This is a genomic window from Nonomuraea sp. NPDC049378, from assembly GCF_055586745.1.
Genome location: NZ_JBVJHP010000001.1, coordinates 176,604 through 234,274 on the forward strand (window position 1 = coordinate 176,604; position 57,671 = coordinate 234,274).

Genomic DNA, 57,671 nt, shown 5'->3' on the forward strand with positions numbered 1-57,671 from the left:
GGAAAGGGTGTGTGCAATGGCCAAGACAGCAGGGTCCGGCGCGACCGAGAAGACCAGCCGGGCCACCGCCCCGCTGAAGGTCGCCCCCGAGGTCGACCAGTTGATCTCTGACGGTGCTCACTTCCTGGGCCTGACGAAGAAGGACCTGGTCGCCGAAGCAGTCCGGGTTTACCTGGAACTACGGCGCGAGGAGATCCGCTCCAGCATGATGGAGTCCATGCGCAAGCTCGACGGCTCCAACCTCTCCCGCGTCGCACTGCTCACCGGCCTCACCGTCGAGCAGATCAATGCCGTCGGCGGTGTCCGGGAGGACTGACACGGCAATGGAGCACGCCCGCCCCACCCTCCGCACCCTTCGCGACGATCTGCGCCTGCCGACACCGCCAGTGGATGATCCACTCGATGAGATCAACCATCCGGTGCTGGTGAAGGCGTCCGCCATGTTCGCCGACGCCGGCACCCCACACGAGCGGATCCGCGCGATCACCGATCAGATTCTGTTCAAGGTGAAGATCCAGCGTTGGCGCGCAGCCGCTTGGCTGGAAGCGGACCTGCCGTGGATCATCGCCGCGGGCATGCGCGAGGACGGCGCCGTCGACGACTTCTACGCCGCGCTGGAAGCCAACGCGAAGGCTGCCCGGACCCGATACAACACCGAACACACCCAGCCGATCAACGGAGCCACGTATATCGGGCATCTCCTTCCCTCCGATGAGGACCGCATCCGCTACCAAGCCGAAAGCGGTGTCCGCGCGCTGCGTCACCTGCGCCAGCCGTCCACAGGTTGACCTGCGCCTCACTGGGTGACGGGTACGAACACAGCGTCGACCTGGGAACCAGTGTGGTAGGCGTCCAGGTACGCGCCGACGATGGCCACGAAACCTACTGCGCTGTCCGGATCACCGGACCCGTCCCTGCCGACCTGGTAGCCCTCGTCCTAGAACTCGTGCCGGGATGCGATCCGCAGAGCAGGGCGCCCGAGGCACGGATGCCCCACCGTTCCTTGATCGGGAACGAGCAGATCTGGTCCACTCTCATGGACCCTCATGCGGCCGCCAAGCTTCTTGATTCCGAAGCAGAACCATAAATCTCAGTCACCTGCGTACGGCCGGCCGCCGACCACGCTGCGCGAGTTCCGGCGCTGATCGCCGCGGGCGCCGCCGGGAGGGTGGCGCCCGCGGCTGTCCGTCAGACGCCGAACGGAGGCGCGTAGCGGATCGTGCCGGACGGCAGCGGCGCACCGTCCAGCGACAGGGCCATCAACGCCTCGTCAGGCACGTCGAAGGTGACGCCGATGCCGTGGCGGGAGGCGATGGTGAAGCCGAAACGGGGATAGTACGGGGGGTGCCCGAGCACGATCACGGCACTTTCGCCGCGTTCCCGCGCCTCCCGCAGCACGTCCTCGACGACCAGCGTGCCCAGCCCCTGGCGCTGCTTCTCGGGCAGGACCGCGACCGGGCCCAGGGCGAGCGCGGGTGTCTCGCCGACGAGACAGCGGGTGAGCAGGGCGTGGGCGACGACACGGCCACCGGAGACCGCCACCCGTGACAGGGCGGGGATCCAGGCCGGGTCGCGGCGGAGCGCCTCGACGAGGTCGGCCTCCTCCGCCCTGCCGAAGGCGGCCGCGGTCACGGCCCTGATGGCTGCCTCGTCACCGGCCGTCTCGGCGCGCAGGGTGAGATCGTCGGTCATGCGTGTGCTCCAGTCGTGTGCGGCGGGCAGGGTGAGGTGGACGTCGTCGCATCCGCGAACAGGGATGGATCGAACAACGGAGAAGCCCTTCTCAGAGGGAGGACTCCCGCGCCGGCGCGCAGGGCGGGGCCCGCGTGACACCACGCGGCGACCCGGCTCAGCTGCGGTGACCGGCTCCCGGGGAGCCCGGACGGGCAGAGGAACGGATGCTGCTCGCGGCAGCCACCCAGCGGGCGGTCATACGCTCCTCGCTCCTTCCTGCTCCTCCGGCGACGCCTCAGGGCGCTCGCCACACCACCATGCCTTCGTGTCGACAGAAGGCACCGATTAGGGCACGACCTTACCCGACGACCACAGAGCCCGCCAACAGGCTCCACGGACACGCGAAACCCCCGGCAGGGCGGGCCCGGCCGGGGGTTCGTCGTGCGCGAGGATCAGCCGGTGAAGCCGATCGACGTCCAGTCGTTGTACTTGTAGCCCTCGGCGCCGTAGTTGGCGAGGGTCTTCTTGGTCGCCTGGATGTCAGGACGCTGGTACAGCGGGATGGTGTGCACCATGTCCCAGATCAGCTTGTCGGCCTCGTTGGCCAGCTGGGCGGCCTGCTCCGGGTCCGTCGCGGACACCGCGGCGTCGATCGCCTTGTCCACGGCCGGGTCGTCGGACTTCGGGAAGTTGCTCTCGGACCCGGTCTTGTAGATCTGCGCCAGGCTGCCGATCGGGAGCGGCGTGCCGATCCAGGAGAAGGGCACCAGGTCGAAGTCACCCTTGATGATGAAGTCGGTGAAGAACTTGTCATCGGGCACCGGGCGGATGGTCAGGCCGATGCCGGCCTCCTTGAGCATGGCCTGGGTCAGCTCGCCCTCCGTCTTCGCGTACGGCACGCCCGCCGGGACGACGAAGGTCAGCGACATCTCCTTGCCGTCCTTCTTGCGGAGCTGGCCCTCCGCCTCCTGCTTCCAGCCGGCCGCGTCGAGCAGCTGCTTGGCCTTCTCCAGGTTGTACTTGCCGAGGTCGCCGGAGTTGTCGACGTAGCTCTTGTGGTTGTTCATGAAGACGTGGTTGCCGAGCGTCTGCAGCGGCCAGTCCATGTCCTTCAGGTCGGACTGCGTGATCACGTCACGGTTGATCGCGTACTGCACGGCCTGCCGGACCGACTTCTCCTTCAGGAAGTCGCTCTGGTTGTTGACCGTGATGTGCCGCCAGTTGGGGCTCAGCGCCTTGCGGATGTCCACGTCGGGGACTTCCTTGGCCCGCTTGAGGTCGGCAGGGCTGCCCGGCGGGATCTCCACGGCGTCGATCTCGCCGTTGGCGAAGGCGTTCACCTGCGCGGCGGGCGTCTCGATCGTCCGGAAGATGACCTTCTCGAGCTTGGGCTTCTTGCCCCACCACTTGTCGTCGGCCACCAGGGTGAGGGTCTTGGTGCCCTCGTCGAGCTTCTCGACCTTGAAGGGCCCGGCGGTGACCGGGATCTTCTGCAGGTAGTCCTTGTCGTACGCCTCAGGCGTCTCGATGTGCTTGGCCGGCAGCAGGTGCGAGGTGCCGCGGTTGAACATGCCCTGCCACTCGAGGTAGGGCTGCTTGAAGGTCACGATGGCGACCTTGTCGGAGTCGCCCTTCTCGACCGACTCGATCTTGTCCCAGCCGTCCTTCGAGGCGGGCTTGAACTTCTCGTTCTGGCCGCTGTTGGCCTTCCACTGGGCCTCGAGGTCCTTCCACGTGATCGGCGTGCCGTCCGACCACTGGGCCTTGTCGTTGAGCGTGTAGGTGACGACCTGCTTGCCGTCGGCGACCTCGCTCTTGACGTCGGTCAGGTAGTCGGGGTTGGCGGTGAAAGTGGCATTCTCGTCGGAGACCATCAGCTGCGGCAGGAACGCGTCGAGCATGAACGCGGTGTCGGCCTGGTTGCCGTCCACGTGCTGGCCGTTCCACTGGCTCGGCCACTGGCCGATCGCCACGGTCAGCGTGCCGCCGTCCTTGACCTGCTCGTACGGGACGGGGTTGATGCTGATGGCCGGGGTCTCCGACATCTGCTGCTGAGCCTGCTTGGGCTGCTCGGCGTTCGGTTGCTTGGTCTCGCCGCCGCCGCCACAGGCGGCGACGGCCATGGCCAGGACCGTCAGCCCAGCGGCTGCACGGTAACGAACCTTCACTCTTCCTCCTGATTGTCCGAGGCCGTGATGACCTCGACTTCCTCCGCGTAGTGACAGGCGGCGCCGTGGTCGACGGCGTTCGCCAGCCTGGCAACCGAGGGCTCCTCGTCCACACACCGCCGCCGCTCCGCCTCGCTGAGCACGGCGAACTTGGGGCAGCGGGTGCGGAACCTGCATCCAGACGGCGGGTCGGCCGGGCTGGGCAGGTCGCCTTCGAGCAGGATCCGCTTGCGGGTGCGTTCCATCTCGGGGTCGGGCAGCGGGATCGCCGACAGCAGAGCCTGCGTGTACGGGTGCGCGGGGCTGTCGTAGACGTCCTCGACCGTGCCGATCTCGGCGATCCTGCCCAGGTACATGACGGCCACGCGGTCGGCCAGATGCCTGACCACCGCCAGATCGTGCGCCACGAACAGGTAGGACAGGCCGAGCCTGCTCTTGAGCTCGTCCAGCAGGTTGATCACGCCCGCCTGGATGGACACGTCGAGCGCGGAGACCGGCTCGTCGAGCACCAGCAGCTTCGGCTCCAGCGCGAGCGCGCGGGCGATGCCGATGCGCTGGCGCTGGCCGCCGGAGAACTGCTGGGGGTAACGCTCGGCGTGCTCCGCGGCCAGCCCGACGAGCTCCAGCAGCTCCTCGACCTTCTCGCGCACCTCTTTCTTGCCGTGCGCCCGCAGCGGCTCGGCGATGATGTCGCCGACCGGCATGCGCGGGTCGAGCGCGGCCATCGGGTCCTGGAAGACGATCTGCAGATCGCGGCGGAGGCTCTTACGCCCTGCCTTGTCCAGTTCGGCGCTGTCCTTGCCGAGCACCACGACGCGCCCGCCCTCCGGCGGCTGCAGCTGCATGATCTGCTGCAGCGTGGTGGTCTTGCCGCAGCCGGACTCGCCGACCAGGGCCAGCGTCTCGCCCTGCGCGATGTCGAAGCTGATGCCGTCGACGGCGTAGACGGTGCCGACGCGGCGCTTGACGATCGCGCCCTTCAGCAGCGGGTAGTGCTTGATCATGTCGTCGAGCTCGAGCACCGTGGGGCGCTCGGCGCGCGGCACCCTGACCACCTCGTTGGGCGGGATGACCGGCACCGGGAACACGTCGGCCCCGGTCAGGCCCTTGTGCTCGATCTCGTGCGAGCGGATGCAGGCCACGTGGCGCCCGCTGCCGAACGGGGTCAGCGGCGGCTCCTCGTCGTCGCACATGTCCACCTTCATCGGGCAGCGCGGCGCGAAGGGGCAGCCGGGCGGCAGCGACGCGGGCGAGGGCGGGTTGCCGTCGATGGGCACGAGCGGGCCCTCCTCGCCGTCGATCCTCGGGATCGAGGCGAGCAGGCCCATCGTGTACGGCATCCGCGGCCGGTAGTAGATGTCGTCCACGAGACCCTGCTCGACCGGGCGGCCCGCGTACATGACGACCACCCGGTCGGCCATGCCCGCGATGACGCCCAGGTCGTGCGTGATCATCACGATGCCGGCGCCGGTCTCCTGCTGGGCGGTCTTGAGCACCTCCAGCACCTGGGCCTGGATGGTCACGTCGAGCGCTGTGGTGGGCTCGTCGCAGATGAGCAGGTCGGGGTCGTTGGCGACGGCCATGGCGATCATCGCGCGCTGCCGCATGCCGCCGGAGAACTCGTGCGGGAACGCCTTCGCGCGCAGGCTCGGATTGGGGATGCCGACCAGGTCGAGCAGTTCGACGGCGCGCTTGGCGGCTTTGTCCTTGCCGACGTTCTGGTGGACGCGGACGGCTTCGGCGATCTGGTCGCCGATGGTGTAGACGGGCGTGAACGCCGACAGCGGATCCTGGAAGATCATGCTGATCGTCTTGCCGCGTACCTTGATCTGCTCGTCCTCCTTCATGCCGAGCAGTTCCTGACCGTGCAGCTTGACCGAGCCGCTGACCACGGCGTTCGCCGGCAGCAGGCCCATGACCGCGAGAGAGGTGACGGACTTGCCCGAGCCGGACTCGCCGACGATGCCGAGCACCTCGCCGCGCTCAACCTCGTAGCTGACGCCGCGCACGGCCTGGATGCCGCCGGGGAAGGTGACGGTGAGGTCCTTGACCTCCAAGATGCTCACGAGTTGCTCCCCGGGTCGAGTGCGTCACGCAGGCCGTCGCCGATCAGGTTCACGCTGAGCACGAGCAGCACCAGCAGGCCCGCGGGGAAGGCGAACAGCCAGGGGTAGCCGGTGGCGTTGCGCGAGCCCTCGGCGATCAGCGTGCCGAGGGAGACGTCCGGCGGCTGGATGCCGAAGCCGAAGAAGGACAGCGCCGCCTCGCCGATGATCGCGCCGCTGACGTTGAGCGTGGCGTCGATGATCAGCAGCGACGACAGGTTGGGCACGATGTGCCGGAAGATGATCTTCCAGCGGGGGATGCCCATGTAGACGGCGGCCTGCACGTACTCCCGCTCGCGGAGCGAGAGCGTCATGCTGCGCACCACCCTGGAGGTGATCATCCAGGAGAACGCGGCGAGCAGCGCCACGAACCAGAGCCAGGAGGCGCCCTCCCGCAGCCGCGGCGAGATGATGGCGATGATCAGGAAGCTCGGCAGGACCAGCAGCAGGTCCACACCCCACATGAGCGTCTTGTCCACCCAGCCACCGAAATATCCGGCGAACGCACCCACGATCGCGGCGAGCCCTGTGGAGATGAGCGCCACGAGCAGGCCGATGATGATCGACTTCTGCATGCCGCGGAGCGTGACCGCGTACATGTCCTGGCCGATCGTGGTGGTGCCCCACCAGTGGTCGCCGCCGGGCGGCGACAGGAAGGCCAGGAAGTCCTTCTCGGTCCAGTCGTACGGGCCGACGAACGGCCCGAGGTAGGCCAGGCCCACCAGCACGACCAGGGCGATGGAGCCATAGCGGGCCTGCTTGTTGCGGAGCAGGCGCCGCAGGACGACTTTCGAACGCATGTCAGCTCACCCGCACCCGAGGATCGAGAGCCGCCACCAGCAGGTCTGACAGGAAGGCGGCGAACAGCACGCAGACGGCGGTGAAGAAGGTCACCGCGGCGACGGAGTTGACGTCGTTCTGGTTGATCGAGTCGACCAGCCAGGCTCCCATGCCGTGCCAGGCGAAGATCTTCTCGGTGAAGGTGGCGCCCGTGAACATCGTCCCGAACGCGAAGGCGAAATAGGTGGCGGCGGGGATCAGCGCGGTGCGCAGCGCGTGTTTGGTCAGCGCCGTCCTGCGTCTCAGGCCCTTGGCCATGGCGGTGCGGACGAAGTCCTGGTTGAGCACGTCGAGCATCATGTTGCGCTGGATGCGGCTGTAGAAGGCGATCAGGCCGAGGCTGAGCGAGATCGTCGGCAGGATCAGATGGTTCAGCCGGTTGAGGAACTGGTCGAAGCCCGACAGCCGGGGGTTGTACTCGCCGGTGTACTCGATGAGCGAGAACCCCAGCCCTCTGTTCAGGTTGTACGTGGCGATCGCAAGGAGGGTGGCCAGCACGAACACCGGAACGGCCATGATCACGAAGGAGCTGACCCCGATGAACCGGTCGGTGAGTTTGTACTGTTTCACGGCGGAGATCGCGCCGAGCGCCACACCGACGGCGAAGCCGACCAGCGTGCCGATGAGCAGCAGCCGGAGGCTCACCATGATCCGCCGGCCCATCTCGTTGTTGACCGAACCGCCGTTCCAGGTGCGGCCGAAGTCGCCGGTGATGACGCCCTTCGCCCACGTGCCGTAACGGACGAGCACCGGAGTCTTGTCGTTCAGGTTGTACTCATCGAGCGTCGCGTCGATGACCGCCTCTGCGACCGGTGGCTGGCGACCTTCGTACGCCCCCCGCGGGTTCATGGTGGTGGCCGCGAGCATGTACGCCAGGCTGGCCGCGATGGCGACCAAGATCACATTTATTGCCAACCTGCGGAGCAGGTACTTGCCCATTACTCTCCGTTCGCGCTGACCGCGGGCGCGGACTTCCGGCAGGAGAGAGGCGCCCTCGCAACGTAAACCCATCTCGCTCGGTGAAATCCACTTGACGCCGAGATGGCGATCAGAGCGCAGAATATATGTAAAAATATAACGGGCAGAAACCGTTCGGCGTAACGTTCAGGTCAAGCGCATTAGCCCCGCGATCCCCGCCACGCACCCCTCGATCACCGGCTTCACCTGCGACGACATCTCCTCATCTGATGCGCTTCACGGCACTTCCGCCGGGGGTAATGTCACAGAATCCGGACACTATTTGACGATCGCGCAAGGTGATCCACCTTGTCGTTGCGAATGTGCTGTGCGCGGCGTCAAGGGCGGCGCCGTCTCCCGGCGGAGCGTTCGCCGAGCGGCCGGCGGAGGGGGCGCCCAGCCGCGGACAGCGGGCACTACGGCATCCACTTGCCGCCCGCGACGTCGATCGTCAGCCCGGTGATCCACGAGGAGGCGCCGGAGGCCAGGAAGGCGGTCACGTTCGCGACGTCGAGCGGTGTGCCGAGCCGCCCCAGCGGATGCTCGGCCCGCAGGCGGTCCTTGAACTCCTGCGGCATCCGCTCCTCCAGCCGGTCCGTCATGATCGTCGAAGGGGCGACGGCATTGACCCGGATTCCCGCGGGGCCGAGTTCGTGCGCCAGTTGCCTGGTCAGCGCGATGACTCCGGCCTTCGCCGCCGTGTAGGCCACGGAGGCGGGCGTGGGGCTGCGCGCCGCCAGGGACGCCATCGTGATGATCGAGCCACTCCCCTGCCGCCGCATGCCGGGCAGGAAGCTCCTGACGGCCAGGAACGTCGAGGTGAGGTTGGCGTGCACGGTGGCGTGCCAGTCGTCCTCGCTCATCTGGTCGATGGGCCGCGGCCGGCCCGTGCCACCGCCGGCGAAGACCGCCAGCACGTCGACGGGGCCCAGCCGGCGCTCCACCTCCTCGCGCATCGACTCTACGGAGGCGGGGTCGGTGCTGTCCGCCGCGACGCCGATCGCCGTCCCGCCGATGGACCGCACGACGTCCTCGACGGCGACAGGGTCGCGGCCGTTCACCACCACCCGCATGCCCTGCCCGGCCAGCACCCGGGCGGTCTCGCTCCCGATGCCTCCAGAACCGCCGGTGACCAGCGCCACCTTTCCCTCAAGATCCGGATACATCATGACCGTGCTCCCTCCGCCGTCGGTGTTTCCGGCTTCACCTTGCCCGGTGCGGGCGGCCGGCGGCGTCGGACACACGGGTGTTTCCCGCCTGCGTCTCCAGGAGTGCGCGCCACCGCCCCGGTACTCCTCCCGTCGTATCCGCCCGGCTACCGCGCCGCGGATCCCAGGCTGGGCGGGGAGAGACGGCACTGTGTCGGTCGGCGGACGCGGATCAGCGGGTGGCGGCGAGGCCGGCCGCGGCGCGGAGGAAGAAGTCGTCGCCGCCCACCTGGCCGCCCTTCAGCGCCACCTCGACCCCGTCGACCGCGGGATCGTCCGAGGCCAGCACGCACACCGGCCCGCCGGCGGCCAGGCTGCCGGTCACGTCCAGCGACCGGGCGCCGAGCGCCGCGACGACCTGCCCCGAGGTGTCGCCGCCCGCGACCACCAGCCGCCGCACCAGCCCGGCGCGCACCATGGTCGCGGCGATCCGGCCGAGCGACTTCCCGATGCCGTCAGGGTCCCTCGCCGGTCCACGCGTCGACTCGACGACGGTGTGACGGCCGTCGCGCAGGCTCGCCTCGACCTGCTCGACGAGGCCGGCAGGCCCCGACAGGTCTCCGAGCACCCGCCACCCCGCGCGCTCGGCGGTGTCGATCTGGCGGGCGGTGATCGGCGACCGGCTCCCCGACAGGACGAGCACCGGCGCGACCGCTCCCAGCGCTCCCTGCCCCACCGTTGTCGCCGGGGTGGGGGCGGCGGTGAGGGCTGAGGCGAGGGCGCGGCTGAGGCCGCCGGAGCCGACGCAGCACAGCGGGGTGCGGGTGGCGGCGTCGGCGAGCAGCAGCCGGCCGAGCGCCCTGACGTGGTCGTCCGTCATCGCGTCCGCGACGAAGGCCGCGTTCCCGGTGTCCCCGGCCCTCGCCCGGTACGCCTCCTCCGACGGCGACGCGGGCAGCCATCCGGTCCGGCCGGCGCCCTGCCCGGCCAGGCGCGCCCGCAGGTCCGCCTCCGTCGCGGGGGTGACCGGGTGGTCGCGCGCCGGCGGATACCGGTCGAGCCGGTGGACCTCGTCGCCCGCCCGTACGAAATGGTTGGCGAACCACGTGTAGCGGCCCAGCTCGGGCTGCGCGGCCAGCACCGGCACGGGGCCCCGCGCCAGGCCCGCACGGCGCAGGGCCGCGATGACGGCCCCGATGCTCCCGCGCTCCGGGGACGAGTCGAAGGTCGAGCAGACCTTGTACTGGATGGCCAGCGGCCGCAGCGCCGCCAGCGCCGTGAACGCGGGCAGCACCACGGACGCCGGGTCGGCCGACGCCCGAGCCGTGGTGGCGATGCCGATGACGTCGTCCCGGTCGTGCAGGTGCGTCACGCCGGTGACGAGGGATCCGCTCAGCCCGAGCCGTCTGAACTGCCACAACGCGTCGGTCGCGCCCGTGAAGTCGTCGGCGGCGAAGGCGATGCGCGTCATAGCGGCCTCACTTCCGCACCACCCCGCCGAAGTACCGCAGCGCCCGGGCCAGCTCGGGCTCGCGCACCTCGGCCAGCGGCACGCCCGCCTCCGCCGCCGCCCACGCCTGCCGGATGCTGGTGATCCCGGCCGCGGGCCCGTCGGGGTGGCCGAGCACGCCGCCTCCCGCCAGGACGAGCAGATCGCTGGTGCCGGTGCGTTCCAGGGTGACCGGCGCGGTGCCGGCCCACTGGGCGGACGACAACACGGGCAGGCACGGGAAACCGCCGAGCAGCGGTTCGCGCACGGCCGCCACCGTCCGCTGTACGTCGTCGTCGGTGACGTAGAACTTGCTGTGGAACCCGCCGCAGTGCAGGTGGTCGACCCCGGCCAGGCGGGCCAGCTTCTGGTAGGCGACGTGCGCGATGCCGATCCCCGGGTGGCGGAACAGCGCTCCGGTGCCGGTGACGTGCCCGTGGATCGGCACGCGGGAGTGCCGCCGCAACATCGCGACGGCCGGGAGGCCCACGACGTTCAGGTTGACCATGACGCAGGTGCCCCCCGCCGCCACGACGAGGTCGTGGTTGGCGAGCATCCGGTCGGGTTCGTCGCTGATGTTGAACGCGTACATCGGCCGCCGCCCGGTCCGCCGTTCGACCTCGTCCAGCGCGCCCGTGACCGCGCGCACCCGCTGCGGCAGCGGCGCGGGCGGGCAGTCGCCGTTCACCTCGTCGTCCTTGATGAAGTCGGCCCCGGACAGCCCGAGTTCGAGCACCAGGTCCACGTAGTCGGAAGGGCGCAGCCCGACGTTGGGCTTGACGATGGTGCCGATCAGCACCCCGTCCGGACGTCCTGCCAGCCGGCGCGTGCCCTCCACCGCGAACCGGGCGGGCAGGTACGCCTCCCCGAAGGCCGCGGGCAGGTCGAGGTCGGCCAGCTTCAGCCCGGCCAGCTCGCGCAGCTCGAACAGGTTGCCCGCGACCACGGGGAGCAGGTTGGTGAGCGACGGCCCGGTGTTGGCCAGCGGGAACCCGATCCGCACCAGGCCCGCCGTGAGCGGCCCGTCGCCGGCGGCGCCCGGCAGTGCCTCGGCGACCGGCGCGGGGATCTCGGTCATGCCGAGCACCACCGCGCCGTGCCGGGCGCGCAGCTCGTCGCTCTCCCCCGCCACGCTGACGAACGTGCCGGTGCTCTGCTCGCCCGCGATCGCGCTCACCGCCTGGTCGAGCGGGAGGCGGGTGAGCACGTGGTACGTGGCGACGGTCAGCTCGCGCCCCGCCCCGTGCGAGGCGGCCGGTACGTGTTCCGTCCCCGGAGAGGTGGTCATCGGCGCGTCCGCCCGCCCAGGAGCTCCCCGGCCAGGTGTTCCATGGCGAGGGGCGGGCTGGCCAGGATCGGCGCCGCCGAGGGCACCGTACCGGCGACGCGGGCCATCGACGCCTGGGCCAGCACGACCACGTCGGCGTCCCCGCTGAGCTCGCTCAGGGCCTGCGCCACGCGCGCGTCGTGGGTGGCGGCGTCGCCGCTCATCAGCGCCTCGAACGCGCCCTCGCACACCCTGGCGGTCAGCTCGATCTCCTTGCCGGCCGCGGCGGCGCGCCGGCGTACCAGGTCGGCGGTCGGTTCGAGGGTGGTGCTCAGGGTGGCGAGCACGCCGATCCGGCGGCCGAGCGCGACGGCGCGGTCGGCCATCGGGCGGTCCACCCGCGTCACCGGCACGCCGGTCAGCGGCTCGGCGGCCTCGACGGCGGCGCCGATGGAGGAGCAGGTCACCAGGATGTGATCGGCCCCCGCGGCCTCGGCGGAGCCGACGTGACCGGCGACGCGACGCGCGGTCCTGGGGGTGAGGCGGCCCGCGGCGATGGTGTTCTTGATCAGGCTGTCGTCGACGATGTTGAACGTGTCGATGCCGGGGAGGTGCTCGGCGCACAGCTTGGCGAACACGTCGACCAGCGTCGCCGAGGTGTGGATCAGTCCCAGCCTCATGGTGTCTCCCTATGGGGTCGGTGACCAGCGATGGCGGGTGGCGGTCTGCTCGGGTGGCTGGTCGTGCCGCTCCCAGGCAACGTACTACCGAGATCGCGGATTGTTAAGAGTCTTCATCGGATGAAGTTCGAACTTCATCCGATGAAGGGTCTAGGAAAAGGCGCGCGCTCGGGGTACCTTGCGGAACCGTGGCAACAGATCCCCAGCCGGACGCGGCCCGGCACGTCCAGGTCGTCCAGGCGCTCGGCGCCCAGATCGTCGGGGGCGCGCTGGCCCCCGGCACGTCCATCCCCATCGAGGAGGAGCTGGTCGGCGAGCTCGGCGTGGGCCGGTCCGCCGTCCGGGAGGGCGTGAAGGTGCTGGCCGGCAAGGGCCTGCTGGAGACCAGGAGGAGTGCGGGCACCATCGTGCGCCCCCGCGAGTCCTGGAACCTGCTCGACGCCGACGTCCTGAGCTGGCGGTTCATGCCCGAGCCGCGGCCCGGCGACATCCGGGTGCTGGCCGACCTGCGGGTCGCGCTGGAGCCCGGGGCGGCGCGGGTGGCGGCCGAGCGGGCGGACGCGGCGGCCGTCCGGCGCATCGACGAGGCACTGGCCGCCCTCTACGCCACCGCCGACGACCCCGAGCCGTTCATCGAGGCCGACCTGGCCTTCCACAAGGCGGTGTTCGCCGCGGCGGACAACGACCTGCTGCTCTACGTCTACGACATGATCAGCATCGCCCTGCGGTCCGTGCGCCAGGTGCACACCCGCTCGGTCGCCCACAACAAGGAGACGCTGCCCGGCCACGAGCGGGTGGCCGTGGCGATCAGGCGCCACCACCACCGCAAGGCCGAAGAGGCGATGCGCGAGGTGGTCGAGGTCGCCCGCGCCGACGCCGAGCAGCACGCCCGCCTCTGCTGCTGAAGACCTCACCGAATCGAAATGAGCGAACACGTGCACGTTCACGTCGACGTCGACGGCCCCGTGGCCGTCGTCACCCTGAACAGACCCGCCAAGCTCAACGCCATCACCCCCGGCATGGCCGCCGCGCTCCGCGCCGGCCTGGACCGGGTCGGCTCCGACCCGGCCGTACGGGTGGCCGTGCTCACGGGCGCGGGCGAGCGCTCGTTCTGCGTCGGCAGCGACATCGGCGAGCTCGACGACTACGCGACGCCGTGGGAGTTCCGCAACCGCGGCGACTACGGTGACGCCGTACGAGCCCTGCGCAAGCCGATCATCGCGGCCGTCAACGGCTACGCCTACGGCGGCGGCCTGGAACTGGCCCTGGCCTGCGACATCCGGCTGGCCGCCGACACCGCGACGTTCGCCGCGCCCGAGATCAAGCTGGGCTGGATCGGCGGCAGCGGCCAGTCGGCGCTGCTCGCCCACGCCGTCGGCTCGAGCAACGCGGCCACCATGCTGCTCACCGGCGACCCGATCGACGCCGCCCGCGCCCTGCGCTGGGGGCTGGTCACCGAGCTCCACCCGAGGGAGGAGCTGCTGCCGGCCGCGCTGGAGCTGGCCGGCCGGATCGCGGCCAGGCCGCCGATCGCCGCGCAGACGGCCAAGGCCAACGTCAGGGCGGCCTACTCCATGCCGCTGGAGCAGGCCATCCAGTACGAGCGCGACCTGCAGACCGTCTGTTTCGCGACCGCCGACGCGGCCGAGGGCAGGGCCGCCTTCGCCGAGCGGCGCGAGCCCGTCTTCGAGGGGCGCTGATGGGCGTTCTCGACGGTTACCGCGTGGTCGACCTGTCCATCGCGATGGCGGGTCCGCTGGCCGCCATGCGGCTGGGCGACCTGGGCGCCGACGTGGTCAAGGTGGAGCCGGTGACCGGCGAGTGGCAGCGGCACGCCCCGGCGGGCGGGGCGACGGGCAACCGGGTGAACGCGTCGTTCCTGTCGCTCAACCGCAACAAGCGCAGCCTGGCCGTGAACCTGAAGGCGGACGAGGGCCGGGCCATCGTGCACAGGCTGGCCGCGACGGCCGACGTGTTCCTGCAGAACTACCGTCCCGGCGTGGCCGAGCGGCTCGGCATGGACTACGCCACGATCAGCGAGATCAACCCCCGCATCGTGTACGTCTCCATGTCCGGCTACGGCGAGACCGGGCCGTACGCGTCGCGGCCTGGCCAGGACCTGCTGCTGCAGGCCATGAGCGGCGCCATGCTGAGCACCGGCCGCGAGGGGGACCCGCCGGCCCCCGCGGGCACGTACGCCATCGACGCCATCACCGCCTACAGCGCCTTCGAGGGCGCGCTCGCCGCGCTGCTGCACCGCGAGCGCACCGGCGAGGGCCAGCGGGTGAGCGTCAACATGCTGGACGCGGCCGTCGCCGTGCAGATGCAGGAGCTGTCGATCTTCACGGTCGGCGGCGTGCCGCAGCGCCGCGGGAGCGAGCCGCACGGCCACACCTACATCCGCGCGCCCTACGGCGTGTTCGCCACGAAGGACGGCTATCTCGCGCTCGGCATGCCCCGGCTCGACGCGCTGGCCGTCGCCCTCGACCTGCCCGAGCTCGCGGGCATGGACGGCGACGCCGACGGCCACACCAGGCGCGACGAGATCACCGCGATCGTGGCCCGCCGCCTGCCCGCCCGCACGACCGCCGAGTGGCTGGAGATCTGCGCCCGCCACGACCTGTGGGCCGGCCCGGTGTACGGCTACGCCGACCTGGTGGCCGATCCGCAGGTCAGGCAGAACGGGTCGTTCGTCACCTACGACCACCGCACCGAGGGCACGGTGACCACGCCCGGCTTCCCGTACGGCTTCAGCGCCACCCCTCCGGAGGTGCGCAGGGGCGCGCCGCTGGTGGGCGAGCACACCAGGGAGCTGCTCGACGAGCTCGGATACCCGCCGGAGCGCACGGCCGAGCTGGTGGCGGAGGGCGTGCTGGCATGCGAGGACTGACCTGGGACCATCCGAGGGGGTACGCCCCGCTCGACGAGCTGACCCGGCTCGACCTGGCCGGCTCGAACCCGTACGGCGATGTGCCCGAGCCGATCGTGTGGGACCGGCAGCCGCTCGAGGGGTTCGAGTCGGAGCCGATCGCTGGGCTCTGCGAGACGTACGACGTGCTCGTCATCGACCATCCGGGGCTGGGCGCGGCGGTGGACGCGCTGGTGCCGATGGAGGAGCTGTTCGAGCCGGACGAGCTGGCGGGCCTGCGAGCCCGCTCGGCGGGTCGTTGCTTCGACAGCTACCACCTGGACGGGCGCCAGTGGGCGCTGCCGCTCGACGCGGCGACGCAGGTGGCGGCGGCCAGGCCGGGCGTGCGGGTGCCGGCGGAGTGGACGGAGATGGCGGCGTTCGCCCGGGGCACGCGGATGGCGTTGTGCCTGGGCGGGCCGCACGCGTTCCTCATGTTCTGCGCGCTCTGCTCGGGCGACTTCCTGGACGAGGAGGCCGGGGTCAGGGCGCTGGAGCTGATGGCGGAGCTGCTGGCCGCCGCCGACCCCGGGCTGTCGCTGCGCAACCCGATCGGCGTGCTCGACGCGCTGGCGGCGGGTGAGATCGACTGCTGCCCCCTGCTGTACGGCTACGGCTCCTACCCGCTGACCTTCTCCGACGCCCCCGCCTGGCCGGGCCTGCCGCCGGGCAGCGTGCTCGGCGGCACCGGGCTGGCCGTCTCCAGGCGGCGCGCCGGCACGATCCGCGAGGCGGTCCGCGCCCACCTGCGCCGCCTGCTGTCGGAGCCGGTGCAGGCGGGGCTGTTCCCCGCCACCGGCGGGCAGCCCGCGGCCCGCGCCGTGTGGGAGACGGGCGGCTTCTACCGCGACACCCGGGCCACCTTGGAGGCCGCCTGGATCAGGCCGCGCTTCCCCGGCTACATCGCCCTGCAGGAGAGGGCGTCCGCGCTGATCCGCGACGGGCTGCTCGCCCGCGTCCCGGCCCTCGACCTGTTCAAGGACCTGCACAACGAATGGAGGCACAGATGACCACGGCCCTCGTCACCGGCGCCGCCGGCGCGCTCGGCCGCGCGATCGTCCGCCGGCTGGCCGCCGACGGCCACCGGGTGGCGGCACTCGACGTCGACGCGAAGACGCTCGAAGGCGCGCTCAACCTGGAGACCGACCTGCGCGATCCGGCCGCCGTCGAGGCCGCGTTCGCCGAGACGGAGGCGCGGCTGGGGCCGGTCGGCATCCTCGTCAACAACGCGGCCGTCTACCCGGCCCGGCCCTTCCTGGAGGTGCCGCTGAGCGAGTACGACGACGTGCACGCGGTCAACCAGCGCGCGTACTGGCTGGCGGCCCAGCTCGCGGCCCAGCAGATGAGCAGGCAGATGAGCAGGCAGGTGGGCGGCCTGGGCGGCGCGATCGTCAACATCGCCTCCATCACCATGCACGGCGGCTGGTCCGACCTGGCCGCCTACGTCGCCACCAAGGGCGCCGCCGCCGCGCTCACCAGGGCGCTGGCCCGCGAGCTCGGCCCGAAGGAGATCCGGGTCAACTGCGTCTCGCCCGGCGCGTTCCCGACGGCGGCGGAGAGCATCCATCCGGATCCGGAGGCGTACGACCGGATGGTGCTGGAGCGGCAGGCGCTCCAGCGGCGCGGCAAGCCGGAGGAGCTGGCGGCCGTGGTGTCGTTCCTGACCGGCCCGGACGCCTCCTTCGTCACGGGCCAGACCATCGAAGTCAACGGAGGGTGGGTGATGGCATGACGCCGGACCGCAGGCGGCTGGCCGAGCTGACGGGCGATCTGAGCGCGGCCGGCGGGGTCCGGCTGGTGACGCTCGGCGACGGGGCCGAGCGCGGCATCAGGACGCTGGAGTTCAGGACGGGCTCGGGGCTGGCGTTCGACGTGCTGGTGGACAGGTGCATGGACATCGGGCACGCCGAGCACGGCGGGCGCGCGTTCGGCTGGCGCTCCCCCACGGGTTTCCGCCATCCGGGGCTGCACGAGAACGCCGACGAGGACGGGCTGTCCTGGTTGCGCTCGTTCTCCGGGCTCATCGTCACGGCCGGGCTCGACCACACGCTGTTCGGCGGCGACGTGCCCGCCGGCACCTACCGCTACCCGCCTCGCACGTCGGTGCGGCATGGCCTGCACGGGCGCGCGGGCAACCTGCCCGCCCGGCTGACCGGCTACGGCGAGCGCTGGGACGGCGAGCGCTGCGTGTTGTGGGCCGAGGGCGAGGTGCGCCAGGCCGCGGTCTTCGCCGAGAACCTGCGCCTGGTGCGGCGGATCGAGGCCGACCTCGGCGGCGAGGAGATCAGGCTGGTGGACACCGTCACCAACGCGGGGTTCGAGCCGACGCCGCACATGTACCTCTACCACATCAACCTGGGCTGGCCGCTGCTCGACGAGGGCGCCAGGTTCGAGGCCGCCATCCGCGAGACGCTCTGGCAGAGCGACAGCGTGGCCGAGCAGAAGGCCGATCACATCGTCTTCCCCGGGCCGGTGCCGGGGTTCGTGGAGCAGGTGTACGAGCACGCGCTCGTCCCCGGCGACGACGGGCTGCACCGGGTGGCCGTGGTCAACGACCGGCTCGGGATGAAGGTGTCCGTGGAGTGGCCGGCGGAGGAGTTCCCGTACTTCTTCGAGTGGCTGAACCTGCGCTCGGGCAACTACGCGGTCGGGCTCGAACCGTCCACGCACCACGTCGCCGGCGACGCCGCGGCGAGGGAGGACGGCAGCATGATCTGGCTCGGCCCGCAGGAGTCGCGGACCTACCACACCACGTTCCGTGTCGAGGCGCCCTGAGGCCGCCGGGCGGGCGTCAGTCCAGCCGGTACGCCCGCCGCGCCGCCCCGGCGAAGACGTCGGCGCGCTCGCTGTCCGACAGGCCCGCGCAGAGCTCGTCCGCGGCCTCGGCGACCTGTCCGTAGCCGGCCGCGAGCAGGCACACGGGCCAGTCGGAGCCGAACATCACCCGCTCGGGCCCGAACGCCTCCAGAACGGTCTCGGCGTACGGCCGCAGGTCGGCCACCTGCCAGGACGCCCGGTCGGCCTCGGTGACCATCCCGGACAACTTGCAGAAGACGTTGGGATGGCGGGCCAGCTCCAGGATCCGGTCGCGCCACGGCTCCAGCTCGCCCGAGGCGATCGGCGGCTTGGACAGGTGGTCGAGCACGAACGTCAGCTCCGGCACGGCGGCCACCGTGTCGATGGCGGCGGGCAGCTGGTGCGGGAGCGTGAGCAGGTCGTAGGCCAGCCCGGCGGCGGCCACGGCGGCGAGCCCGCGGCGCACGTCGGCGCGGGTCAGCCAGCCGGGGTCGGGCTCGGACTGCACGCCGTGCCTGACGGCGACCAGCCCGCCGCGCTGTCCATGGGGCAGCCCGGCGAGGGTGTCGGCGGCGTCGGGCGCGGTCAGGTCGATCCAGCCGACGACGCCCGCGACGAGCTCGGACCGGGCGGCCAGGGCCAGGAACTCGCGGGTCTCGTCAAGGTCGGGCAGCACCTGCACCAGCACGGTGCGGCTCACCCCGGCCGCGGCGGCGGGCCCGGCGAGGTCGTCGAGGGTGAACGTGCGGCGCACGGGGGCCATGGGCTCCGGGTCGAGCCAGGCGTGGGGGCGGACGGACAGATCCCAGACGTGGTGGTGGGCGTCGATGCGGGTCATCACGGCTTCCGGCTCGGTCGGGAGCCGGCGGCGGCCGCCCACTCCACGAGGAGATCGTTTCCGGACCGGAACCTAACATACATCCTACGTTAGAGCCAGAAATGAGGGAGGTATAGACATCAGAGCCCTCTTCGCGTAGACATACATCCCATGTTCGCGGCGAACCTCCGCTGAACGACTCGCCTTCGACGTCCCCCGCGGTCCGAGAGACATCCGGACCCCTGACGGTGCGATCGCCCTCATCGCTCTCATGACATCCCGCCCCGGCGGCGGCATGCGTTCTGGAAGAGGAGTAACGGTGACCAACGACGGCTACACACGACGAGGCGTGCTCGCGACGGGCTTAGGCGCCGCGGCCGGATCCATGCTCGTGACCGGGGTGAGCGCCGGTCCCGCGCGGGCCGGTACGCCGCACGGCCCGGAGGGCAACCCGCTCACCCTCTGGTACACCCGCCCGGCCGAGGAGTGGCTCGAAGCGCTGCCCGTCGGCTGCGGGCGGATCGGCGCCATGGTGTTCGGCGGCGTGGCCACCGAGCGGTTCCAGCTCAACGAGGACAGCATCTGGGCCGGCGGGCCGCACACCTACGACAACCCCGAGGCGCTGGCCGCCCTCCCGCAGATCCGGCAGTGGGTCTGGGAGGACAAGTGGCAGAAGGCGCAGAACCTGGCCGACGAGAAGTTCCTCGGCATCCCGAGCGAGCAGGCGCCGTACCAGGTGCTCGGCGACCTCACCCTGACCTTCCCCGGGCCGGCCGAGTTCACCGACTACCGGCGCGAGCTCGACCTGACCCGAGCCGTCACCACCGTCACCTACGTCCGCGACGGCGTCCGCCACACCCGCGAGGTCTTCGCCAGCAACCCCGGCCAGGTCATCGTCGTGCGCCACACGGCCGACAAGCCCGGCTCGGTGACGTTCCAGGCGGCCTTCTCCAGCCCGCAGGCCACCACGACGGCCGCCGCCGGCTCCGCCACCATCGCCCTCGACGGCGTCAGCGGCGACACCCAGGGGCTCAGGGGCGAAGTGCGCTTCCGCGCCCTGGCCAGGGCCGAGGCGAAGGGCGGGACGGTCGGCACCGACGGCGGCACGCTCACCGTGACCGGCGCCGACGAGGTGACGCTGCTCATCTCCATGGGCTCCAGCTACCGCAGCTTCAAGGACGTCGGCGGCGACCCCGCCGAGGTGGCCGAACGGCATCTGAAGCGGGCCGCCGGGCAGCCGTACGAGGTGCTGCGGCGCAAGCACGTCCACGACTACCGGAAGCTGTTCGGCAGGGTCGAGATCGACCTCGGCACGTCGGAGGCGGTCGCGCTGCCGACCGGCGAGCGCATCGCCCGCCAGCAGCTCGACACGGACCCGCAGCTGGCCGCCCTCTACTTCCAGTACGGCCGCTACCTGCTGATCTCCTGCTCCCGGGCGCCCGGCCACGCGGCCAACCTGCAGGGCATCTGGAACGACTCCCTCACGCCGGCGTGGGAGTCGAAGTACACCATCAACATCAACTGCGAGATGAACTACTGGCCGGCCGGTCCCGGCAACCTCATCGAGTGCATGGACCCGCTGTTCGACCTGATCAAGGACCTGGCCGAGACCGGCGCGCGCACCGCCAGGACGCAGTACGGCGCGAAGGGCTGGGTCGCCCACCACAACACCGACGGCTGGCGCGGCACGGCGCCCGTGGACTTCGCGTTCTACGGCGTGTGGCCGACCGGCGGGGCGTGGTTGTGCCTGACGCTGTGGGAGCACTACCTCTACACCGGCGACGAGCGGCGGTTGCGCGAGCACTTCCCGCTCATCAAGGGCTCGGTGGAGTTCTTCCTCGACACCCTCCAGACCGACCCCAGGACCGGCCACCTGGTGACCAACCCCTCCCACTCGCCGGAGGTGGGCCATCACGAGGACGGCGACGAGAACGTCAGCATCTGCGCGGGGCCCACCATGGACATGCAGATCCTGCGGGACCTGTTCGGCGCGTTCGCGGAGGCGTCGGAGGTCCTCGGGGTCGAGGAGGACCTGCGCGCGAAGGCCGGCGAGGCCCGCTCGCGGCTCGTGCCCAACCAGGTGGGGCATCTCGGGCAGATCCAGGAATGGCAGGAGGACTACCGCGGCGACGCCGCCCTGTCGCGCAGCCGGCACATCTCCCACCTGTGGGGGCTGTTCCCCGGCCACCAGATCGACCCGCGCCTCTCCCCCGACCTGGCCCAGGCGGCCCGCCGGACGCTGGAGCTGCGTGGCGAGGCGGGTGCGGGATGGTCGCTCGCCTGGAAGATCAACTTCTGGGCGCGGCTGCTGGACTCCGCCGAGGCGTACAAGCGGCTGGGCAACCTGCTCGTGCCCGCGCGCACCGCCCCCAACATGTTCGACCTGCACCCGCCGTTCCAGATCGACGGGAACTTCGGCGGGGTCTCCGGGATCACGGAGATGTTGCTGCAGAGCCACGGCGACCAGGTGCACCTGCTGCCCGCCCTGCCCGGCGCATGGCCCGCCGGGTCGTACCGGGGGTTGCGGGCGCGCGGCGGGTTCGAGGTGGACCTCGCGTGGGAGGGCGGCGCCCTGCGGCGCGGCCGGATCCGCTCGGACCTCGGACGCGAGCTCACCCTCCGCACCGCCCGCCCGGTCACCGTCACGGAACGAGGCCGCCCCGTCAAGGCCGACCGGCCCGAACCCGGGGTCCTCGTCTTCGGCACCCGCAAGGGCGCGACGTACGAGATCACCCCGGCCTGACGTCCTCCCGGCCCGGCGGGGCGGCGCCGGGCCGGGAACGCGGGCGCGTGCGGGAGGCCTCGCCGCGGGCGTGGGCGGCGAAGAGGCGGGCCGCCTCGTCCGGGTCGCCGGACGACAGGGCCGTCACCAGGTCGTCGTGGTGGCCGGCCATCGCCGTCCAGTCGCCTTCGTAGAGCGGGTTGCCCACCACGTGCAGGCTCCACAGGTTCGACTCGATGGTCCGCCACAACCGCAGCAGGAAGGAGTTTCCGCACGCGGCGCACACCCGCCGGTGGAAGGCGAGGTCGGCGTCCCTGAACGCTCCGATGTCGCCGTCGCCCGCCGCCCGCCGCATGGCCAGCACATCCCCCGCGAGCTGCTGCAACGTCTCGGGCTGGATGCGGACGGCGGCGCCGCGTGCGGCATACTCCTCCAGCAACACCCTGATGTCACGCACCTCCCGGGCCTGCTCGTCGGAGATCTCCGCGACGTAGCTGCCCCGGTTGGGATAGGAGATGACCAGTCCCTCGTGCGCCAATCGCTTGATAGCCTCTCTCGCCGGGGCCTGGCTGGTGCCGACCCGGCGGGCGATCTCGGCCTCCACCAGCCGCTGCCCGGCCACGAGCTCCCCCGAGACGATCCAGCCGCGCAGCAGCGCGTAGACGCGGTCGGACAGCAGCTCCCTGGGCAGCACCTGGCTGGCGGGCGGCGCGATCTGCTGCTCCTGCCAGATGCGCGCGACCGTCGACTGCGACAGCCCGAGCTGCCTGGCCATCGAGCGGGTGGAGGGCAGGAGGGAGGGCGCTGCGGAGCCGTGGGCCGCGGCGGCGATCACGCGCTCGGCCTCCTGCCGCTCCGTGCTGCGCGGCCGCCCGGGTCTCGGCGCGTCGGCCAGGCCGTCGAGGCCGCGCTCCACGAAGCGGGCGCGCCACTTCGCGACGGTCGCCGAGCTGACGTCGAGCCGGGCCGCGATCTCCTTGCGCGGCAGCCCGTCGGCGCACGCCAGCACGATGCGGCTGCGCAGGCCCAGCCCGCCCCCGGCTTCCTCCGCCCACGCCTCGAGCGTGGCGCGCTCCTCGGCGCCCATTACCAGCCGTTTGTCGTCAACGCGTCCAGTCACGCCCCGACTCTAACGTACTTATGACTCAGATAGTCGCCGGAAACGTATTTGTAGCAGAGCAAAACCCCTTGACCGACCCCGGTTGCCAACGTATTAAATAATCGCTAATCGAGTATCGACCCATTAAAAAGGCGTCGCAGATCTCGCCCCTTGGAGGTGCGATGCGGTCCCCCCGTTCATTCCCCGTCCTGTCAGGCATCGGATGCCTGCTCCTGCTCACCGGCTGCGGCGGGGGCGGCTTCGCCGGCGACTCCCAAGCACAGCAGAGCGAGGGCGGCCAGGTCACCGTCAGGATGCTGGTCAACATCAGCCCGAACCTCACGCAGGCGTTCTGGGACGGCCTGGTCAAGCCGTTCGAGCAGGCGAACCCCGGCATCGACGTGAAGATCGAGGCGCCTACCGGCAAGGGCGTGGCCGACACGCTGCCGCAGCAGCTCGCCGCCGGCAACGCCCCCGACGTGGTCGAGACGCTGATGGCCGACGAGACGCTGGCCAAGCAGATGCTCGACCTGAGCGACCAGCCGTGGGCGAAGGACACGCCGCTGGTCGAGCAGGCCAGGCTGGGCGGCAAGATCTACACCGTCGGCGTCGGCGTGCAGGCCCAGTCGCTGGTCTTCTACAACAAGGCCGCCTTCGGCAAGGCCGGGATCGACAAGCCGCCGACCACGTGGGACGAGCTCGACGCGGCCATGGGCAAGCTCAAGTCGGCCGGCTACCTGCCGCTGCAGACCGGCGGCGACTTCCTGACCGGCCTGCAACTGCTCCAGCTCTCCAACCCCTCCCGGGCCCAGCACCACCCCACCTGGCAGCAGGACGTCACGTCGGGCAAGATCAAGGCCGGCGAGTCGCTGCTGCCGTACCTGGAGCGCTACCACGGCTGGATCGGCAAGGGGTACGTCGACAAGAACGCCCTGGGCATGAAGTACGCCGACGCCGAGACCGCGTTCCTGTCCGGCAAGTCGGGCATGTACGTCATGGGCAGCTGGTTCACCGCCGCCGAGGCCAAGGCCGAGAAGGACTTCGAGGTCGGCGTCTTCCCTGCCCCGGTCGACAAGGGCCAGCAGCACCCCGGCCCGCAGGGCGCGACGCTCGCGGCCCCGTACATGATCCTCAAGTCCAGCCCGCAGAAGGACGCGGCGCTCAAGCTGGTCCAGTGGCTCGTCACCGACCCGGCCGCGGTCAAGAGCCAGCTCAAGCAGGACGGCAACTTCCGCACCGGCGTCGAGCGCGAGTTCACCCCGCTGGAGAAGCAGGTGCAGGAGATCCTCGACCAGGCGCCGGCCGGCGTCCCGCAGGGCGAGGGCTACGGCGACGCCACCCTCCCCAAGGGCTTCAACTCCGCGTGGAACACCGAGGTCCAGGGCCTGTACGTGGGCAAGTCGCCCAAGGAGGTCGCCGAGGGCGTGGACCGCTGGCTGGCCGGACGCTCATGACCCTCACCCGGGAAGCACCCGTGGCCACCGCGCGCGAGACGCCGCGCAGGCCCAGGCGGCGGCACGACGGCCTGACGACCGCGCTGATGGCCGGCCCGGCCACCATCCTCTACGTGGTGATGCTGGTCATCCCGGTCGGCCTGGCCTTCTACCTGAGCCTGACCGACTGGGACGGCTTCAGCGCCGACCCCGCCTTCGTCGGCGCCGCCAACTACGCGAGCCTGCTCGACGACCCCGAGCTGCGCCGCGCGGCCCTGGTCACCCTGCTGATCGCGGCGGCGGGCACGGCCGGGCTCAACCTGCTCGGCCTCGGCTTCGCCCTCCTGGTGAACGGTGCCTCCCGGGCCAACACGTTCTTCCGGATCGTGCTGTTCTACCCGCACGTGCTCAGCGCCCTCGTGGTCGGCTTCCTCTGGTCGGCCATCCTCGGCACCACCGGCGCGGTCAACAACCTGGTGACCACGTGGGGCGGTGAGGTGCTGCCGTTCCTGTCCGACCCTGCCTGGGCCACGGTCACGATGATCGCGGTGCTGGTGTGGGCCGGGTTCGGCGTCAACGTCGTGCTCTACCTGGCCGGGCTCCAGGCGGTGCCGCACTCGCTGATCGAGGCCGCGAAGATCGACGGGGCGACCCGGTGGCAGGTGTTCAGGAACGTGACACTGCCCGCGCTGGGGCCGTCGGTGACGATCAACATCGTGCTGTCGCTGGTGACGCTGCTCAAGACGTACGACCTGGTGGTGTCGCTGACGGCGGGCGGCCCCGCCGGGCAGACCCAGACCGTCGCCTACCTCATCCTGTGGAACTCCTTCCACGACGCCCGCCTCGGCTTCGGCTCGGCGCAGTCGGTGATCCTCATGCTGGTCACCGCGGCGCTGGCGTTCGTGGTGACCAAGCTGCGCCGGCGCGGCGAGATGGCGGTGCACCAGTGAGAAAGACCTTCCTCTGGGCGACCGTCGCCTTCATGCTCGTCCCGCTCTACGTGCTGACCGTCAACGCGTTCAAGGGCCAGCAGGACATCCTGAGCGACCCGTTCGGCCTGGGCGGCCTCACGCTGGAACCGCTCGGCAGGGCGCTGACGAACCCGCAGTTCGACGTGGTCAAGGGGTACGCGGTCACGCTGCTGTTCGTGGTGGCCGTCAACGTGCTGTCGGTGCTGCTGGCCGCGCCCGCCGCGTACACGATCGCGCGCAGCCCCAAGCGCCGGTTCCGGGTGCTCATGCTGTTCTTCCTGGCCGGGACGTTCATCCCGGGCCAGGTGCTGGTCATCCCCGTCGTGTACGTGCTCAAGACCCTCGGCCTCATGGGCACCATCCGCGGGTTCGTGCTGTTCGAGACCACGCTCACGCTGCCGTTCTCGATCTTCCTGTACGCCGGCTACATCGCCACCATCCCCGCCGTGCTCGACCAGGCGGCGGCCGTCGACGGGGCGGGGCGGCTGCGCACGTTCTGGCAGATCGTCTTCCCCCTGATGCGGCCCGCGGTCGCCACGATGGTCATCCTCAACACGTTCTCGGTGTGGAACGACTTCGTGAACCCGCAGATCATCCTGGGCCCCGGCAGCGGCCTCTACACGGTGACCACGGGCGTCTACGCCGCCGTCAGCCAGTACTCCACCGATTACACGGTGGTGTTCCCGACGCTGCTGCTGGCCATCGCCCCGCTCCTCGTCTTCTTCGTCTTCATGCAACGGCACATCATCAGCGGCCTCACCGCCGGGGCCACGAAAGGTTGAAGATGCGCACAGTGCCCTCACCGTCCGAGCCCTCGAAACCCGAGTCCCCCGAGTCCCCCGAGTTCTCGGCGCCCTCCGACCCCGCCGTGCCCTCCGTCACCGCGACCGTCCCGCTCGGCACGCCGCCCGCCTGGGCGGTGCTGGAGCGCCGCCTGTTCGACACGCTCGACGAGGCCTGGCGGGCCTTCGCCGCCCGCTACTGCGGGCCCGACGGGCGGCTCATCTACCACGGGCCGGCAGCCGACCGGGACGGCGCCGACGACTTCTACGAGGCGTTCTTCAACTGGCCGACGCTCTACCAGCTGGGCGGCGCGGACGACCTGCTGGACGCCGCCAAGCACCACTGGGAGGGCGTCACCACGCAGCTCACGGAGCTCGGCTACCTGGTGGACGAGTTCGAGCGCGGCTATGACTGGTTCCACCAGGGCGAGTCGCTGCTGCTGTTCTACGGCATCTGCGCCGCGGACCCGCGCGACGAACGTTTCCGCGAGCGCGCCCGCCGCTTCGCCGACCTCTACCTCCCGGGCTCGGCCAACTACGACGCCGAGCGCGACATCATCCGCGCCCCGCACAACGGCGCCGGCGGCCCCCGCTACGGCCTGCAGTGGGAGTGGGCCTCCTACCACACCGACCTGGTCAGCATGCGGCCGTTCGGCCTGCCGCTGCGCGACCTGCCGGGCATCACGCGGTGGGAGGACCTGGCCGACCCGTGCAACGCCGCCCGCATGGGCGCGGCGATGAGCGAGCGCATCGGCCGCGGCGACGTGGCCGTCAACCTGGCCGCGACGAGCCTGGCCGTCAACGCCTGGCTGTACGACGGCGACGAGCGTTACCGCGACTGGGCGCTGCGCTACATCGGCGCCTGGCAGCGCAGGGCGGAGGCCAACGGCGGGATCCTGCCCGACAACGTCGGCCCGTCCGGCGCCGTCGGCGAGCTGCACGGCGGTCGCTGGTACGGCGGCAACTACGGCTGGCAGTGGCCGCACGGCATCTACAGCGTGGGCGCCGCCGCCGCGATCGCCGCGGTCAACGCCCACCTGCTGACCGGCGACGACGCCGCCCTGGCCATCGGCCGCGACCCTCTGGAGGCCGTGTACGGCCACGCCGTCCAGGCGAGCGTCACCGAGACGGACATGAGCATCAGCGACCGCTGGCTGGCCGAGCTCGGCGACGAGGCGGGCAAGCCCACCATGCTGGTGCCCAACCGGCACGACGACCAGGGCTGGTTCGACTTCCAGCCACCGCAGCTGGGCCTGCCGGTCTGGCTCTGGCACGCGAGCCAGTCCGGCGGCGACGCCGACCGGCTCGACCGGCTGCGGGCCGGCTCCGGCTACGACTGGACGACCGTGCGCCCGTTCCGCAACAAGGAGGAGGCCGGGCACGAGGCGCCCTGGCTGGAGTTCCTGCGCGGCGCCAACCCCGGCTTCCCCGAGGCCATGCTGTCGGCGGCGCTCGGCCAGGTGCAGCGGCGCATGGCGCTCATCGACGCCGACACCGCGGACCTGTCCACCATCCACGTGCACCACTGGCAGCGGCTCAACCCGGTCGTCACGGAGGCGCTGCTGCAGCTGGCCACCGGCACCCCGCAGGTGCTCTACAACGGCGGGCTGCTGCCCGCCCGGCTCGCCTACTTCGACGCCGACCGCCGCCGTCCCGGCCTGCCTCCGGACGTGGCCGCGCTGGTCGACTCGGTACGCCCCGGCGCCACCGGCGTCGAGCTGGTCAACCTCGGCGTCGCCCGCACCCGCAGCGTCGTGGTGCAGGCGGGCGCGTTCGGCGAGCACCGGATCGACCGCGCGGTGGTCACCAGGTCCAGCGGCGACGGCTACCCGGGCGACCCGCGCGCCTACACCCCTCCCCCGATCACCGAGGCCGGGCAGGAGGTGGCGGTGGACGGCCCGCGCCTGCTCGTGGAGCTGCCGCCCGGCCGCCGCATCCGGCTCGACCTGCACACGACCGCGCGCGCCCGCACGCCGTCGCACCAGCACTACTGAGGAGTTTCATGGACGACGCCATCTGGGATCTGCCTGTTCGCGGAGAACTGCCCGCCGAACCCGATCCCGCCCTCGTGGAGGGGCTGTCCCGGATCAGCGCGGCCACCGCCTGCGCCAAGCTGCACGCGCAGGGCATCCGGCGCACCTTCATCGAGGGACCGCGTCCCATCGCCCAAGGACAGAAGATCGCCGGCCGGGTGCGCACGCTGCAGTTCATGCCGCAGCGCGAGGACATCGCCTCCGGGCTCGGCCAGGAGTACGTGGAGCGGCACACCGCCCTGTGGGCCGTGCTCGAGGAGATCCGGCCCGGCGACGTGCTGGTCGTGCAGGCGTACGGCAGCGCCTACACCGGGTGCTTCGGCGACATGCTGGTCCGCTACTTCAAGCGCAAGGGCGGCGCGGGCATCGTCGTCGACGGCCGGATCAGGGATCTGCCCAGGGTGGGCGGCCTCGGCCTGCCGATCTGGTCGACGGGCGCCACCCCCCACTACGCCTCGCAGGCGGAGCTGTTCCCGTGGGCGTACGACGTGCCGGTGGCCGTCGGCGGGACGCTGGCGCTGCCCGGCGACCTGTGCGTGGCCGACGACGACGGCGCGGTGGTCGTGCCGCGCCGTCGCGCCCAGCAGGTGCTGGAGGCGGCGGCCGACCACGAGCAGTGGGAGCTCTACAGCCGCGCCCGCATCGAAGAGGGCGGGGCGCTTTCCGACTACTACCCACTCACCCCCGAAACCCGCGCCGAGTACGAGCGGTGGCGGAACGTCAAGGAGAGCCAGTGATCATCAGGTCTGTCGGCGCGATCATCTTACTCATCGGCGGATTGACCGCCCCGGCCTCCGCCTCCGCTCCTTCGGCGGCGGCCAAGCCCACCTGTGACTACTACGTCTCCCCCTCGGGCGGCGACCGGGGCGACGGCACCGAAAAGCGCCCGTGGAAGTCGATCGAGCAGGCCCGCGACGCCCTGCGGGCCGACAAGAAGCCCCAGAAGTGCGACATCGTGGTCAACGTCAAGGCCGGCGACTACGTCGTCGACAAGACCATCGAGTTCACCGAGGCCGACTCGGGCGAGAACGGCCACACGATCACCTACCGCAGCGCGGACGGGCCGGGCAAGGCCCGCCTGCTCGGCGCCAAGCCGCTCACCGGCTGGCAGAAGTACAAGGGCGACATCTACAAGACCAAGATCGACCGGAACTTCTACACGCTGTTCGAGGACGGCAAGCGCGCCACCACCGCCCGCCACCCGAACAGGACGAGCGACGAGCTGTGGTCCCCCTACCTGTTCTCCATCCTCGGCGAGCCGGAGAAGGAGGCGGTGCGCCAGTGGCTGTACTTCAAGCCGGAGGACGTGCCGCAGGAGTGGGACGCCGACTTCGACCAGAACGCCCAGGTCGTGGTCTGGTCGGGCGGCTCGTGGAGCTGGTTCACCGACACCGTGCCGCTGGGCGGCGCCGACTTCCGCAAGAACTTCTTCACGCTCAACCACTGGGCCCGCTACTCGTTCGTCAACAGCCGCAGCGGCTCGCGCTACTTCCTGCAGAACACGCTGCGCTTCCTCGACCAGCCGGGTGAGTACTACTTCGACTTCGCCAAGGGCGAGGTCTACTACTGGCCGCGCGGCTCGATCGACAAGGTCATGGCGCCGACGGTGAAGACGATCCTGCAGATCGCGGGCAGCACCCCCGAGCAGCGGGTGCACGACCTCGCCTTCGACGGGCTGGCGCTGCAGTACAGCGACTTCGTGGACTGGTATCGCGCGGGCTGGATCAGCGAGGGCGACTCGGGCTACGTGCACAAGTACCCGGTCTACGACCGGCAGATCGAGATGCCGCGCAACCGGTTCGGCATGATCACGGTGACGAACTCGCGGGACATCGACCTGACCAGGCTGCACCTGTCGGACAGCGGCTTCATGGGCGTCTACATGTTGTTCGCCAACGAGCGGGTCAGGGTGTCGGACAGCCTGCTGGAGAACATCGGCGCCGACGGGATCAAGGTCGAGGGCGGCTATCCCGGCGAGGGCGACATCTCGGGTCATCACACGATCACCAACAACTACATCCACCACGTCGGCGAGCTCGTCCCCGGCGACGCGGCCGGCATCGAGCTGATGAGCACGGGCAACAACGAGATCAGCCACATCAACGTCCGGCACAGCGCCCGCTACGGCATCAGCCTCGAGGTCCGTCCCGAGATCAAGGACGAGGACAACTACGCCCGCAACAACCGCTTCTCCTACATCCGCATCGACGAGGCAGGGCTGGACAGCGGCGACATGGGCGCCTTCTACACCTACGGCGTCAGCAACACCGAGCCGCACGAGATCGACAACCACGTCTCGCAGATGGTGATCGGCGACGTCATCAACGACCCGGCCGGCGCGATGCCGGACAGCGGCACCCGGGGCGTGCACATGGACGCCGGCGGCTGCGGCTTCTCCTTCGCCGACATCGAGGTCGGCGAGGTCAGCGACGACAAGTACCAGAGCTACCAGTGCAACGAGGTCACCAACGCCAACTGGGCGGACGGCTTCGACGCCTCGAAGATGGAGTACGACAAGATCGGCGTGACCGACGCGTTCCCGTACCCGCTGCCGGAGGCCAAGGCGGCGCCCGGGAAGGTGCGGCAGTGAAGGTCGTGAGCGCGGCGGTGGTCGTCCTGGCGGCGCTGGTCGTCGCGCCGGCCGCGAGCGCGCAGGCCCCGTGCAAGCCGGTGGAGTTCTACGTCGCGCCCGACGGCGCGGACCGTGGGGCGGGCAACGCGCAACGCCCGTGGAAGACGATCGAGCACGCCCGCGACCAGGTCAGGGCCAAGAAGAAGCACCAGAAGTGCGACATCGTGGTCAACGTCAAGGCCGGCGACTACGTCGTCGACAAGACCATCGAGTTCACCGAGGCCGACTCGGGCGAGAACGGCCACCGGATCATCTACCGCAGCGCGGACGGGCCGGGCAAGGCCCGCCTGCTCGGCGCCGAGCCGCTCACCGGCTGGCAGAAGTACAAGGGCGACATCTACAAGACGAAGGTCGACCGGACCTTCTACACGCTGTTCGAGGACGGCAGGCGCGCCACCACCGCCCGCTTCCCCAACCGCAGGTCCGACGACGTGTGGGCGCCCTACCTCACCTCCGTGCTCAAGGAGCCGGAGAAGGAGGCGGTGCACCAGTGGCTCTACTCCAACCCGGGCGAGTGGGACAAGAGCTGGAACCTCGACAACGCGCAGGTGACGGTCTGGTCGGGCGGCAGCTGGAGCTGGTTCACCGACACCGTCCCGATCCAGAACCCGTCGTGGGACGACAACCAGATCACCCTCGAACACTGGACGCGCTACGCCCTGGTCAACAGCCGCGGCGGCTCGCGCTACTTCCTGCAGAACTCCCTCGACTTCCTCGACCAGCCGGGTGAGTACTTCTTCGACTTCGGCAAGGGCGAGGTCTACTACTGGCCGCGCGGCTCGATCGACGAGGTCATGGCGCCGACGGTGCAGACGATCGTCTCGCTGGCGGGCAGCACCCCGGACAAGCGGGTCCAGAACCTCACCCTCGACGGGCTGGCCCTGCAGTACAGCGACTTCGTCGGCTGGTACCGCAACGGCTGGATCAGCGCGGGCGACGCCGGCGTGCCGCACAAGTACCCCGAGTACGACCGGCAGATCGAGATGCCGCGCAACCGGTTCGGCGCGGTCACCCTCACCAACACCCGGGGCGTCGACCTGACCCGGCTGCACATCGCCGACACCGGCTTCACGGCGGTCTACCTGCTGTTCGCCAACGACCACATCCGGATCTCCGACAGCCTGCTGGAGAACATCGGCGCCGACGGCATCAAGGTCGAGGGCGGCTACCCGGGCGAAGGCGACGTGGCGGGTCACAACGTCTTCACCAACAACTACATCCACCACGTCGGCGAGCTCGTGCCCGGCGACGCGGCCGGCGTCGAGCTCATGAACACCGGCAACAACGAGGTCAGCCACACGGTCGTCCGGCACAGCGCCCGCTACGGCGTCAGCCTGGAGGTGCGCCCCGAGGTCAAGGACGGCGACGGGTACGCGCACGGCAACGTGTTCAAGTATCTCCGCATCGAGGAGGCGGGCCTGGACAGCGGTGACATGGGCGCCTTCTACACCTACGGCGTCAGCAACACCGATCCGCACCCGATCACCAACCACGTCTCCCAGGTCGTGATCGGCGACGTCATCCCCGACGCGTCGATGCCCGACAGCGGGACGCGAGGGGTGCACATGGACGCCGGCGGCTGCGGCTTCTCCTTCGCCGACATCGAGGTCGGCAAGGTGACCGACGACAAGTACCAGAGCTACCAGTGCAACGAGGTCACCAACGCCAACTGGGCGGACGGCTTCGACGCCTCGAAGATGGAGTACGACAAGATCGGCGTGACCAGCGCCTTCCCGTACCCCGTCCCGAGTTAGACGGCGCCCGCGGGCGGCGACCGATCCCCCGCCCGCGGGCGTTCTCCACCCCCGCCCTCCGGCCCGCTGGAGCATCCCCCATGAACGATCTGACGCGCCGCGGCTTCCTCTTCCTGAGCACCGCCACGGCCACGCTCGCCCTTTCCGGAACGCCCGCCGCCGGTGGGCCGGGGAGGATCTGGTCCTCTCGTCCGGCCCGGTCCGCGCGGCCCATGGTGCGCTGGTGGTGGCCCGACGCCCACGTCGATCCCGCCGAGATCCGGCGGGAGGTCGACCAGCTCGCCGCCGCCGGGTTCGGCGGCGCGGAGATCGCGGCGGTGCACCACAGCATCCGCGACAAGTCCGTGCTCGACCCCGCCCGCCACGGCTGGGGCACCCCCGCGTGGAACGCCGCCGTCGAGGCCGCGCTCGACCAGGCGGCCAGGCGCGGCATCCGCATCGACCTGACCATCGGCCCGTCCTGGCCGGCGGCGGTGCCGTCCATCACCCCGGACAGCCCGGCCGCGGTCAAGGAGCTCGCCCACGGCTCGGTCACGGTCGCCGCGGGCGCCACGTACGCGGGCGCCGCGCCGCCACCGGCCGTGCCGCCCGGCGAGGGCGTCACCGAGCGGAAACTGCTGCTCGTCCAGGCCGCCAGGATCGAGCCCGCCCACTCCACCGGCGACGAGACCGGCCTCGACCCCGCCTCCGTGCGGGAGGTGCCCGTGACCGGCGAGAACGTCACCTGGACCGCGCCCGCCGACGGCGAGTGGGTGCTGATCTCCTACTGGGAGCGCGGCTCCGGCCAGCGCCCCGAGTCCGGCCCGCACACCGCGCCCGAGGCGTACGTGGTCGACCACTTCAGCGCGGCGGGCACCCAGGCGGTCATCGACCACTGGGAGTCGGAGCTGCTCACGCCCGCCACGCGCCGGCTGCTGAAGAAGGCGGGCGGCGCGCTGTTCGAGGACTCCATCGAGATCGAGACCGACGCGCTGCCGTGGACGCCGGGGCTGCTGGAGGAGTTCGGGCGGCGGCGGGGCCACCCGCTCGCGCCCCTGCTGCCGGTGGTGCTGCTGGCCGAGGAGGACCCGGTCTTCGCGTACGAGGCCGCCATGACCCGGCACGCCCGCAAGGACTACTGGGACACGATCTCCGAGCTGTTCAACGAGCACCACTTCGCCGGGCTGCGCGACTGGGCCCACTCGCTCGGGCTGAAGCTGCGCGCGCAGCCGTACGGGTTGCGGACCGACGCCATCGCGGCGGCGGCCGTGCTGGACATCCCCGAGGGCGAGTCGCTCGGGTTCAAGAACCTCGACGACTACCGCTGCCTGGCCGGCGGCCGGGACCTGGCGGGGCACGAGCTGCTGTCCAGCGAGGCGGGGGCGTACGCTGGCGGCGCCTACACCACGACGTGGACGAGGCTGCTCACCACCATGGGGGGCGCGTACGCGGCGGGGCTCAACCAGACGGTGCTGCACGGGTTCAGCTACGCGAGCGCGCCGGGGGCGGCCTGGCCGGGGTTCGCCGCGTTCACGCCGTACGACGGGACGGCCGGCTACGCCGAGTCGTGGGGGCCGCGCCAGCCGACCTGGCACCACGTATCCGATATTTCTGGATATCTCGCCCGTGTCCACGAGGTCCTGCGTGAGGGCGTGCCCCGAGCCGACGTCGCCGTCCTGCGGCAGACCGGCTACACCAAGACCGGCATCGGCGCCTCCTGGTTCACCGGCGACGGCATCCCCACCGGCTGGACCCACCAGTTCGTCAGCGGCCCCCTGCTCGACCTGCCCGCCGCCCGCGTCTCCGGCGGCCGGCTCGCGCCGTCGGGGCCCGCCTACAAGGCGCTGTTCGTCGAGGGCGACAAGTTCTACGCGGCCGAGCCCACGATGACGGTGCCGGTGGCCGGGCGCCTGCTGGAGTACGCGCGGGCCGGGCTGCCCATCGTGCTGCTCGGCGCGTGGGAGTCGGCCTCGGTGCCGGGCCTGCCCCGGGACGGCGAGAACGAGCGGCTGCGCGAACTCGTCGCCGCGCTGCTGGCCGAGCCCACGGTGCGGATGGTCGCCGGCCAGGCCGACGTCCCCGGCGCGCTCGCCTCCCTCGGCGTGCGGCCCGACGTGCGGTACGCCGCCCCCAGCACGCTGCTCACCCTGCGACGGTCAGCCGGGAAGATCGACTACTACTACCTGTGCAACGGCAAGCACGTCGAGAACCCCAAACCGCCGGTCGCCCCGATCGACCACGACGTCACGCTGGCCCGCGCGGACCGCCACGGAGTCCCGTACCTGCTGGACCCGTGGACCGGGCGGGCCGAGCGGATCGCGCTGTACACGGAGGAGCCCGACGGGATCCGCCTGCGCGTCGCCCTCCGGCCCGGGCAGGCCCGGATCGTCGCGATCGCGCGGGCCGGGCTGTTCGGCGACCGTACGGGCCGGCTCCCCCACGCCACCGCCACCGACGCGGACCGCGCCCTCTACACCGGCGGCGACCTCTCCATCCGGGCCGCCAAGGCAGGCGCCTACACCACCACCCTCTCCACCGGCCGCACCGTCACCACGGCCGTCGGCGAGGTCCCCCCGCCTGTGGAGCTGTCGTCGTGGCGGCTCAGGGTCGAGGACTGGCAGCCCGGCGCCACGCCGACGCAGACCTCGAAAGTCATCCACGAGCTGGACCTGGACACGCTCGCTCCCTGGGCGGAGCTCCCCGGACTGGCCGACGTGTCGGGCATCGGGACCTACACCACCACGGTCGACCTGGACGGCCCGGCGTACCTGGAGCTGGGCGAGGTGACCGACACGTGCCGGGTGCGCGTCAACGGCCGGCGCCTGGACCCCGTCGACCAGCTCCACCCGATCGTGGACCTCGGCCCGCACGTCCGGCGCGGCCCCAACACCATCGAGGTCGAGGTGGCCACCCCGCTGGGCAACCGGCTCAGGGTGGCGGACCCGGACGTCTACGGCGGGCTGAAGCGGCAACCGTACGGGCTGAAGGGACCGGTCAGAGTGGTTCCGTACCGAGAGGAACGGGTGCGCCCATAGGGCTCGCCTCGACCTTGGTGGGCACACGCGTCGCTAACGAGCATTTCCCGCGAGCAGTTCGTACCACAGCCGCTTCGCCTCCGCGACGTGCACCCACGGGCTCTCGCTGACCTGAGGACCGCCGGCCGTCCTTTCCGTCCTGCGGATGTGGCTCAAGCCACCCGCCATGCAGAGCTCGTACGACGTCACCAGGCATGCGCACGTATGGTCACGGACCCGGATGGGAGTACATCTTGTCACGGGGTCGGACCAGTCGATGACGACGTGCCCCTCCGCCGCGGCCTTCGGGTGTGCACCGTGATACTCGTCCATGCTCATACCGACTTCCAGAACGGCCGCGATGTCGGCCTCCGGACAGAAATTGCCGCGCGAAGCGGTGCGTACAGGGTTGAGCGCCTGTCTTCACCGGCACCGGCGGTCCGGGAAAGAAGTCACAGGAGCACGCTGTCTGCACCTGCCCACTGTACTGCCATATGAAAATGGCAGCAAGGTCGGTCGGCTGTCCACCTTACTGGCTTACGAGTATGGTGATGAAGTAGGACGAGTCGATCGGAGAGCGTAGGACATGCGTCCCTCAGGGTGGGTCAACACCTCAATGCCTTATGTCCGGCCTCGCCACGAAGGTTCTGACGCCTGGGCTGACGAAGCCGCCCAGCGGGGACACGTGGGCACGAACGAGCTCCGCGAAGTCGGCGAGATCCCAGCGCCCCCGGACATCGCCCGTGACCTGAGCATTGAGGGCGGACAACACGTGGTGGTCCGGCGCCGCATCGTGTTGCTGGACGGCGCTCCGGTCGAGCTCGCCGACTCCTACTATCCAGCCTCGATCGCTTGCGGTACGCCTCTCGCACGAACAGGGAAGATCCGTGGCGGCGCGGTGCGACTGCTCGCCGAACTCGGCCACAGGGTGCGTAAGGTCGAGGAAGCGGTGAGCGCCCGGCCGGCCACGGCGATCGAGCGAAACCTCCTGAACCTCGGTGAGACCGACTGGGTCCTGGTGCTTCGTCGCGTCGTCCGGGACGAAGCAGGAACCCCGTTCGAGAGCACCATGATGACTATGATCGCCAGCGGTCGCGAACTGCGGTACGAACACGAGGAAGGCTGAACGTGGTGAAACGGGTTGACAGCCGGCCTCGGCATCAGCAGGTGGCCGCAGACCTGCGAGCCGAGATCATGTCCGGGATTCTTCCCGCCAGCGCACAACTGCCCTCGACGCAGCAACTCGCGGAGCAGTACGGATGCGCACCCGCCACCATCCAGGGAGCGATCAAGCTCCTGAAAGAGGAGCGCTTCCTGGAGGGGCACCCCGGCAAGGGTGTCTTCGTACGGCAACGGCAGCCCTTCACCGTCACGGCCACCGCGTACAAGACACCCGCACCGGGCGGCTACGGCTACCACCTGCTGCATGTGCGTGAGGTCGAGCCACCGGCAGACGTCGCGTACGCGCTCGATCTCGGCAAAGGCGAGCGGTGCGTGGAGCGCCACCGTGTCCTGCTGCACGCGGGCGATCCGATCGAACTTTCGTGGTCGTACTATCCCCTCGCCATCGCTCAGGGGACACCCCTCGCCCGGCAGGTAAAGATCAGAGGCGGTGCTCCCAAGGCACTCGCCGACCTGGGCTTCCCTGAGCGGACCTTCGAGGATCGGGTTTCGGTGCGGCAACCGCGTACCGACGAGGTCGTGGTACTCGACCTGCCACCCGACGTGCCGGTGATCAGGCAGTTCCGGGTGGTCCGCAGTGACGCTGAGCGCCCTGTTGAGGCGTCGATTCTGATCAAGGGCGGCCACCTGTTCGAGGTGCTCTACCGGCAGCAGGCCCTGCCCGAGCCTGGTGAACGATAGCGGGAAGACGGCATGAGGCGCGCCCGCCGGAGCCGGTCCGGATCGAGCGCGCCACGTGGCCGTTGCCTCGGTGTACAGCTCACCTGGCCAGGGAGCGGCCGGTGGCCCAGACGGCCAGGCCGGCGACGACGCCGAGTGCCGCGCCGATCCACAGGACGCCGGTGGTGCCGGTCATCGAAACGATGACGCCGCCGACCGCCGCGCCCACAGCGATCGCCAGGTTGAACATCGAGGTGTTCAGCGCGGTGGCGGCCTCGGCTGCCTCAGGAGCGGCCTTGAAGATCCAGCTCTGCACGCCCACGGGCACCCCGCCGAAGGCCAGGCCCCAGACGACCAGCAGGACCAGGCCGCCGGCCGGCGTGGCGCCGACGAGGGGGAACAGGGCCAGGGAGGCGGCCAGCAGCACACCGGCGACGATGAGCGCGCGGCGCGGGTCGCGGGCGGCGGCGGACCCGGCGACGAAGGTGCCGAGGATCCCGGCGACGCCGAAGGCCAGTTGCGCGGGGCCGATCAGCGTGGCGTCGAGCCCGGAGGTCTGCTGCAGGATCGGGCTGATGAAGGTGAAGGCGGCCCAGTGCGCCCCGACCAGGAGGAAGGTGGCGGTCACCGCGGCGCGCACGGCGGGGTTGCGCAGCTGGGCGACCAGGGTGCGCGGCGAGACGGTCGTGGTGGCGGGCAGCTTGGGCAGCAGGGCGTGCAGCGCGACGGCGACCAGGGCGCCGAGGGCGGCGACCACACCGAAGGCGATCCGCCAGTCGGTCAGCCCGCCGATCAGGGTGGCGGCGGGAGCGCCCAGCACGTTGGCGGCGGTGGCGCCGCCGAAGGCCAGCGAGGTGGCGCGGGGGATGTGACGTTCGGGTACGAGCCGGACGGCGACGCTGGCGGCCAGCGCCCAGAAGCCGCCGATGGCGATGCCGACGAAGACGCGGGAGGCCAGCAGCACGCCGAAGTTGGGCGCGAGCGCGGATGTGAGGGTCGCCGCGAGCATGACCGTGAGCAGGCTCAGCAGCACCAGACGCCGGTCGAGCCGGCGGATCAGGATCGGCAGGACCGGGGCTGAGATCGCCGCCAGCAGCCCCGGCAGGGTCACGGTCAGCCCGGCCAGCCCTGGGGAGACGCCGAGACCGCCGCTGATGGCGGTGAGCAGCCCCACCGGCAGCGACTCCACGGTGACCATCGCGAAGGTGGCGGTGGCCACCGCGATGACGGCCAGCCAGCTCCGCAGCGGAACGTTCGGGGACGGGGGCGCCGGCGTGGCGCTGGCGACGGGTGCGGTGTCCACGGACATGACAACCACCTCAAAATCTCAATGTTGAACTTTTCAACACTGAGGATCGTAGAAGATGGGTTATCTTGGTGTCAAACACTTCAATGTTAAGGAGTCTTGATGGAGCACTCCGAGGACCACGTCGACCACGTGCTGCGTCAGTGGCGGGCCGAGCGCCCCGACATCGACCCCTCGCCCATGGGCGTGATCGGCCGCATCTCCCGCGCCGCCCAGACGCTCAGCAAGCGCAATCGTGCCGTGTTCGCCCGCCATGAACTCCAGCCCTGGGAGTTCGACATCCTGGCGACGCTGCGCCGGTCAGGGCCGCCGTACCAGATGACCGCCGGCGGCCTCAGCGGCGCGTCGATGGTCACCTCTGGCGCGATCACCAACCGGATCGACCACCTCGTGAGCCGCGACCTGGTCACCCGCGAAACCGACCCGGACAACCGCCGCAGCGTCCTGATCACCCTCACCGACGCCGGCCGTGACCTCATCGACCAGGCCGTCACCGACCACGTCAGCGGCGAGTCCCGGTCCCTGGCCGCGCTGTCACCCACCGAACAGGACCAGCTGGCCGCCCTGCTGCGCAAACTCCTGCTCAGCCACGGGGACGCCCCGGCCGGGGCGCAGGCGGGCGCGGCGCCGTCCCGCAGATGACCGGCCATCCCACGCGCGGGCCCGCCGCCGCCGGCCCGCGCGTGGGATCACCCGCGGGCCGATCTCCATACCGCTGGCGTTCTCTCGCGCAGGGGCCGCTGTTCAGCTAGCTCCGAAAAGATCGTCCGGCCGGCCATGACGGCCGCACCGAACGACTCACCGGAGAACGCTTATGTTGAGTCCCTCCCGAGCAGGCATCAGACTCCGCGTCGCCCTGACCCTCACCTCCCTGGCCGCCGGCTCAGCCGTCGCGATCGGCCCCGCCTCGGGCGCCGCGGCGAGCACGCTGCACGGTGCCTGGAACACCACCGCCTACCGCGGCCACGTCGAGGTCGTCCGCACCCCTGACGGCCCGGCCGACCCCTCGGTCCTGACCGGGACCGTCTTCGACGACCGTGACCGAGACAGCGTCCACGACCGGCACGAGCGCGGCCTGCGCGACGTCGTGGTGTCGAACGGGCGCGACGTGGTGACCACCGACTCCCGCGGCCGCTACCGGCTACCCGTCCACGACAACATGACGGTGTTCATCACGCAGCCGGCCGGCTACCAGGTGCCGGTGGACGCGTCCAACGTGGCGCAGTTCCACTACAACCACCTGCCCGAGGGCTCGCCCGAGCTGCGCTACGGCGGCATCGCCCCCACCGGCGCCCTTCCGAACGCGGTGAACTTCCCCGTCGTCCGGAGCACGCGGACGAAGACCAGGGAACAGCACTGCGTGATCGCGGGCGACCTGCAGCCCTACAACAAGACGGAAATCGGCTACGCCCGCAAGGGTGCGATGGCCGACCTCGCGAAGCGCCACGACTACCAGGGATGCGGCACCCTCTTCATCGGTGACGTCGTCGGTGACGACCTGTCGCTCTACCCGGACGTGAAGGAGCTCACGAGCCTGACCAACGGGCCGGCCCGGTTCCTGCCCGGCAACCACGACCTCGACTTCGACGCCGAGACCGCCGAGCACTCGTTCGACACCTTCCGCGCGCAGCTCGCGCCCGCGTACTACTCGTACGACGTGGGCGAGGTGCACGTCGTCGCGCTGAACACGGTGCGCTACCCGTGCACCCCCGACGTCGACAACGCCGACGGCCTGCGGCCCCAGTGCGACGACCCGGCGGGCAAGCCGGCGTACAACGGCAGGCTCAGCGAGGACCAGCTCACGTGGCTGGAGCGGGACCTGGCCGAGGTCGACCGTGGCAAGCTCATCGTGGTCGCCAGCCACATCTCCCTGCTGAACTGGGCCGACGAGGGCAGCCCGATCCACAACGTCGACCAGGTCCGCAAGGTGCACGAACTGCTGGACGGCCGCAAGGCCGTCGCCGTCTCCGGGCACAGCCACTCCATCGAGAACATGAAGACCGGCGACCTCGCCCAGGGCTGGCGTGACCTCTTCGGCGTCGAAGGGCTGCCGTTCCCGCACATCACGGCGGGCGCCATCTCCAGTGACTGGTACTCGGGTGAGCTGACCGACGAGGGCTACCCCGTGGCCGTCGGACGCGACGGCGGCATGCCGGGCCTGCTCACCCTCGACATCAGGGGCAGCTCCTTCAAGGAGCGGTACACGGTGACCGGCAAGAGCGACAGGGTGCAGACGCAGCTGGGCCTCAACAGCCCGGCCTATCGTGAGTGGTACGCCGCGCGGCAGGCCTGGAACGAGGATCAGCAAGGAGAGGCGCCGGAACTGGGTGACCCCAATGTCGTGGATCGCGATGATCTGAACGGGCGCACCTGGCTCACGACCAACTTCTGGATGGGCTCCACCGGCTCCACGGTCAAGGTCTCGATCGACCACGGCCCGGCGCGCGAGGCCACGCGTACGCAGGAGCTCCGTGGCGAGGACCAGCTGGTCGGCCCCGAGTGGTCCGACCCGCACGCCGTCGCGCGGCAACTGGTGGGCGACGCCAGCATCGCGGACCGGTCGATGCATCTCTGGCGGTTCGAGCTGCCCGCCGACCTCGCCGAGGGCGAGCACAGGGCGAGGGTCACCGCGACCGACTCCTACGGCCGGAAGTTCACCGACGAGTTGCGCTTCACCGTCGCCGAACAACGGTAGGGCTCTCCCGCCCGTCTCTCCAGGGCCGCCACCCGCATCGGGTGGCGGCCTTCGCGCGTCCGCGGCCTCTCCTCGTCGGCCCTTTCCCGGCCTGGGAACCTGCCCGACGCCCTGCGGAAGCCATGGATGCGAGCGAACAGAGGGCTTTGCGGCCTTGACCGGACCTGTTGAGACGTATACATATTTATTCACAGCCAACTATCCATTCGCCATGAGAGGTGCAGGTGAAGGCAACCATCACGGTGCTCGCGACCGCGGCGGCGCTCGTCTTATGCCCGGTGACCGCACAGGCCGAGGCGGGTGACGAGCCGCGCTTCTCGGTGCCCGGGCGGGGCGGAGGGACCTGCGTCGACGCGCCCCTGACCATCACGTTCCCCGAGCCGCCGGCCCTGGGCACGACCGGCGCGATCGAGGTGCGCCGCGCCGACGGCACGCTCGCCGACCGCATCGAGGCCGCCACCGCCAGGACCGACAGGAAGAACGTCGGGAGCGCGATCTCCGACACGGGACTGCCGCACGACTTCTCGTACGAATCGATCATGATCGAGGGGCGCCGGGCCGACGTCTACCTGCACCACGGGCTGGAGTACGGCCAGGAGTACTACGTCACCGTCGACCAGGGCGTGTTCGCGGGCTTCGACGGCGTGCGGGACCCACGGGCCTGGCGGTTCACGACGACCAGGCGCGAGCCCAAGCCGGGCCGGCTGACGGTGTCGGCCAAGGGAACCGGCGACTTCTGCACCGTGCAGGGCGCCATCGACGCGGTGCCGACCGGCAACACGACCCCGGTGACGATCGACGTGCGGCCCGGCGTCTACACCGAGATCGTCTACGTCCGCGAGGACCGCCCGCACATCACCATCAAGGGCTCGGGCGCGAAGCGCACCGTGATCCGCTATCCCAACAACGACCTGCGCAACGGCGACAAGGCGCTGAGCGACGGCGGCCCCGAGGACGTGTGCCCGCGCCGCGTGCTGGAGACGTCCGACCTGCACAACTGCTGGCGGGCCTCGTTCGGGGTGGACGCGTCCGACTTCCGGATGAGCGACGTCACCTTGCACAACACGACGCCGGACGGCGGCTCGCAGGCCGAGGCGTTCCGGGGCAACAACGAGCGCATCGCGCTCGAACGCGTGCACCTGCGCAGCTTCCAGGACACGCTGCGCCTGCAGGGCAAGGGCTTCGTGAGCGACAGCCACATCAGCGGCGACACCGACTTCGTCTGGGGCACCGGCACGGTGTTCATCCAGGACACGGTGCTGGAGTCGACGGACCGCGGCTACATCTCGCAGAGCCGCAACGACGAGACCCGCCCGGGCACGGTGTTCGTCAGGACCAAGCTGACACGGGCGCCCGGCGTGCCGGACGGCTCGGTCGCGCTGAGCCGCAGCGCGGTGTGGCGGTTCACGCACAGCCAGGTCGTGTACATCGACACCGAGATGGACGGCCACATCGACCCGGCCGGCTGGCAGATCGACCCGAACGACTGCGCGCAGGCCCAGCAGACGTCCTTCTGGGAGCACGGCAGCACCGACCTGTCCGGCCGCGCGATCGACACCTCGCAGCGGCTGGCCTGCTCGCGCCAGCTCACGGACGCCGAGGCGAAGCAGTGGAGCGACCCGGCGTTCGTCCTGGGCGGCTGGGATCCGGAGCGGGGCCACCGCGGAGAGCACGGGAGCCGATCTGATGCACACGAGTGACGAGAAGGGCCCCGGCGCGGCCGGCCCTGTGAGTGGCGCGGCGAGCCGGCGCGGCGTGCTGGGCGGGATTCTGGGCGGGCTCGGCGCGGCCGCCGTCGCGGGCGCGGCGGCGCCGGCCTCGGCGGCCACGACCCGGAGCCCGGCCCGGGCCACGACGGGGACGGCCGCGGCGGGCGGGCCCGGGGCCAAGCGGCCGCCGCGCCCGGTGGCGCCGGTGAACCAGGAGATCGCCGCCAGGTTCGGCCCCGAGTACCGGACGCTGCCCGGGGCCGTGGCGGGCGTCGACATCGAGCCGCTGATCGGCATCCACTCGGCCGCCGACATCGCGGCCAGGCGCACGGCCATGGCGGACTACATCTGGAAGGGCGCGGGCCTGCCCACGTCACTGCCGGAGGTGGAGAAGGGCGTCGACGCGCCCGACTTCGCCTCGCTGACCGGCGTGCGCAGGATCGACCTGCTGACGGTCCCGCTGCGCTACCGCGTCTCGGCCAAGGTGTACGACCTCCTGCCGCGCAAGGGCTGGAACCGGCGGCTGGCCCTCTACCACAACGGGCACGGCGAGCCGTTCGACACCATGCTCCGCACCGTCCAGGCGCTGCTGGACAGGGGCTACCGGGTGATGGCGTACGCGATGCCGTTCCACCACTGGAACGCCCAGCAGATCGCCGACCCGGACGACCCGGACACGCTGCTGCCCGGCCCCTCGCACAAGGAGCTTCCGCCCTGGGAGAGGTCCGGGTTCTCGACGCTGACCTTCTTCCTCGAACCGCTCACGGTGACCCTGAACTACGCGGCGGCGACGTACCGGCCGGCCTCCGTGGAGATGGTCGGATTGTCGGGCGGCGGCTGGACGACCACGGTCTACTCCGCGCTCGACCCGCGGGTGACGCGCAGCTATCCGGTGGCCGGGTCGCTGCCGTTCTTCCTGCGCCCGGCCTCGCCCAAGCCGAGCCCGACGATCGGCGACTTCGAGCAGACGAAGGCGGCGCTGCCGGGCTTCTACGCCGCCGAGTCCGACGACTTCCTCGACATGTACGTGCTGGCCTCGATCGGCCGGGGGCGTGGCCAGCTGCAGATTCTCAACCGGTTCGACGACTGCTGCTTCAACGGGGTCGGGCACCGCGCCTACCACGCCCCGGTGCGCGACCGGGTGGCGCTGCTCGCGGGCGGGCGGCCCGAGGAGGGGCGGTGGGACATCCTCGAGGACGCCACGCACGAGGACCACACCATCTCGCCGCACGCGCTGTCCGTGATCCTCTGGGATCTTGACACCTCAAATATCACAACCTAATATCGGAATATAGATACATTACTGAATAAATATTCAGGCGGAGGATTCCGTGGCGGTCAGGACTTTTTCCCACCGGCGCCGGGTGATCGTGAACACCGATGCCAAAAATGAGGCGGACGACCAATTCGCGATCGTGCACGCCCTGCTCTCCCCGAGCCTCGACATTCGAGGTCTGGTGCCCGCGCATTTCGGCAACAGACGCACCCGGTCGAGCCTGGAGGAAAGCCGGGAGGAGATCGAGCTGCTGCTGCGGCTGATGAAGCTCGACGGCCAGGTGCCGGTGGCCGACGGCATGCCGTACGCGCTGCCCGACGTCGGCACCCCGGTCATGACGCCGGGCGTCGAGCTGATCATCTCCGAGGCCATGCGCGACGTGGCCGAGCCGCTCTTCGTGGCGTTCCTCGGCCCGCTCACCGACATGGCCTCGGCCCTGCTCCTGGAGCCGCGCATCGCCGAGCGGGACGTGACCGTGATCTGGATCGGCGGCGGCGGTTACGACGGCAGAGGGGGCGACCCGGGACGCCCCGAGTTCAACCTGTCCAACGACATCGTGGCGGCCAACATCGTGTTCTCGTCGGCGCTGCGGGTCTGGCAGATCCCCGCGCCGACGTACCGGATGATGGCGGTCGGCTACGCCGAGCTGGACGAGAAGGTCGCGCCGTACGGCGAGATCGGCGACTACCTCGTGCGCCAGCTCGTCGAGTGGAACGAGAGCCAGCACGGCGGGTCGATCGAGTTCCGCGTGCTGGGCGACTCCCCCGCGATCGGCCTGATGTTGCACCCGGCCTGCGGGACCTGGGTGGAGCGGCCCGCGCCGAACTTCCGCCACGACGGCTCGCACGACTTCTCCGTCGCGAACCGGCCGATCCGCACCTACGACTCGATCGACGCACGGTTCATCCACGAGGACTTCTTCGCCAAACTGCGGGCCTTCGCGCAGAGGAGGGTGTGACATGAGCGGGCTGACGTTCGGCGCCGGGATATGGGCGTTCGGGCAGATCGTCGACCGGTACGCGACCGACGGCTACGGGCCGTCGAGGACGATGACCGAGATGCTCGACCTGGCGGCGTCCGTGGACGGGCTGGAGTGCCTCGACATCAACGTGCCGTTCGCCGAGGGCGTCTCCAAGACGTCCGAGCTGGCGGCGGCGCTGGCCGAGCGCGGCCTGCGGGCCAGGGCGATCACGCCGCACCTGTACACGCGGGAGTTCGTCAAGGGGGCGTTCACCAACCCCGATCCCGCCGTGCGCGAGCGCGCCGTGGAGCGCGTGCACGAGGCGGTCGCCGTCGCGCGGGAGCTCGGTGCCGGCTACGTGAAGTTCTGGCCCGGCCAGGACGGCTTCGACATGCCGGGACAGGCCGACTACGCGCGGTTGTGGGACCTGACCGTCTCCGCGATCCGGGAGCTGGCCTCGGCACACCCGGACGTGCAGTTCGCGATCGAGTACAAGGCCAAGGAGCCGCGGGTGCGCATCACGCTCTCCGACGCGGCCCGCACCCTGCTGGCCATCGAGGAGGCCGGCCAGCCGAACGTCGGCATCGTCATGGACTTCGGCCACTCCCTGCTGGCCGGCGAGACGCCCGCGGAGGCGGTGCAGCTCGTGCACCGGCGCGGGCGGCTCGTGTCGGTGGAGCTGAACGACAACTGGCGCGGCTGGGACGACGACCTGCCGGTGGCGTCGGTGCACCTGTTCGAGACCATCGAATACCTGCTGGCGGTGCGGCGCATCGGCTGGAGCGCGCCGGTCCTGCTCGACCAGTTCCCCTTCAGGGAGGACCCGGTGCGTGCGCTGTCGCAGAGCATCGCCACGATCCGCATGCTGGAGCAGGTGTGCGACCGCGTCGACCTCGACGAGCTGCGTGACGCGCAGGAGCGGCAGGACGCGCTCAGGGCCCAGGCGCTGCTCTGGGCGGCGCTCGGAACCGCACGCGAGACGCCGTGACCCTCACGCAGACCGCCGGCGGCCTCCTGCTGCCCGACCACGACGCCATCGGTGAATGGCGCCGGCTACGCGACCGCCTCGCACACGCCGACCGGGCCGCCTCGGCCGCCGCGCTGGCCGCGCTGGCGGGCGGGATCCGGCGCACGGTGATCAGCACGATCCACGCGGCGGGCCTCGGTCACACCGGAGGCGACCTGTCCGTGACCGACATTCTCACCACGCTGTACGGCGCCGTGCTGCGCATCGACCCGGCCAGGCCGGACTGGCCCGAGCGCGACCGCCTCATCCTGAGCAAGGGACACTGCTCGGTCGCGCTCTACACCACGCTCGCGACCTGCGGCTTCTTCCCCGCGGACCGGCTGGCCACGTTCGCGGCCCCGATGTCGCCGCTCAACGGCCATCCCAGCCGCAAGGCGGTGCCGGGGGTCGAGACCAGCTCGGGCCCGCTCGGGCACGGCCTGCCCGTCGGCGTCGGCGTGGCGGTCGGGCTGCGCCTGCGCGGGTCACCGGCCAGGACCGTGGTCGTTCTCGGCGACGGCGAGCTGCAGGAGGGCAGCAACTGGGAGGCCGCCATGACGGCGGCCCACCGGGGGTTGTCGTCCCTGACGGCCGTCATCGACCGCAACGGACTGCAGCAGGGCGCGCCCACCGGCGACACCAACGACCTGGAACCGCTCGCGGACAAGTGGCGGGCGTTCGGGTGGGAGGTCGCCGAGGTCGACGGGCACGACCATCTGGCGCTGCTGGACGCCGTGACCGCGCCGCGAGCCGGACGGAGGCCGCGGTGCGTGATCGCGAGGACCGTGAAGGGGCGAGGGGTGTCGTTCATGGAGGACCGGGTGGAATGGCATCACAAGGTGCCGGATGCCGAGCAGACCCGCATGGCGCTCGAGGAACTGCGTTGATCGTCGAGGAGACGCACGACTGCAGGGACGCCTTCGCCGCGGAGCTGGTGCGGCTGGCCCGCGCCGACAGCCGGATCGTGGCCGTGTGCAACGACTCGGTGGGATCGAGCAAGCTGGGCGCCTTCGCCCAGGAGTTCCCCGACCGGCTGATCAACGTCGGCATCGCCGAGCAGGACATGGTGGGCATCGGCGCGGGGCTGGCCAACGCCGGGCTGGTGCCGTTCGTGTGCGGGGCGGCGACGTTCCTGACCGCGCGGGCGCTGGAGCAGATCAAGGCCGACATCGCCTACAGCCTGGCCAACGTCAAGTTGTGCGGGATGAGCCCCGGGCTCGCCTACGGCGCGCTCGGGCCCACCCACCACTCGACGGAGGACCTGTCGTGGTTGCGGGCCATCGCCGACCTGCCCGTCGTCGTGCCCGCCGATCCAGCGCAGACCAGCGCGGCGATCCGGTGGGCGGCGGAGACGACGGGGCCGGTGTTCCTGCGGATCGGCCGCTTCCCCGTGCCGGACGTCTCGCCGCCCGGCGGCCCCGCCTTCGCCTACGGGCGGGCGGCACGGCTGCGGGACGGCGACGACGCGACGCTCGTGGCGACCGGCACGATGGTCAGCCGCGCGCTCCAGGCCGCCGCGCTGCTCGCCGAGCACGGAGTGGACGCCCGGGTGGTGAACGTGTCGACGATCTCCCCGCTCGACCGCGAGGAGATCGTCGCCGCCGCCCGGCAGACCAGGGCGGTCGTCACGGCCGAGGAGGCGGTGCCCACCGGCGGGCTCGGGGCGGCGGTGGCGGAGGTCGTGCTGGAGACCAGGCCGGTGCCGATGCGGCTGCTCGGCCCCCGTACGTTCGCGCCGACCGGCGAGACGGCGTTCCTGCTGGAACACTTCGGGCTCACCGCCGAGGGCATCGCCCGCTCGGCGCTGGACGTGCTGGGCCTCGGGCACGGCGACCTCGGAGGTGCTGACCTCCCGGCCGCTGACCTCGGAGGCGGCGGCCGCGAAGGCGGCGGCCACGGCGGCGACCTTGCGGGTGCGGACCATGACGGCTGACCCGCTGGTCCTGGGCGTCGACCAGGGAACCAGCGCCACCAAGGCGATCCTCGTGGACGCCGCGGGCGAGACGGTGGCGCGTGCCTCCGTGCCGCTCGCGCAGCGGCATCCGGCTCCGGGCATGGTCGAGCAGGACGGCGAGGAGCTGTGGCGCGGCGTCCGCGACGCGGTGTCGGCCTGCCTGGCCGGTGCGCCGCCGGGACGGGTGGTCGCCGTGGGGCTGAGCGTGCAGCGCGAGTCGCTGATCCTCTGGGACCGCGCGTCGGGCGCGCCGCTCAGCCCGCTGGTGAGCTGGCAGGACCGCCGGGGCACCGCCCTGTGCGCCCGGCTGGCCGCCTCCGGCGCCGCGCCCATGGTGCGCGGGATCAGCGGCCTGCCCCTGGACCCGATGTTCTCGGCGGCCAAGGCGGCCTGGCTGCTCGACCACCACGGCCGGGAGAACGGCCGGCCGGGCGGGCTCTGTCTGGGCACGGTCGACTCGTGGTTGTTGCACCGGCTGGGCGCCGGGCACGTGATCGAGGTCGGCAGCGCCTCCCGTACCCAGCTCATGGACGTCCGGGAACGCCGGTGGAGCCCGGAGCTGCTGGAGTTGTTCGGGATCCCCGAGGAGACGCTGCCCGCGATCGCGCCGTCCGCGGCGCCCTCCGTCAAGGAGCACGCCGACGCCGCCGCGCTGCACCCGTCCCTGGCCGGCGTGCCGGTCAGCGCGGTGCTCGGCGACTCGCACGCCGCCCTGTTCGCGCACGCGGCGGGCCGTCCTGGACGGGTCAAGGTCACGTACGGCACGGGCTCCTCGGTGATGGGACTGGCCGACCCGGGAGCCGACGGGGACGAGGGGTTGTGCCTGACCATCGGCTGGCAGGACGAGGCGCCCGCGTACGCCCTGGAGGGCAACATCCTGTCCGCGGGGGCGACGATCACCTGGCTGGCCGGGGTGCTCGGCACGGAGCCGGAGGAGCTGGCGCGGCTGGCGACCCGGGGCCGCAGGGGCGCGGTGCAGCTCGTGCCGGCCTTCGGCGGCCTCGGCGCGCCGTGGTGGGACGACCAGGCGGTGGCGGTCATGACGGGGTTCGGCCTCGGCACCGGCAGGGAGGACCTCGCCAGGGCGGCGGTCGACTCGGTCGCGCTGCAGGTCGGCGATGTCGTGGCGGCCCTGGAGCGGGCGGCGGGCCCGGTCGACGAGCTGCTGGCCGACGGGGGTCCCACCGCCAACGCCGACCTCATGCAGTGGCAGGCCGACGTGACCGGGCGCGCGGTGCGGGTGGCGCGACGGCCCGAGCTGTCCGCGCTGGGGGCCGCTCACCTGGCCGGGGTGTCGTCCGGTGTGTGGTCCCGCCGGGAGCTGTCCGGGCTGCCCCGCCACGGCCGGTGCTACACGCCCGGCCTTCCGGTGTGCGAGCGCCGCCGCGCCCTAGCAGAATGGCACTCAGCAGTGGGCCGGGCTCGCCACCGGACCAGCAGGAGCGGCGGAGCCGAAGCGGAGGCCAGCGATCGTGGGAGCTGACAGTCAGTTCGAGAAGAGCCGTGTCGGCGGCGAGCCCGTGAGATACTCCGGGCGCCGGCTCAGCCAGGAGTCCGAGCGCATGCGGCTGCTGGTGCGGGTCGCGCGTCTCTACCACGAGCACGGCGTGCGCCAGCCGCAGATCGCCGCCCAGCTGCGCATCTCGCAGCCGCGGGTGTCCCGGCTGCTCAAGGAGGCCGCGGAGATCGGCATCGTGCGCACGGTCGTCGTGGTGCCCAGCGGCGTGCACGCGCTGCTGGAGGAGGACCTCGAGCGCAAGTACGGCGTGGAGCAGATCATCGTCGTGGACGCCGCGGGCGACAACCACGACGTGGTGGCCGCGCTGGGCTCGGCCGGGGCGACCCACCTCGACGCCACCCTCATCGGCGGCGAGCACCTCGGCATCTCGTCGTGGAGCGCGAGCCTGCTGGCCACGGTCGAGGCGATGCAGCGCCGTCCGGTGCGGGTGGCCGAGGAGGTCGTGCAGCTCATCGGCGGCGTGGGCAAGGGCTCGGCGCAGGTGCAGGCCACCCGGCTGGCCGCTCACCTGGCGGATCTGACGGGCGCCGAGCCGGTGTTCCTGCCCGCTCCGGGTCTGGTCGGCACGCCGGAGGCCCGCCGGGCCCTGTCGGAGGATCACGTGGTGCGGCAGGTCGTCGAAGCGTGGTCGCGGCTGACGACCGTGCTGGTCGGCGTCGGCAGCCTCGACCCGTCGCCGTTGCTGCGTGACAGCGGCAACGCCATCGACGAGGAGGAGCTGGAGACGCTGCGCGGTCTGGGCGCGGTGGGCGACGTGTGCCTGCGGTTCTTCGACGCCGACGGCCACCTGATCGACTCGCCGCTGGAGCGGCGCATCCTGGGCATTCCGGCCGACGACCTGCTGCGGGTGCCCCGGCGCATCGCGATCGCCGGGGGCCGGCGCAAGGCTGCCGCCATCCGCGCGGCGCTCAAGGGCGGCTGGGTGAACACTCTGATCACGGATGTGGGCGTGGCCGAGCAGCTGCTCAAGGACTGACCCCCGCTCCCCCCGGGGCGGCCATTCCGCCCCTGGGCTCTCTCTCGTGCGCGAAGGCCGCCGGGCATCTGGCCCGGCGGCCTTCGCCGTCTCCGCTCCCAGGACGCCGTGACGCGTCTGTTAACTGACTGTTTCATCCACGTACGTAACCACTCTTGACAGCCACAACCGTGTCGTTCACGATGTGATGAATCCACTCCATTCATGCCTGAATAAAAATTCTCAGCAAGCGCCAGCGTGGTTCCGGAGTCGTGCCGAAAGACGGCACAGCCCTGTCTGTTCGGGGCGGAAAGAGAGCGTTCCGCATGACCGAGGCCCTTGGCTTCGATCGCCATCATTCATCATTCAGCCGCCGGAATTTCGTGCGATCCGCGGCGTTGGCCCCGCCCGCCGTGGCATGGGCGAGCACATCGAGCGTGGCGGCGAAGCCGAGCCCGAGCCCGAGCCCGACCCCCACGGTCGAGGCGAAGGTGCGGGCCAAGGGCGTGCCCGCCTTCCCCGGCGCCGAAGGGGCCGGGATGTACACCACGGGCGGCCGGGGCGGCGCCGTGTACGAGGTGACCACCCTTGACGACGACGGCCCCGGCTCGTTACGCGAGGCGGTGGCGAAGTCCGACGGGACGATCGTCTTCCGGGTCGCCGGCAACATCCGGATCAAGGGCGGCCTCGACATCACCGGCTCCAACCTCACCATCGCCGGCCAGACCGCTCCCGGCCACGGCGTCACCGTCATCGGCAACGAGACGCAGATCAAGGGTGACAACATCATCCTGCGCCACCTGCGCTTCCGCGGCGGCGACGAGCTCGGCACCCCCATCGACACCTTCGGCGCCCGCGGCGTGCGGGACCTCATCATCGACCACTGCTCGTTCAGCTGGGGCGTGGACGAGTGCTTCTCCGTCTACGGCAACACCAACGTGACCGTCCAGTGGTGCGTCATCTCCGAGGGCCTGGTGAACTCGGTGCACCCCAAGGGCCGCCACGGCATGGGCGGCCTGTGGGGCGGCGACACCATCACCTACCACCACAACCTGCTCGTCCACGAGAACGGCCGCAACCCGCGCTTCAGCTTCACCGAGGGCATGAGCCTGGTCGTGGACCACCGCAACAACGTGATCTACAACCCCGGCATCACGTCCTGCTACGGCGGCGAGTGGTCCAACGGCATCAACATCGTCGGCAACTACTACAAGCCAGGACCGAACACGCGGCCCCCGATCGCCAGGACGATCGTGGCGCCAGGACGCTTCGGCCAGTGGCACGTCAGCGGCAACACGGTCGAGGGCCACGACGACATCACGGCCGACAACACGCTCGGCATCACCTACCCGGTCGGCGGCATCACGCTGCTGCCCAGGCCGGTGGAGTTCGAGAACGGCATCACGGAGCAGACGCCGGCGCAGGCGTACGCCACGGTCCTGGAGCAGGCCGGAGCGACCCTGCCGCGGCGGGACGCCATCGACGCCCGGCTGGTCAACGAGGCGCGCACCGGCACGGGGCGGCACATCAACTCGCAGAAGGACGTGGGCGGCCCGCTGCCGCTGCCGTCCGAGGTGCCCGCCCCCGCCGACGGCGACCACGACGGCATGCCGGACGACTGGGAGACCGCGCAGGGGCTGGACCCGGAGAACGCCGACGACGCCAGGACGGTGGACGGCAGCGGGTACACGAACCTGGAGCGCTACCTGAACTCCATCCAGCGGGCCGGGGCCCGCAACCCCGAGGTGGCGATCCTGTCCCCCAAGGCCGACCAGCTGTTCGCGGCCGACCAGGACAAGCAGTCCATCGTGGTCAAGGCCGACGCCAAGGCCCTCGACGGCGCGTCCATCGCCACGGTCGAGTTCTTCCACGGCGACAAGAAGATCGGCGAGGCCACCGCGGCGCCGTACCAGGTGACCTGGGCGGACGCGACCGACGGCAGCCACTGCCTGACGGCCCGCGCGACCGACAGCACGGGATCGGCGACCACCTCGTCGCTGGTGCCGATCCACGTCACCCGCACCAGGACCCACAAGCCGTGGAAGGCGCAGGACATCGGAGAGGTGCCCATCCCCGGGAGCACGGCGCTGAAGGACGGCGTGCTCACGTTGAAGGGATCAGGGAAGATCGCCGGCTGGAAGGACTCCTTCCACTTCGCCCACCAGGCGGTCGGGTTCACCAAGCGGGGGCAGGTCGTCGAGATCACCGCGCGGCTGGACAGCATGAGCGCGGGTCACATCGACGCCGTGGCGGGCATCATGGTGCGCCAGGACCTCGCGCCGAACTCGCCGTTCATGATGGCCGGCATCGGTTACTCCGCGAGCGGCGACGACGGCGCCGGCCTGCGCGCCAAGGCCATCAGGGTCGCCCAGAACGGCAAGGAGCCCAGCGTCGGCCTCTGGCCGTACGACGGCGAGGATCCGCTCAGCGTGAAGCCGTACTGGCTGCGCCTGGTCTGCCGGAGCCTGCCGACCGGCGACCACGAGTTCGAGGCCTTCCTCTCGGACAACTCGCTGAACTGGGACCGCATCGGCTACGAGCGCATCGCGATGCGCAGCGGCCGGTTCTACATCGGCCTCGCGGTCGACGGGAACCAGGAGGCGATCGCCGTCCGCAACTACACCACGGCGCAGTTCAGCCTCGTGAAGATCAATGGCTGACCAGACAGGAGCATGCTCATGACACCACAACCGTTGACGAGGAGGGGTCTGCTCGCCGGCGGCGGCTTCCTGCTGCTGGCCTCCGCCAGTGGATGCGGCTTCTTCGACACCAGCCCCGACACGGGCGGCAAGGTCGCGAAGGCGGCCGACCTGTCGGCCAAGGAGGCTCCCGCGCTGGCCGAGCTGGTCAGGAACGGCAAGCTGCCGCCGCTCGCCGAGCGCCTGCCCAAGAACCCCCTGGTGGTCAAGCCGCTGAAGGAGCCCGGCTCGTACGGCGGCACGTGGAACTCGGCCATGGTGGGCGAGGACGACTGGGACTGGCTGATCTACACCCTCGCCTACGAGCCCCTCGTCCGGCTCAAGCCCGGCACCAACGGCCAGAAGGGGCCGGACGACATCATCCCCAACGTGGCCGAGTTCGAGGTCAAGGACGACGGCCGGGAGTACGTCTTCCGGCTGCGCGACGGCCTGAAGTGGTCCGACGGGCAGCCCTGCACGGCCGACGACCTGCTGTTCGGCTTCGAGGACGTGACCGTCTACAAGGGCCTGCACACGACCGGCGTCTACGACCTCTTCCTGGAGAACGGCACCACGGACGAGCTGGTCAAGGTGGAGAAGGTGGACGAGCGGACGGTCCGCTACGTCTACAAGGAGCCGAAGGCGGGCCTGCTGTTCCAGATCGCGGTCGCCACGTTCGAGCGTGGCGGAGCCACCGGCCTCCTGCTGCCCAAGCACTACCTCAAGCAGTTCCACAAGAAGTACAACCCGGACGCCGACAAGCTCGCCAAGGAACAGCAGTTCGAGGACTGGACGCAGCTGTTCATGCAGAAGAACGACTGGGCGCACAACGCCGACATCCCGACGCTGCACCCGTGGAAGATCACCACCGCGATCGGCGACGGCACGGCGGTGGTGGCCGAGCGGAACCCGTACTACTGGAAGGTCGACGACCAGGGGCGCCAGCTTCCCTACATGGACCGGTTCAGGTCGGACCTCCTCGGCGACGTCGAGGTGGAGCTGCTGAAGATCATGAACGGCGAGATCCACATGCAGCTCCGCAACTTCAACACGCCGGAGAACAAGCCGCTGGTCGCGCAGAACGCAGGGAAGGGCAAGTACCGGCTGTTCAACGTGCCGAGCCGGCTGAGCAACACGATGATCATCCAGTTCAACCAGACGATCGGCGACGACGACCTGCGCGAGTTGTTCCAGAAGAAGGACTTCCGGATCGGGCTGTCGTACGCGATCAACCGCAAGGAGATCATCGACGGCGTGTACGCGGGGCAGGGCGAGCCCTGGCAGGCCGCGCCGTCCAAGAACAACGCCGTCTACGACGCGGAGTTCGCCAAGCAGTACACGGAGTACGACGTCGCCAAGGCGGGCGAGTACCTGGACAAGGCCGGGCTGACCAAGAAGGACTCCGCCGGCAGGCGGCTGGGCCCCGACGGCAAGCCGCTGGTCGTCACCGTCATGACCAGCGCGGAGTTCCCGCACCACGTCCAGGCGCTGGAGTTCGTCAAGAAGCACTGGGAGGCGGTCGGGGTCAGCCTGCGCGTCGATCCGGTCTCGGACACGCTGTTCACCGAGCGCACGATGGGCAACAACCCGCAGGCGTCCACGTTCACGTGCAGCGACTTCGACGTGATCACCGGCACCGGCGGCAGCCACTACTACGTGCCGAGCAACTCCGGCAGCGCCCGCTACGCCATCCGCTGGGCCCTGTGGTACGGCAGCAAGGGCAAGAACGGCGACGAGCCGCCGGCGGTGGTGCGCGAGCAGCTCGAGGCGTTCACCGCGATGCGCACCGAGCCGGACATCAACAAGGCGCTGGAGCACGCCAAGGAGGTCGTGCGGATCGCCAAGGACCAGTTCTACGCGATCGGCGTCAGCTCGCACCCCGACGAGTACGGCATCGTCTCCAACGAGGTCAAGAACGTGCCCGACTCCATGTCCGTCTGTCCCGTGAACCCCGGGCCGACCCAGCCCGAGCAGTACTCCTTCTGAGGCGCCGGCATGCTGGGTTATTTCGGCCGCCGCCTGCTGTACGTGGTGGTGACGATGTGGGCGATCTCGATCGCCACCTTCGTCATCATCAACCTGCCGCCGGGCGACTACGTCTCGACGCTGATCGCGAACGCGCAGGCGGGCGGCGAGGGCCTCACTCCGGCGGAGATCGAGAACCTCAGGCTGCGCTACGGCCTGGACGATCCGATCTTCCTGCAGTACTGGCGCTGGATCACCGCGATCCTGCTCCACGGCGACTTCGGTCAATCGTTTGCCTGGAACCAGCCGGTCGCCACGCTCATCGGCGAGCGGGTCGCGCTCTCGGCGATCCTGTCGATCAGCTCGCTGCTCATGGTCTGGGCGATCGCGTTCCCCATCGGGATCTACAGCGCGGTCAAGCAGTACTCCTGGGGTGACTACGGGTTCTCCTTCCTCGGCTTCATCGGGATGGCGGTCCCCGAGTTCATGCTGGCGCTGGTCCTCATGTACATCGGGTTCCGCTACTTCGGGGCGAGCGTGGGCGGCCTGTTCTCGCCGGAGTTCCAGGACGCGGCCTGGAACCTGGGCAAGGTCCTGGACCTGGCGGGACATCTGTGGGTGCCGATCCTGGTCATCGGGGTGTCCGGCACGGCCGGCATGATCCGGGTGACCAGGGCGAACCTGCTCGACGAGCTCTACCGGCCCTACGTGCACACGGCCAGGGCCAAGGGGCTGCCGGAGTGGAAGCTGCTGCTGAAGTACCCGGTGCGGATGTCGCTCAGCCCGTTCTTCAGCACGGTGGGCTGGCTGCTCCCGGGGCTCATCGGCGGGGAGACCATCGTGTCGGTCGTCATGAGCCTGCCGACAGGGGGCCCGCTGCTGCTCAGCGGGGTCATGAGCCAGGACATGTACCTGGTCGGCAGCTTCATCATGATCCTCAGCACGCTGACCGTGGTCGGCACCGTGGTGAGCGATCTGGCGCTGGCGTGGTGGGACCCGCGAATCCGCAAACGGTACAAGAGAGAGTAGCGCCACATGTTCCTCAGGCGACCGACGAAGGAAGTAGGGACGCTGCCGCAGTGGCGGCTGATGTGGCGGCAGTTCCGCCGGCACCGGCTCGCGATGGTCGGCGCGGCGATCCTGATCCCGGTGTACTTCGTGGCGATCTTCGCGGAGTTCTTCGCGCCGATGTCCAGCTCGACGGCGAACACGTCGATGACGTACGCGCCGCCGCAGACGGTGCGGTACTCGGGTGAGCACGGCCTGCACGTCTACGGGTACACGACCGAACGCGACGCGACGACGTACGCGCAGACCTACACCGAGGACCCCGCCAAGGTGATCAGGGTGGGGCTGTTCGTGCACGGCGACGAGTACAAGCTGCTCGGGCTGATCCCGTCCGACATCCACCTGATCGGCCCGGTCACCAAGGGCGAGCCGGTCTTCCTGCTGGGCTCCGACGAGAACGGCAGGGACCTGCTGTCCAGGCTCATCCACGGCGCCCGCGTGTCGTTGTCGATCGGGCTGGTCGGGGTCGCCGCCAGCTTCTTACTCGGCATGCTCATAGGCGGCATTTCCGGATATTTCGGGGGCGGCGTCGACAACGTCGTGCAGCGGGTCATCGAATTCCTGATGGCGATCCCGACGTTGCCCCTGTGGATGGCGCTGTCGGCCGCGCTCCCCACGGACTGGGGGCCGCTGACCCGATATTTCGCCATCACGGTGTTGCTGTCGCTGATCGGATGGACCGGTCTGGCCAGGGACGTGCGCGGGCGGTTCCTGTCGCTGCGCGAGGAGGACTTCGTCACCGCCGCCCGGCTGGACGGCGTCGGCCGGCTGTCGATCATCTTCCGGCACATGATCCCGTCGTTCGCCAGCCACATCATCGCCTCGCTGTCGCTGGCCATCCCGGCCATGATCCTCGGCGAGACCAGCCTGAGCTTCCTCGGCCTGGGGCTGCAGGCGCCGGCGGTGAGCTGGGGCGTGCTGCTGGAGGGCGCGCAGAACGTGCGCGTCGTCGCGAACGCTCCGTGGCTGCTGGCTCCGGGCGTCGCGGTGGTGGTCGTCGTGGTCGCCATGAACTTCTTCGGAGACGGCTTGAGAGACGCGGCCGACCCGTACGGATCGAAGAGCCGGGCCCGGAAAAGGAAGCCCTTCTGGCGCCGCGCGAGCACGACCATCAACCCGGCGACAGGAAGGTGAGCAGGCGTGCCCGCGGACGACGTGCTGCTTGAGATCGAGGACCTGCGCACCCACTTCCTGCTCGACGACGGCGTGGTGTGCGCGGTCGACGGCGTGGACCTGCGCGTTCACAGAGGCGAGACGCTGGCCATCGTCGGCGAGTCCGGCTGCGGGAAGAGCGTCATGGCCCGCTCGATCCTGCGCCTGGTGGACCCGCCGGGACAGATCGAGGGCGGGCGGATCACGCTGCACCGGGAGGACGGACCCGTCGAGCTGGTCGGGGCGGACAAGCGGCTGCTCCGGCAGGTCCGCTGGCAGGACATCGCGATGGTGTTCCAGGAGCCGATGGCCTCGTT

47 protein-coding genes (1 of these 47 only partly in view) are annotated in these 57,671 nt (G+C 70.7%); 34 read left to right on the top strand and 13 right to left on the bottom strand.

Going from position 1 to position 57,671, the window contains the following annotated elements; all coding sequences use genetic code 11:
• Nucleotides 1–16: 16 nt before the first annotated feature.
• Together ACZ6SA_RS00770 and ACZ6SA_RS00775 are read left to right on the top strand one after the other, a co-directional pair.
• Nucleotides 17–316 (top strand): hypothetical protein, encoded by a 300-nt coding sequence (locus ACZ6SA_RS00770; RefSeq protein WP_465825859.1) that lies wholly within the window; start codon nt 17–19, stop codon nt 314–316.
• A gap of 7 nt (nt 317–323) precedes the next feature.
• Nucleotides 324–788: a hypothetical protein gene (locus tag ACZ6SA_RS00775; RefSeq protein WP_465825860.1), complete on the top strand. Its 465-nt coding sequence runs from the start codon at nt 324–326 to the stop codon at nt 786–788.
• Between the two features lie 400 nt (nt 789–1,188).
• Here the strand turns inward: ACZ6SA_RS00775 and ACZ6SA_RS00780 are convergent, their stop codons facing one another.
• The 9 genes from ACZ6SA_RS00780 to ACZ6SA_RS00820 form a co-directional block, all read right to left on the bottom strand.
• Nucleotides 1,189–1,692: a GNAT family N-acetyltransferase gene (locus ACZ6SA_RS00780; RefSeq protein ID WP_465825861.1), complete on the bottom strand. Its 504-nt coding sequence runs from the start codon at nt 1,690–1,692 to the stop codon at nt 1,189–1,191.
• A 434-nt stretch (nt 1,693–2,126) separates the two neighbouring features.
• Nucleotides 2,127–3,842: an ABC transporter family substrate-binding protein gene (locus ACZ6SA_RS00785; RefSeq protein WP_465825863.1), complete on the bottom strand. Its 1,716-nt coding sequence runs from the start codon at nt 3,840–3,842 to the stop codon at nt 2,127–2,129.
• A complete protein-coding gene (locus ACZ6SA_RS00790) occupies nt 3,839–5,908 on the bottom strand; it encodes an ABC transporter ATP-binding protein (protein WP_443150617.1) in 2,070 nt (689 codons plus the stop codon). Before ACZ6SA_RS00790 ends, ACZ6SA_RS00785 begins: the two co-directional genes overlap by 4 nt.
• Nucleotides 5,905–6,747, bottom strand: coding sequence for an ABC transporter permease (locus ACZ6SA_RS00795; protein ID WP_347642115.1), 843 nt, complete (start codon nt 6,745–6,747; stop codon nt 5,905–5,907). The genes ACZ6SA_RS00790 and ACZ6SA_RS00795 overlap by 4 nt, the downstream gene beginning before the upstream one ends.
• 1 nt (nt 6,748) lies before the next feature.
• Nucleotides 6,749–7,726: an ABC transporter permease gene (locus ACZ6SA_RS00800; protein WP_347622537.1), complete on the bottom strand. Its 978-nt coding sequence runs from the start codon at nt 7,724–7,726 to the stop codon at nt 6,749–6,751.
• 434 nt (nt 7,727–8,160) lie between these two features.
• Entirely contained in the window at nt 8,161–8,913 is a 753-nt protein-coding gene (locus ACZ6SA_RS00805; RefSeq protein ID WP_347642114.1) for an SDR family NAD(P)-dependent oxidoreductase, read from the bottom strand.
• Between the two features lie 211 nt (nt 8,914–9,124).
• Nucleotides 9,125–10,363: a four-carbon acid sugar kinase family protein gene (locus ACZ6SA_RS00810; RefSeq protein ID WP_465825866.1), complete on the bottom strand. Its 1,239-nt coding sequence runs from the start codon at nt 10,361–10,363 to the stop codon at nt 9,125–9,127.
• 7 nt (nt 10,364–10,370) lie between these two features.
• Complete coding sequence (locus ACZ6SA_RS00815; RefSeq protein ID WP_465825867.1) at nt 10,371–11,669, bottom strand: RuBisCO large subunit C-terminal-like domain-containing protein; 1,299 nt, start codon at nt 11,667–11,669, stop codon at nt 10,371–10,373.
• Entirely contained in the window at nt 11,666–12,328 is a 663-nt protein-coding gene (locus ACZ6SA_RS00820) for an aspartate/glutamate racemase family protein (RefSeq protein WP_465825868.1), read from the bottom strand. The genes ACZ6SA_RS00815 and ACZ6SA_RS00820 overlap by 4 nt, the downstream gene beginning before the upstream one ends.
• A gap of 188 nt (nt 12,329–12,516) precedes the next feature.
• Here ACZ6SA_RS00820 and ACZ6SA_RS00825 point away from each other — a divergent pair, with 188 nt between their 5' ends.
• Genes ACZ6SA_RS00825 through ACZ6SA_RS00850 form a run of 6 tightly spaced genes read left to right on the top strand, consistent with a single transcriptional unit; the run spans nt 12,517 to nt 18,011 of the window.
• Complete coding sequence (locus tag ACZ6SA_RS00825) at nt 12,517–13,233, top strand: FadR/GntR family transcriptional regulator (RefSeq protein ID WP_465825870.1); 717 nt, start codon at nt 12,517–12,519, stop codon at nt 13,231–13,233.
• Between the two features lie 30 nt (nt 13,234–13,263).
• Entirely contained in the window at nt 13,264–14,028 is a 765-nt protein-coding gene (locus ACZ6SA_RS00830; RefSeq protein ID WP_465825872.1) for an enoyl-CoA hydratase/isomerase family protein, read from the top strand.
• Nucleotides 14,028–15,218, top strand: coding sequence for a CaiB/BaiF CoA transferase family protein (locus ACZ6SA_RS00835; protein WP_465825874.1), 1,191 nt, complete (start codon nt 14,028–14,030; stop codon nt 15,216–15,218). The genes ACZ6SA_RS00830 and ACZ6SA_RS00835 overlap by 1 nt, the downstream gene beginning before the upstream one ends.
• Nucleotides 15,206–16,246: a hypothetical protein gene (locus tag ACZ6SA_RS00840; protein WP_347642107.1), complete on the top strand. Its 1,041-nt coding sequence runs from the start codon at nt 15,206–15,208 to the stop codon at nt 16,244–16,246. The genes ACZ6SA_RS00835 and ACZ6SA_RS00840 overlap by 13 nt, the downstream gene beginning before the upstream one ends.
• Entirely contained in the window at nt 16,243–16,968 is a 726-nt protein-coding gene (locus ACZ6SA_RS00845; RefSeq protein ID WP_347642106.1) for an SDR family NAD(P)-dependent oxidoreductase, read from the top strand. Before ACZ6SA_RS00840 ends, ACZ6SA_RS00845 begins: the two co-directional genes overlap by 4 nt.
• The gene (locus tag ACZ6SA_RS00850) at nt 16,965–18,011 is read left to right on the top strand and encodes an aldose 1-epimerase family protein (protein WP_347642105.1); all 1,047 of its coding nucleotides are present in this window, start codon (nt 16,965–16,967) and stop codon (nt 18,009–18,011) included. Before ACZ6SA_RS00845 ends, ACZ6SA_RS00850 begins: the two co-directional genes overlap by 4 nt.
• Before the next feature lie 16 nt (nt 18,012–18,027).
• Here ACZ6SA_RS00850 and ACZ6SA_RS00855 read toward each other — a convergent pair whose 3' ends face one another.
• On the bottom strand, nt 18,028–18,870 hold the full coding sequence (locus tag ACZ6SA_RS00855; RefSeq protein ID WP_465825877.1) for an amidohydrolase family protein: 843 nt from the start codon (nt 18,868–18,870) through the stop codon (nt 18,028–18,030).
• Nucleotides 18,871–19,168: 298 nt separating this feature from the next.
• Here ACZ6SA_RS00855 and ACZ6SA_RS00860 point away from each other — a divergent pair, with 298 nt between their 5' ends.
• Nucleotides 19,169–21,592: a glycoside hydrolase family 95 protein gene (locus tag ACZ6SA_RS00860; RefSeq protein ID WP_465825879.1), complete on the top strand. Its 2,424-nt coding sequence runs from the start codon at nt 19,169–19,171 to the stop codon at nt 21,590–21,592.
• Here ACZ6SA_RS00860 and ACZ6SA_RS00865 read toward each other — a convergent pair.
• Nucleotides 21,579–22,691, bottom strand: a complete 1,113-nt coding sequence (locus ACZ6SA_RS00865; RefSeq protein ID WP_465825881.1) for an FCD domain-containing protein — start codon at nt 22,689–22,691, stop codon at nt 21,579–21,581. The genes ACZ6SA_RS00860 and ACZ6SA_RS00865 overlap by 14 nt on opposite strands.
• A 161-nt stretch (nt 22,692–22,852) precedes the next feature.
• On the opposite strand from ACZ6SA_RS00865, the gene ACZ6SA_RS00870 reads away from it, so the two are divergent.
• The 8 genes from ACZ6SA_RS00870 (at nt 22,853) to ACZ6SA_RS00905 (ending at nt 35,289) form a co-directional block, all read left to right on the top strand.
• Entirely contained in the window at nt 22,853–24,124 is a 1,272-nt protein-coding gene (locus tag ACZ6SA_RS00870) for an ABC transporter substrate-binding protein (protein WP_465825883.1), read from the top strand.
• The gene (locus ACZ6SA_RS00875) at nt 24,121–25,053 is read left to right on the top strand and encodes a carbohydrate ABC transporter permease (protein ID WP_465825885.1); all 933 of its coding nucleotides are present in this window, start codon (nt 24,121–24,123) and stop codon (nt 25,051–25,053) included. Before ACZ6SA_RS00870 ends, ACZ6SA_RS00875 begins: the two co-directional genes overlap by 4 nt.
• A complete protein-coding gene (locus ACZ6SA_RS00880) occupies nt 25,050–25,856 on the top strand; it encodes a carbohydrate ABC transporter permease (RefSeq protein WP_347622522.1) in 807 nt (268 codons plus the stop codon). Before ACZ6SA_RS00875 ends, ACZ6SA_RS00880 begins: the two co-directional genes overlap by 4 nt.
• Nucleotides 25,857–25,858: 2 nt before the next feature.
• Nucleotides 25,859–27,850: a DUF8034 domain-containing protein gene (locus ACZ6SA_RS00885; protein WP_465825887.1), complete on the top strand. Its 1,992-nt coding sequence runs from the start codon at nt 25,859–25,861 to the stop codon at nt 27,848–27,850.
• 8 nt (nt 27,851–27,858) lie between these two features.
• Nucleotides 27,859–28,626, top strand: coding sequence for an RraA family protein (locus tag ACZ6SA_RS00890; RefSeq protein ID WP_347642098.1), 768 nt, complete (start codon nt 27,859–27,861; stop codon nt 28,624–28,626).
• Entirely contained in the window at nt 28,623–30,479 is a 1,857-nt protein-coding gene (locus tag ACZ6SA_RS00895) for a right-handed parallel beta-helix repeat-containing protein (protein ID WP_465825890.1), read from the top strand. The genes ACZ6SA_RS00890 and ACZ6SA_RS00895 overlap by 4 nt, the downstream gene beginning before the upstream one ends.
• Nucleotides 30,476–32,275, top strand: a complete 1,800-nt coding sequence (locus ACZ6SA_RS00900) for a right-handed parallel beta-helix repeat-containing protein (protein WP_465825892.1) — start codon at nt 30,476–30,478, stop codon at nt 32,273–32,275. The genes ACZ6SA_RS00895 and ACZ6SA_RS00900 overlap by 4 nt, the downstream gene beginning before the upstream one ends.
• Before the next feature lie 80 nt (nt 32,276–32,355).
• Complete coding sequence (locus ACZ6SA_RS00905; protein WP_465825894.1) at nt 32,356–35,289, top strand: glycosyl hydrolase; 2,934 nt, start codon at nt 32,356–32,358, stop codon at nt 35,287–35,289.
• 33 nt (nt 35,290–35,322) lie between these two features.
• Here the strand turns inward: ACZ6SA_RS00905 and ACZ6SA_RS00910 are convergent, their stop codons facing one another.
• Complete coding sequence (locus tag ACZ6SA_RS00910; RefSeq protein ID WP_465825896.1) at nt 35,323–35,457, bottom strand: hypothetical protein; 135 nt, start codon at nt 35,455–35,457, stop codon at nt 35,323–35,325.
• 496 nt (nt 35,458–35,953) lie between these two features.
• Between ACZ6SA_RS00910 and ACZ6SA_RS00915 the strand changes: the two genes are divergently transcribed.
• Both ACZ6SA_RS00915 and ACZ6SA_RS00920 read left to right on the top strand, forming a co-directional pair.
• Nucleotides 35,954–36,394 (top strand): UTRA domain-containing protein, encoded by a 441-nt coding sequence (locus ACZ6SA_RS00915; protein WP_465825898.1) that lies wholly within the window; start codon nt 35,954–35,956, stop codon nt 36,392–36,394.
• Between the two features lie 41 nt (nt 36,395–36,435).
• Nucleotides 36,436–37,131: a GntR family transcriptional regulator gene (locus tag ACZ6SA_RS00920; protein ID WP_465825900.1), complete on the top strand. Its 696-nt coding sequence runs from the start codon at nt 36,436–36,438 to the stop codon at nt 37,129–37,131.
• A gap of 79 nt (nt 37,132–37,210) precedes the next feature.
• On the opposite strand, the gene ACZ6SA_RS00925 is transcribed toward ACZ6SA_RS00920, so the two are convergent.
• Nucleotides 37,211–38,419 carry an MFS transporter gene (locus ACZ6SA_RS00925; protein ID WP_465825902.1) on the bottom strand — a complete coding sequence of 403 codons (1,209 nt, stop codon included), beginning with the start codon at nt 38,417–38,419 and terminating at the stop codon, nt 37,211–37,213.
• 99 nt (nt 38,420–38,518) lie between these two features.
• Here ACZ6SA_RS00925 and ACZ6SA_RS00930 point away from each other — a divergent pair, with 99 nt between their 5' ends.
• From ACZ6SA_RS00930 to ACZ6SA_RS01000, 15 genes are all read left to right on the top strand, one after another.
• A complete protein-coding gene (locus ACZ6SA_RS00930; RefSeq protein WP_347642090.1) occupies nt 38,519–39,058 on the top strand; it encodes a MarR family winged helix-turn-helix transcriptional regulator in 540 nt (179 codons plus the stop codon).
• A 172-nt stretch (nt 39,059–39,230) separates the two neighbouring features.
• Nucleotides 39,231–41,111, top strand: coding sequence for a calcineurin-like phosphoesterase C-terminal domain-containing protein (locus tag ACZ6SA_RS00935; protein ID WP_465825904.1), 1,881 nt, complete (start codon nt 39,231–39,233; stop codon nt 41,109–41,111).
• A gap of 224 nt (nt 41,112–41,335) precedes the next feature.
• On the top strand, nt 41,336–42,811 hold the full coding sequence (locus ACZ6SA_RS00940) for a pectinesterase family protein (RefSeq protein WP_347642088.1): 1,476 nt from the start codon (nt 41,336–41,338) through the stop codon (nt 42,809–42,811).
• A complete protein-coding gene (locus ACZ6SA_RS00945; RefSeq protein ID WP_347642087.1) occupies nt 42,798–44,102 on the top strand; it encodes a hypothetical protein in 1,305 nt (434 codons plus the stop codon). Before ACZ6SA_RS00940 ends, ACZ6SA_RS00945 begins: the two co-directional genes overlap by 14 nt.
• Nucleotides 44,103–44,190: 88 nt before the next feature.
• A complete protein-coding gene (locus ACZ6SA_RS00950) occupies nt 44,191–45,054 on the top strand; it encodes a nucleoside hydrolase (RefSeq protein WP_347642086.1) in 864 nt (287 codons plus the stop codon).
• A 1-nt stretch (nt 45,055) separates the two neighbouring features.
• Nucleotides 45,056–46,045, top strand: coding sequence for a sugar phosphate isomerase/epimerase family protein (locus ACZ6SA_RS00955; protein WP_347642085.1), 990 nt, complete (start codon nt 45,056–45,058; stop codon nt 46,043–46,045).
• Complete coding sequence (locus tag ACZ6SA_RS00960) at nt 46,042–46,950, top strand: transketolase (protein WP_347642084.1); 909 nt, start codon at nt 46,042–46,044, stop codon at nt 46,948–46,950. Before ACZ6SA_RS00955 ends, ACZ6SA_RS00960 begins: the two co-directional genes overlap by 4 nt.
• Nucleotides 46,947–47,996, top strand: coding sequence for a transketolase family protein (locus tag ACZ6SA_RS00965; RefSeq protein ID WP_465825908.1), 1,050 nt, complete (start codon nt 46,947–46,949; stop codon nt 47,994–47,996). Before ACZ6SA_RS00960 ends, ACZ6SA_RS00965 begins: the two co-directional genes overlap by 4 nt.
• The gene (locus ACZ6SA_RS00970) at nt 47,986–49,500 is read left to right on the top strand and encodes an FGGY-family carbohydrate kinase (RefSeq protein ID WP_465825910.1); all 1,515 of its coding nucleotides are present in this window, start codon (nt 47,986–47,988) and stop codon (nt 49,498–49,500) included. Before ACZ6SA_RS00965 ends, ACZ6SA_RS00970 begins: the two co-directional genes overlap by 11 nt.
• The gene (locus ACZ6SA_RS00975; RefSeq protein ID WP_347642081.1) at nt 49,490–50,512 is read left to right on the top strand and encodes a sugar-binding transcriptional regulator; all 1,023 of its coding nucleotides are present in this window, start codon (nt 49,490–49,492) and stop codon (nt 50,510–50,512) included. The genes ACZ6SA_RS00970 and ACZ6SA_RS00975 overlap by 11 nt, the downstream gene beginning before the upstream one ends.
• Nucleotides 50,513–50,928: 416 nt before the next feature.
• Nucleotides 50,929–53,151 carry an Ig-like domain-containing protein gene (locus ACZ6SA_RS00980; protein WP_465825912.1) on the top strand — a complete coding sequence of 741 codons (2,223 nt, stop codon included), beginning with the start codon at nt 50,929–50,931 and terminating at the stop codon, nt 53,149–53,151.
• Between the two features lie 18 nt (nt 53,152–53,169).
• A complete protein-coding gene (locus ACZ6SA_RS00985; RefSeq protein WP_347642079.1) occupies nt 53,170–55,155 on the top strand; it encodes an ABC transporter substrate-binding protein in 1,986 nt (661 codons plus the stop codon).
• A gap of 9 nt (nt 55,156–55,164) precedes the next feature.
• Nucleotides 55,165–56,163 carry an ABC transporter permease gene (locus tag ACZ6SA_RS00990; RefSeq protein ID WP_347642078.1) on the top strand — a complete coding sequence of 333 codons (999 nt, stop codon included), beginning with the start codon at nt 55,165–55,167 and terminating at the stop codon, nt 56,161–56,163.
• A gap of 6 nt (nt 56,164–56,169) precedes the next feature.
• Nucleotides 56,170–57,336: an ABC transporter permease gene (locus ACZ6SA_RS00995; RefSeq protein ID WP_347642077.1), complete on the top strand. Its 1,167-nt coding sequence runs from the start codon at nt 56,170–56,172 to the stop codon at nt 57,334–57,336.
• 6 nt (nt 57,337–57,342) lie between these two features.
• Nucleotides 57,343–57,671: the start of an ABC transporter ATP-binding protein gene (locus tag ACZ6SA_RS01000; protein WP_443150589.1), read on the top strand. 679 nt of this gene lie beyond the right edge of the window; 329 of the gene's 1,008 nt are visible here — the first part of the coding sequence; the start codon lies at nt 57,343–57,345; the stop codon falls past the right edge of the window.

Coding starts and splice junctions, on each gene's coding strand:
- ACZ6SA_RS00770 (WP_465825859.1), top strand. CDS start 17: ATGGCCAAGACAGCAGGGTCCGGCGCGACCGAGAAGACCAGCCGGGCC.
- ACZ6SA_RS00775 (WP_465825860.1), top strand. CDS start 324: ATGGAGCACGCCCGCCCCACCCTCCGCACCCTTCGCGACGATCTGCGC.
- ACZ6SA_RS00780 (WP_465825861.1), bottom strand. CDS start 1,692: ATGACCGACGATCTCACCCTGCGCGCCGAGACGGCCGGTGACGAGGCA.
- ACZ6SA_RS00795 (WP_347642115.1), bottom strand. CDS start 6,747: ATGCGTTCGAAAGTCGTCCTGCGGCGCCTGCTCCGCAACAAGCAGGCC.
- ACZ6SA_RS00800 (WP_347622537.1), bottom strand. CDS start 7,726: ATGGGCAAGTACCTGCTCCGCAGGTTGGCAATAAATGTGATCTTGGTC.
- ACZ6SA_RS00805 (WP_347642114.1), bottom strand. CDS start 8,913: ATGATGTATCCGGATCTTGAGGGAAAGGTGGCGCTGGTCACCGGCGGT.
- ACZ6SA_RS00810 (WP_465825866.1), bottom strand. CDS start 10,363: ATGACGCGCATCGCCTTCGCCGCCGACGACTTCACGGGCGCGACCGAC.
- ACZ6SA_RS00815 (WP_465825867.1), bottom strand. CDS start 11,669: ATGACCACCTCTCCGGGGACGGAACACGTACCGGCCGCCTCGCACGGG.
- ACZ6SA_RS00820 (WP_465825868.1), bottom strand. CDS start 12,328: ATGAGGCTGGGACTGATCCACACCTCGGCGACGCTGGTCGACGTGTTC.
- ACZ6SA_RS00835 (WP_465825874.1), top strand. CDS start 14,028: ATGGGCGTTCTCGACGGTTACCGCGTGGTCGACCTGTCCATCGCGATG.
- ACZ6SA_RS00840 (WP_347642107.1), top strand. CDS start 15,206: ATGCGAGGACTGACCTGGGACCATCCGAGGGGGTACGCCCCGCTCGAC.
- ACZ6SA_RS00845 (WP_347642106.1), top strand. CDS start 16,243: ATGACCACGGCCCTCGTCACCGGCGCCGCCGGCGCGCTCGGCCGCGCG.
- ACZ6SA_RS00850 (WP_347642105.1), top strand. CDS start 16,965: ATGACGCCGGACCGCAGGCGGCTGGCCGAGCTGACGGGCGATCTGAGC.
- ACZ6SA_RS00855 (WP_465825877.1), bottom strand. CDS start 18,870: ATGACCCGCATCGACGCCCACCACCACGTCTGGGATCTGTCCGTCCGC.
- ACZ6SA_RS00870 (WP_465825883.1), top strand. CDS start 22,853: ATGCGGTCCCCCCGTTCATTCCCCGTCCTGTCAGGCATCGGATGCCTG.
- ACZ6SA_RS00875 (WP_465825885.1), top strand. CDS start 24,121: ATGACCCTCACCCGGGAAGCACCCGTGGCCACCGCGCGCGAGACGCCG.
- ACZ6SA_RS00885 (WP_465825887.1), top strand. CDS start 25,859: ATGCGCACAGTGCCCTCACCGTCCGAGCCCTCGAAACCCGAGTCCCCC.
- ACZ6SA_RS00890 (WP_347642098.1), top strand. CDS start 27,859: ATGGACGACGCCATCTGGGATCTGCCTGTTCGCGGAGAACTGCCCGCC.
- ACZ6SA_RS00905 (WP_465825894.1), top strand. CDS start 32,356: ATGAACGATCTGACGCGCCGCGGCTTCCTCTTCCTGAGCACCGCCACG.
- ACZ6SA_RS00910 (WP_465825896.1), bottom strand. CDS start 35,457: ATGGCGGGTGGCTTGAGCCACATCCGCAGGACGGAAAGGACGGCCGGC.
- ACZ6SA_RS00925 (WP_465825902.1), bottom strand. CDS start 38,419: ATGTCCGTGGACACCGCACCCGTCGCCAGCGCCACGCCGGCGCCCCCG.
- ACZ6SA_RS00930 (WP_347642090.1), top strand. CDS start 38,519: ATGGAGCACTCCGAGGACCACGTCGACCACGTGCTGCGTCAGTGGCGG.
- ACZ6SA_RS00935 (WP_465825904.1), top strand. CDS start 39,231: ATGTTGAGTCCCTCCCGAGCAGGCATCAGACTCCGCGTCGCCCTGACC.
- ACZ6SA_RS00945 (WP_347642087.1), top strand. CDS start 42,798: ATGCACACGAGTGACGAGAAGGGCCCCGGCGCGGCCGGCCCTGTGAGT.
- ACZ6SA_RS00955 (WP_347642085.1), top strand. CDS start 45,056: ATGAGCGGGCTGACGTTCGGCGCCGGGATATGGGCGTTCGGGCAGATC.
- ACZ6SA_RS00970 (WP_465825910.1), top strand. CDS start 47,986: ATGACGGCTGACCCGCTGGTCCTGGGCGTCGACCAGGGAACCAGCGCC.
- ACZ6SA_RS00985 (WP_347642079.1), top strand. CDS start 53,170: ATGACACCACAACCGTTGACGAGGAGGGGTCTGCTCGCCGGCGGCGGC.
- ACZ6SA_RS00990 (WP_347642078.1), top strand. CDS start 55,165: ATGCTGGGTTATTTCGGCCGCCGCCTGCTGTACGTGGTGGTGACGATG.
- ACZ6SA_RS00995 (WP_347642077.1), top strand. CDS start 56,170: ATGTTCCTCAGGCGACCGACGAAGGAAGTAGGGACGCTGCCGCAGTGG.